Raw genomic sequence first — 56,825 nt, forward strand, 5'->3', positions numbered from 1 at the left:
CGATAGCCGTCAAGGTCACCTACCAGTCGGCTGAGGCGCTCGCGGGCTAGAGGTTCGTCATCGACAATCAGCACATTCATATGGATCTGGCTTCCTGCTTTTGTGTCGCACACGGATAGCGTAGACAGGTGTAGTAACGGGCGTTACGCCGCTCCACGCTGAGACTCGCTGCAGGACCGAAAAGTGCCGTTAGTCGTGCGTCTATATTATGCAGCGCCTGCTGTGTGCCCCGAGATGGCTGCGCTTGAGCAGTCTCGTCGAACGGGTTGCTGACCTGCAAATGAAACACGCCATCGGCATAATAGGCCGCCACGTTGACGACGCCACCCTCGATTCGCGGCTGAATTCCATGGATCAGCGCGTTCTCCAGCAAGGGTTGCAAGGTCAACTGCGGGATCGGAAGGTCGTCCGGTACGCCGTCCACCTGCCAGTCGACCTGCAACCGCTCACCGAGCCGATAGTGCTCGATCGACAGATAGCGCCGCGACAGCTCCAGCTCCTCACGCCAGAGCACCAGCGTACCGGGCCGGGCCAGGCTGGCGCGAAACAGATCGGATAAGTCCAGCACCGCCTGCTCGGCCTTGGTCGGATTGCTGACTACCAGGCTAGCGATGCTGTTCAGGCTATTGAACAGGAAATGCGGCCGGATGCGCGCCTGCAGCGACTCGATCCGCGCCATGAGTTCCGCTTGCTCCTGCCGCCTCCACTGACTCTGCAGGTAGAAATAGCGCAGCAGAAGTCCCGACATGATCAGGCTGATCAGCGCATGGCGCAGGTACAGATTGACCTCGCCAACACGCGTGAGCGGCCCGCCCAACTGGTAGATATCGGCGACCGCGGTGCAGGACAGCGTCAAACCGACCACCATGGCGCAGCAGGCAAGCCCCGCCAGCGCAGGCGACAGCCGTGCCAGCAGCGGCCGCAACTGGCAGGTCAGACCGGCCGAGAGCAACATCACCCACTGAACGAACAGCGAAGTCAGGGCCAGGCGCATCCAGTTGAAGCCCGGCTGCATCGGTTCGGCCAGTACCAGCACCAGTACCAACAGCTCGGCGAGCAGCACCAGGCCGAGCAGCGCCTCGGGCTGGCACAGCTCGGGCACGAAGAACTCATCGATCGGCGCGGCGGGGCGCGCCCGTTTGGGTCGTAGTATTTGCATGGCGGCAGTTTCCGCGGGCGTTGGCGCTACCGCAACCAGGCCGTGATGCAGCGCAACCCCAAAGCATGAAATTGCTGCTCAGCTCACTGTTCGTGGCGACTCCGGGGCGCTGGCCAACCCTGTTATCATCCGCGGTTTTCCAGTTCCCGATTCAGCGAGCGCATTCATGAGCACCGACAAGACCAACCAGTCCTGGGGCGGCCGTTTCAGCGAGCCCGTCGACGCCTTCGTCGCCCGATTCACCGCCTCCGTCGAGTTCGACAAGCGCCTCTACCGCCACGACATCATGGGCTCCATCGCCCACGCCACGATGCTGGCTAAAGCCGGCGTGCTGAGCGATACCGAACGTGACCAGATCATCGCCAACCTGAAGGACATCCAGGCCGAGATCGAAGCCGGCACATTCGACTGGCGCGTCGACCTCGAAGACGTACACATGAACATCGAAGCGCGTCTGACCGACCGCATCGGCGTGACCGGCAAGAAGCTGCACACCGGCCGCTCGCGTAACGATCAAGTCGCCACCGACATCCGCCTCTGGCTGCGTGACGAGATCGATACCATCCTCGCCGAAATCACTCGCCTGCAGCAGGGCCTGCTGGGTCTGGCCGAAGCCGAAGCCGACACCATCATGCCCGGCTTCACTCATCTGCAAACCGCCCAGCCGGTGACCTTCGGCCATCATCTGCTGGCCTGGTTCGAAATGCTCTCGCGCGACCACGAGCGTCTGGTCGACTGCCGTAAGCGCACCAACCGCATGCCGCTGGGCAGTGCCGCGCTGGCCGGCACGACGTACCCGATCCAGCGCGAAATTACTTGCGAGCTGTTGGGTTTCGAAGCGATCTCCGGCAATTCGCTGGACGGCGTCTCGGATCGCGACTTCGCCATCGAATTCTGCGCCGCCGCCTCGGTGGCGATGATGCACCTGTCGCGCTTCTCCGAAGAGCTGGTGCTCTGGACCAGCGCGCAATTCCAGTTCATAGACCTGCCCGACCGCTTTTGCACCGGCTCCTCGATCATGCCGCAGAAGAAGAACCCGGACGTACCCGAACTCGTGCGCGGCAAGACCGGCCGCGTATTCGGCGCGCTGGCAGGCCTCTTGGTGCTGATGAAAGGCCAGCCGCTGGCCTACAACAAGGACAACCAGGAGGACAAGGAACCGCTGTTCGACGCCGCCGATACCTTGCGCGACTCGCTGCGTGCCTTCGCCGACATGGTTCCGGCCATCAAGCCCAAGCGCGAAATCATGCGTGAAGCAGCACTGCGCGGCTTCTCCACCGCCACGGATTTGGCCGACTACCTGGTGCGCAAGGGCCTGCCCTTCCGCGACTGCCACGAGATCGTCGGCCACGCAGTCAAATACGGCGTCGAGAGCGGCAAGGATTTGGCCGAGATGAGCCTCGACGAGCTGCGCCGCTTCAGCGACCAGATCGGCGACGACGTGTTCGCCGTGCTGACGCTGGAAGGCTCGGTGAACGCCCGCGACCACATTGGTGGCACGGCGCCGAATCAGGTACGCGCAGCGGTGCAGCGCGGGCAGGAACTGCTTACCTCGCGCTAAGCATCTGCTGTTGTCGTAGGAGCGAGCTTGCTCGCGAACGCGCTGTCCGCTGGGGCTTTTCGCGAGCAAGCTCGCTCCTACACAGATCAGGAAAACCGGAATTTCACATGACCCTTACCATCCGTCCCGCCACTCGCGATGACGCCGAGCTGATCCTGCGCTTCATCACCGAGCTTGCGATTTATGAGAAGGCCGAACATGAGGTCAAGACGGATGTGGCAGGCATCGAGTCCAGCCTGTTCTCGGCCAGCTCCACGGCCCAAGCACTGATCTGCGAGCGCGCCGGTGAGCCGATCGGCTACGCGGTGTACTTTTTCAACTACTCCACCTGGCTTGGCCGTAACGGGCTCTACCTCGAAGACCTCTACGTCAGTCCCGCAGCGCGCGGCACCGGCGCCGGCAAGGCGCTGCTTCGGCATCTGGCGAAACTCGCAGTGGCCAAGGATTGCGGCCGTTTCGAATGGGCCGTGCTGGATTGGAACGAACCGGCAATTCGTTTTTACGAATCGCTCGGCGCCAGGCCGCAGGAGGAGTGGACGACCTATCGCCTGAGTGGCGATGCGCTGTTAGCGCTCGCAGATAGCGACTGACGGAACCTGCGCGCGCCGTATTGGCCTACCGGTAACCTCACATCCGACAGGTTAATTTCCTGTCGCCAGACCCGGTAAGCCTATGACCGACCTCCGAACTCTGCTGCTAAATCAGGACACGCAAGGCGCAGAAGTCTTCGATACGCCCAAGGAGCGCCTGCAGTTCTACCGCTCTGAGATCCACTTCGAGTCGACGTTGCTGGCCGAGCGAACTAGCTCCTATCTTTCAGCGCAGTCCTTCTTGATGATCGCTTTTGCCTCGTCAATGGCCAATACCAATCCTGAGTGGGGCAGTCTGTTTCGCCTGGTTGTGCCCGCAATCCTGGCGGGCTGGGGCTGCTGACGTCCTTCCATGCGTTGCCCGGGATCAAATCCAGCTTCGATGTCATAGAGCGCTGGCATCAGAAACAGGCCGAACTGTTGCAGATAGAAGGCCAGGCGGGTCTGCTACCGAACCAGGAATCAGCATTGTTCGGCGAAGGCAACAGTCCCGTCGGGGGTTATCGCTACAAGCGAACGCTGCTGTTTTCCCTGCGCACGCCGCTGATTTTTGCCTCGGTCTGGGCACTTTTCGGTGCTTTTTGCGTGGTGCTGTATTTCTTCGGCTGATCAGAGCCAGTCGCGGAACTTGAACCAGGCGTAGGGAATGATCGCCGATATCACCATCATGCACAGGGCCATTGGATAGCCGAGTAGCCAGCCGAGCTCAGGCATGTGTTCGAAGTTCATGCCGTATACCGTGCCGACCAGCGTTGGTGGCAGGAATAGCACTGCAGCGATGGAGAACACCTTGATGATGCTGTTCTGCTCGATATTGATCAGGCCAAGCGTAGCATCGAGCAGAAAGGCGATATCGCCTAATAGTCGCGCTTGATGCTCGCCCAGCGAACGCACGTCCCGCTCCAGCGCCTTCAATAACCCTTTAGCGACGCCCTGCTTGGGCTCACCGGCATGCAGGCGGTAAAACGCGATCAAACGAGTTGAGCTAAACAGGCTTTCGCCCAGTTGCGACAGCAGCGAGCGATGCTGGCCAAGCTGCTGAATGATCTGCTGTAGGTCCCTGCGTTGCGCCTTTCTCTCATCGAAGATGCGACACGACAGAGCTTGGAGCTCAACCTGAACGTTTTCCAGCACGTCCGCGATGCGGTCGACAACCGCATCGGCCAAGCCAAGAAAGATCTGGTGACTGGTGCCAAAGACCGACGGCTGCCGTGCACTTTTGGTCTCGAACTGGCGAAACGCACTCAGTTCGGCGTAACGGACGGTTATCAGGCAGCGACGGGTCAGCACGAAGGTCAATACGGCGTTTTTCGGACGACGCTCGGCAATTCCCATTACCACCGTGGTCGTCATGAAGATCACGCCGTCCTCGTCGTAAAAACGCGATGAGTCCTCGATTTCTGCCAGCTCTTCGCGGGTCGGAATATCCAAGCCCAGCGCCGTTTCGACGAAGCGCTCTTCTTGCTGGTCAGGAGAAAGCAGGTCGATCCATAGCACATTGTCAGGGAGCGCCTGCAAATGCTCGGCAGCACGCCGCACCAGCGCGCCGTTTTCAAGACAGTGGAAAATGATCATGACTTGGTCGCGCTCCTCGAAAGCCCATAGTAGGAATAGAGACCGATCCAAGCGAAGCGTTCAGGCGGCATTGGCTGCAAGACACGCAGCTTGCCGGGACACGCCGAAACACGCTATCAAGATATTCCCTAACGAGAGTTGCGCCCATGACCGATACCACTGCCGACGACGATGAAGCCTTCGCCGAAGAAACCTTGATCCAAGCCATCGAAAACCAGCTCGAGGCCGGCGAACCGGCCGCCACGCAGGCGACGCTGAACAAGCTGACCTTGGTCGGTTACGAGCGCGACGAAATTCTCAAGATGATGGCGCTGGTCCTGGCTTGCGAGATTCGGCAGATGCTCGAAGAAGACCGCGCATTCAACACCGAAGGCTACGAAACGCTGCTGCGCAATCTGCCTGACCTCCCCGAATAGCGCCCTGTCGCGGCAGGTTCGCGCACAGCATCTACACTTCGCAAAAACGGCTTAGACCCACCACCCGAGGAGCGAACATGTCCTATACCCCCGATCTGATAGCCGAGCTGGAAATTCTTCGTCTGTTCAACCTCGACAACAAGCTCGAAGGCCTGAAGGTGCATCATGATGCCGGCAATGCCGCCATCGCCGCTGCCCAGCGCCTGCATGCCAAAGGTCTGACAACCCAGCCCGACGGCGGCTATCTGACCAGCCTCGGCCGCGACGCGGCTGAGCACACACAGGTCCTGCTGACCATTCTTTCGGAAACTGCCACAGCCTGACATTAGCGCAGCTCTGGCGCGCCATAACGAGCGCCAGCCCCGCTCACAGCAAGTTCCCGTCGCGGATACCACGTTGCAACCGGCAACGGTTGCCGCTGTGGCTTTTCCTCTGGGCCTTCACCCGTGGTACTTTCCGCCCTCACTGCCTCGATAAACTGGTCGGACAACGTCGACCGCCTGCACGAACTGCCTGAATGACCCGCCACCAGGAAATCCGCCCCGTTCTAGAAGAGGGTATCGACCGCAAGGTCCTTGGCGCGCTACGCGCTCGCTTTCTGTCCGTCAATGCCGGTCGCCTGGAGCGCGCCCGGCTGGCTATGCCGCCGCGCCAGCAACTGGTACTCAAATTGCTGCCGCTGCTTTTTCACGTTAACCATCCGATCCTGCCGGGTTACGTTTCCGGCACCACGCCGGCAGGGCTGGCTGGGTTCGAACCGGATGCCGAGACGCTGACCGAGGCGCAGCGTCTGAGTCGCTCCTTTTCCTACAAGCCGCTGCGTGGCAGTCCGCCACAGTCAATCCTCGGCTTGTTTCTGATGGGCAGCTTGGGGACCGTCGCCCAGGACGAGCAGAGCGATCTGGATGTCTGGGTCTGTCATGATCCGGAACTGTCGCCACAGCAGATCGACGAGCTGCGGCGAAAGTGCGATTTATTGCAGGCCTGGGCCGCTACGCAGGGCAGCGAGGCGCATTTTTTTCTGGTCGACCCGCTGCGTTTCACCCAAGGTGAGCGGGAAGCGAAACTGACCTCCGACGACTGCGGCACCACCCAACATTACTTGCTGCTCGATGAGTTCTACCGCACTGCCATCTGGCTCGGCGGGCGCACACCGCTCTGGTGGCTGGTGCCGGATTATGAAGAGCACCGTTACAACGAGTACGTGCGCACCCTGCTGGACAAACGCTTCGTGCGTAGCGATGAGGTGCTCGACCTTGGCAGTCTCGGCAGCATCCCCCCAGGCGAATACCTCGGTGCCGGCTTGTGGCAGTTGTACAAGGCCATCGAGTCGCCCTACAAATCCCTGTTCAAGCTTTTACTGGTCGAGGTGTATGCCAGCGAGCATCCACAGGTGCGCTGCCTGAGCCTGGATTTCAAGCAGGCGGTCTATGCCAACCGCTTGGAGTTGGACGATCTCGATCCCTATATCGTCGCGTACCGCAGGATAGAGCAATACCTTGCCGGCCGCGGTGACCGGGAGCGCCTGGCCCTATTACGGCGCTGCCTTTATCTGAAGATTAACAAGCCACTAAGCCGGCCCCCCACCAGCCGCAACAAGAGCTGGAAGCGGCGCCTGCTCGAATGCCTCACCCAGCACTGGGAATGGGGCGAGCGGCAGTTCGCCCAGCTCGATGGGCGCAGCCAGTGGAAGGTTCGGAGAGTGGTGGAAGAGCGGCGCGCATTGGTCAATGAGCTGACCTACGGTTACCGCTTTCTCAGCGAACTGGCCCGGCGACTGCAAATCACCAGCAGCATCAATGGGCGCGACTTCGGCGTGCTCGGCCGACGTCTGCACGCTGCCATCGAGCGCAAGGCCGGCAAGATTGAGTCGATCAATCTTGGCATAGCGCCAGACTTGGCCGAACACAGCCTGACGCTCGTTCATGGTTACGATGCCGCCGGTGACGTTTCCTGGGCGCTCTACGAGGGCAACCTGAACGCGAGGCAAATCACCAATTTTTCGCCGCTGAAGCGCTCCCGCGAATTGGTACCGCTACTTGCTTGGTGTCATCGCAACGGCGTAATCGATGCCGCGACCCATGTCGCGCTTCACCCGGGCGATAGCGGGTTGGCCGAGGCAGAGCTGTTTTCCCTGCTGACTGATCTCAGGCAGGCATTTCCAATGCCGCTGCAAGCGATCGCCGACGATGCGTTACTGAGCGCTGCCTCTCCAGTCAAGGTGTTGTTGTTGGTAAACGTCGGCCTCGATCCGCTCAGTCCTCTGCAACCCCTGTCTTTCGACGAATTGAACGACTATCTGGGGCATGGCGCAGCCAGAAAAAAACTAGTGCTGAGTATCGATCAGCTCACGCTAAACAGCTGGAACGAGCTGATCGCCACCCGCTACGAAAGCGCCGCTCCTCTGCCGGACTGCCTGCGTGACTACCTGCAGGAACTGTCTGCAAATGGCGAAAGGCCGAGCCTACAGGTGCGCTGCTTCTGCCGAAACGCTGGTGTGGCTGTGGCCCGACGGGTCGAAACGGTCTTCCTCGACGCGCAGGTGGGGCTCGACGAACCGGGCGAGAATCGTTACTTGCTTCAGGTCCGCCAGCATTTCCATCTGCTTGACCTGATCCCCGGCAATGTTCGTCATACAGCCCTGAGCGACTTAGATGCACTGCTTGAGCATCTTGGCGAGGCACATCAAGGGTACCGTCCGATTCGGGTAGATCGTCATGCGCTGGAAGGTAATGACCTATCGCTGATCCTCGCCCAGGCCAGACCGCAGTGCCTGCAGGTGTTCTACCGCATCCAGGGCGCCATGGCGGAGCTGACCGTACTCGACGAATTCAATGCGCTGTGGCGCCAACAGGCTCCCTACCGAGACGAGCAGAGCCTGCTGACCCCGCTCCTACGCTTCCTGCAATCGGTGAGCTATCGCCGCACCACCCAGCTGCCGTTCGAGGAAAGCCGCCTCGCAGCCATGGACATCCTGTTCTATCGGATACAGCCGCCTTCGCCGGATCGACCATCGACCATCGAGCGCAGACCTGCGCCACGCGAGGAAGCCAGCGATCCGTTCTATGACATCCAGGCAATCATCGAGCCCAGCGAAAAAGGCCGTTCGCAGGTCACGCTTTACTGCAACCACCAGGAGTTTTCCAGCCCTGAATATGGAGCCGAGCTATTCGCTGCGGTAGCCCGCTACATCCTGGCGCAGCGTCGCAGCGGCGAACGCTACCCCTGCTACATCACCGACCTGGACCTGTCGGGGCTGCAGGGCAACGGGCGAACCCAGACCGTGCAGCATCTGCGCTACAAGGCCCAGCTTGAAACCGCGCTGAATCAAGCCCTGATATCGGTTTGACGAAACGCGGCGCCGGCATATTCGCAAAGGCGTCGCGCAAGCTCGCTACAGATGGACATCACCCGCCGCTTCCGGCTGATATTCGACCGCGAGCAGGGTCAGCTTGAGCACCTTGCCACCCGGTGTCGGCCAGTCGATGTGCTGACCGACGCTCATGCCCAACAGCGCACTGCCGACCGGTGCAAGCACTGAGACAGTGCCCTCTTTGCCAGCGTCCTGAGGAAAGACCAGCGTCAAGTGATAATCCTTGCCACTGCCTTCATCCAGGCAATGGACGCGGGAGTTCATGGACACCACGCCGGCAGGTAGCTCGCTACGCTCGACCACCTGGGCGCGGGACAACTCGTCCTCGAGCGCCTCAGCAGCCGGACCGTAGTCAGCCAGACTGTCGAGCAATCGCTCAAGCCGCTGCAGATCGGGTTGGGTGATGATGATGAGCGGTGCGCTGGTCATGGGTCTTGGTGAGCTCCTGTAAAATTCGAATGACAAAAAAAGCAAAACCCCGCCCGAAGGCGGGGTTTTTTAACCTGAAGTGGACCCTATCACAGCTCATTAAATAAGCAAGCGACGCAGTACTACCTCTCAATCGCCTTATAGCTGGAGCCCGTCAGGCTTGTCTCAAAGATCCTCGAAATCGAGCGCTTCGCCGCCCTGCTCCTGCGTGGCCCTGACCAACAGCTCACCCAAGCGCTCATCGTTGGCGTCGCAAATCCACAGCGAGGCGGCTTCGTCGTAGTCGAAGTGAAACCCACCCGAGCGCGCTGCTACCCAAAGCTGACGCAAAGGCGGCTGACGGCTGAAGATCAGCTGGGTGCCGTTCTCGAAACGCACGGTGAGGACGCCGCCGGAATTTTCCAGATCGACATCCATGCCGCTGTGGTCGAACACATCTTCGATTTCTTCCTGCACAGCGTCGACAAGATCGTGAAAGCGCGCTTCGCTCAGACTCATGAATCGTTTCCTCGGTACGGGTGGTACGGCGGCGCCATGGGCCGGCCGGCGATGCTGGCGAGCTTAGCAGGGCACCGCCGCGTCTAGCGAGCGACTGCCAGCCCAACGACGTTTCAAACTCGCCGACCAGCGCGGCCACATAGGCAATCCGCTGGGTGCTGGGTATACTCCGGCCATCGATTTTTAAGGATTGCACCCCCATGAAGCGTCTGCTGCTTCCACTCATCGCACTTGCGGTTCTCGCTTCCGTACTCAGCGGCTGCGGCCAGAAAGGCCCGCTTTACCTGCCGGATGACGACGCAACCGCCAAAGAACGTTCCAAAGACCGTTTCGAACTGTAAAGGAGGCATTCTATGGAGGCCTTCTCGTACCGCGACGGTCAACTCTTCGCGGAGGGCGTGGCGCTGCCCGCCCTCGCGCAACGCTTCGGCACCCCTACCTACGTCTATTCACGCGCGCATATCGAGGCCCAGTACCGCGCCTATGCCGATGCCCTGCAAGGCATGCCGCATCTGGTCTGCTTTGCGGTCAAGGCGAACTCGAACCTCGGTGTGCTGAACGTGCTGGCACGTCTGGGCGCCGGTTTCGACATCGTTTCGCGTGGCGAGCTCGAGCGTGTTCTCGCCGCGGGCGGTGTGCCTGAGCGCATCGTCTTTTCCGGCGTCGGCAAAACGCGTGATGACATGCGCCGTGCGCTGGATGTCGGCGTGCACTGCTTTAACGTCGAGTCCACCGAGGAGCTCGAACGCCTGCAACAGGTCGCGGCCGAGCTTGGTGCGATTGCGCCGGTGTCGCTGCGGGTCAATCCCGATGTCGATGCCGGAACGCACCCGTACATTTCCACCGGGCTCAAGGAAAACAAGTTCGGCATCGCTATTGCTGAGGCGGAAGAGGTTTATGCCCGCGCCCACGAGCTGAGCAACCTCCAAGTCGTTGGCGTGGATTGTCACATCGGCTCGCAGCTCACCACCCTGCCGCCGTTTCTCGATGCGCTCGACCGTCTGCTGGCGCTGATCGATCGCCTCGCCGTGCGCGGTATCCAGATTCGTCATCTGGATCTGGGCGGCGGTCTCGGCGTGCGCTATCGCGAAGAACAGCCGCCGTTGGCGGGCGACTATATCCAGGCAGTGCGCAAGCGCATCGACGGACGCGACCTGGCGCTGGTCTTCGAGCCAGGCCGATCCATCGTCGCCAACGCCGGCCTGTTGCTGACCCGCGTGGAATACCTCAAGCACACCGAACACAAGGATTTCGCCATCGTCGATGCTGCAATGAACGACCTGATCCGCCCGGCGCTGTATCAGGCCTGGATGGACGTCGTACCGGTGCAGCCCCGCGAAGGCGAGGCGCGCCACTACGACATCGTTGGGCCGATCTGCGAGACCGGCGACTTCCTCGCCAAGGAGCGCCCGTTGACCTTGGCCGAAGGCGATCTGCTGGCGGTGCGTTCGGCCGGTGCCTACGGATTCGTCATGAGCTCCAACTACAACACCCGCGGCCGTGCCGCCGAGGTGCTGGTGGATGGCGACGAAGCCTACGAAGTGCGCCGCCGCGAAAGCGTGCAGGAGCTATACGCCGGCGAAAGCCTGCTGCCTGCCTGAGGCCACGACGATGCTTTTGCGTTTTACCAAGATGCACGGTCTGGGCAACGATTTCATGGTCATCGACCTGATCAGCCAGCACGCGCACATCCAGCCCAAGCACGCCAAGCAGTGGGGTGATCGGCACACGGGCGTGGGCTTCGATCAGCTGCTGTTGGTTGAGCCGCCGCACAATCCTGACGTGGACTTCCGCTACCGCATCTTCAACTCCGACGGTTCCGAAGTGGAACAGTGCGGCAACGGTGCACGTTGCTTCGCGCGTTTCGTGCTGGACAAGCGCCTGACCATGAAGCGGCAAATTCGCGTCGAGACCAAGGGCGGCATCATCGAGCTGGACATCCGCCCGGACGGGCAGATTGGTGTCGACATGGGCCTACCACGACTGGTGCCGGCGGAAATTCCCTTCCAGGCCGACAGCGAAGCCCTGAGCTACCCGTTAGAAGTTGAAGGGCAGAAGCTGGATATCGCTGCGATCTCCATGGGCAATCCACATTCCGTGCTGCGTGTGGATGACGTCGACAACGCGCCGGTGCAGGTGCTCGGTCCGAAAATCGAGCATCATCCGCGCTTCCCCCAGCGGGTCAATGCCGGCTTCATCCAGATCGTCGATCGCCAGCACGCGAAGCTGCGCGTATGGGAACGCAGCGCGGGTGAGACCCAGGCTTGCGGCACCGGCGCTTGCGCGGCTGCGGTCGCCGCGATTCGCCAGGGCTGGATGGATTCTCCCGTGCAGATCGATCTTCCAGGTGGCCGTCTGTCCATCGAATGGGCAGGCCCAGGGCAGCCCGTTATGATGACCGGCCCCGCCGTTCGCGTTTTCGAAGGACAGGTTCGCCTATGACCGAGCAAAACCAGGACAAGCCGCAATTGCCGGACGCCGAAACCGTCGCCGCCTACTTGCGCGCCCATCCGGAATTCTTTGTCGATCACGACGAGTTGATCCCCGAGTTGCGCATCCCGCATTTACCCGGTGGCGCCGTGTCGCTGGTCGAGCGGCAAGTGAAACTGCTGCGTGAACGCAACATCGAGATGCGCCACCGTCTGTCGCAACTGATGGATGTGGCTCGCGATAACGACAGGCTGTTCGACAAGACCCGCCGGCTGGTCCTCGATCTGTTGGATGCCAATAGCCTGGAAGAGATTATCGGCGCGGTGGACGAAAGCCTGCGGCACGAATTCCAGGTGCCTTATGTCAGCCTGATCCTGTTCAGCGAATCGCCCTTGCCAGTCGGCCGCAGCGTCACCAGCGCCGAAGCACAACAAGCCATCGGCGGACTGCTCGGTGGCGGCAAGACCATCTGCGGTGTGTTGCGCCCGCATGAACTGGCATTCCTGTTCGGCGAAGAAGACAGCGGAGGTATCGGCTCGGCTGCAGTGGTCGCGCTCAATCAGCAGCAAGGCATTCTGGCGATCGGCAGCAAGGATCCACAGCACTACAAGAGCTCGCTGGGCACGCTGTTCCTAAGCTATATCGCCGAAGTGCTGACTCGGGTCCTTCCGCACCACTCTGCGCCGCTGCGTTCGGTACGTTAAGAGCAGTCGGAAGCTGCTTCAGCGACCCTGGGAGCTTTCGTGCAAACCGATCTCGACGCCTATTTCCAACATCTGCGCAACGAGCGGCAGATGTCGCCGCATACGCTCGACGGATATCGGCGCGACCTGATCAAGGTGATGGACTATTGCCAGAAGCAGCATCTGGGGCAATGGTCCGAGCTGAAAAGCGTCCATATCCGTCAACTCATCGCCGAACAGCATCGCCAGGGCCAATCCAGCCGCAGCCTGGCGCGCCTGCTTTCGTCGCTGCGCGGCTTATACCGCTATCTCAACCAGGAAGGTCGCTGCACCCATGATCCGGCCGCCGGTATCTCCGCGCCCAGGGGTGAAAAGCGCCTGCCGCGGCTGCTCGATACCGACCGGGCAATGCAGCTGCTCGACGGCGGTGTCGAGGACGATTTCATCGGCCATCGCGACCAGGCCATGCTCGAGCTGTTCTATTCGTCCGGGTTGCGCCTGGCCGAGCTGGTCGGCCTGAATCTCGATCAGCTCGATTTGCCGGCCGGCCTGGTTCAGGTCCGCGGCAAAGGCAACAAGGAGCGCGTGCTGCCTGTCGGACGCAAGGCGCGCGAGGCGCTGCAGGCCTGGCTGCCGCTGCGAGCGTTGAGCAACCCCGTCGATGCTGCCGTGTTCGTCAGCCAGCAGGGTCGCCGCCTCGGTGCACGCGCGGTGCAACTGCGGGTACGCCAGGCGGGCGTGCGCGAACTCGGCCAGCACCTGCACCCGCATATGCTCAGGCATAGCTTCGCTAGCCACATGCTCGAATCGTCGCAAGACCTGCGCTCGGTGCAGGAGCTGCTGGGTCACGCCGACATCGGCACCACGCAGATCTACACCCATCTGGATTTCCAGCATTTGGCCAAGGTCTATGACCAGGCGCACCCGCGCGCCAAACGTAAGCGAGACAGTGACCCATGAGCATTCAGCTGATCACCTTCGACCTCGATGACACGCTGTGGGATGTCGGCCCGGTCATTCATAGTGCCGAAATCCGCCTGCGAGATTGGCTCGGCCAGCATGCGCCGCGTCTGGGCGAATTTCCGGTCGAATCGCTGGCCGCGATCCGGCGCATGCTGGTCGAGTCCGAGCCAGGACTGAAGCACCGCATCAGTGAACTGCGCCGACGCATCCTCTTTCATGCGTTGCATGACGCCGGTTATCCAGGCGGCGAAGCGCAGGACATCGCCGACCAGGCATTCGAGGTCTTTCTCGAAGCCCGCCACGCTATCGACCTCTTTCCCGACGTTCACCCGACGCTGGAACACTTGGCCAACCGCTACACGCTCGGCGTGCTGACCAACGGCAATGCCGACATCCGCCGCCTGGGCCTGGCCGACTATTTCCAGTTCACCCTTTGCGCCGAAGAGCTGGGCATCGGCAAGCCGGACCCGCGACCTTTCCAGGAAGCGCTCAGCCGCGCGGGCGTGAGCGCCGAGCACGCCGTGCATATCGGTGATCACCCTGATGACGATATCGGTGGGGCACAGCGGGCCGGCGTCCGGGCCATCTGGTTCAATCCTGGCAGAGCGCCGTGGCAGCATGAAGGCCAGCCAGACGCGGAAATCCGCAGCCTTTCAGAGCTCCCGACGTTGCTGGCCCGCTGGCAATAAGGTTAACCAATTGCAGATACGACAAAGCCCAACACCGTCTGGTATTGGGCTTCGCTGTGGTAGGCCAAAGCAAGCAGATCTGGGCTGTCGCTCGGGCCTCTAGCAGGGCGTTAAAAACTACCTGCTACGAGCGTGACGCGGTTTTCTCGTGCCTTTTCAGCTTCAACCGCTTTGCGGATCTGACTCAGATAGGCCGGCTGCCGTATTTGCTATCAGGCTTTTTCGGCGGATCGGCCACCACGTTTGGTTCGACTTCCTGCACGCGTCCACCACGCGACAGGAACTCTTCCATGGCGCGCGCCAGCTCGTCACGTTCCCGCTGCTTGGCTTCCAGGCTTGGCAATTCTTCAACGACCGCGGCCTTAGCCTTGGCCTTCTTGGTCGTCGGGGTCGCGCGCTCGCTGTCGGTCCCCTCGTCGTCGGCAATGTCGTCGCCGTCATCGGCGGCGGCCAGCTCCTCGCCCTCCTCCTCGTCGCTAACGTCCAGATCGTCTTGTTCTAATTCTTCGTCGCTCATGTTCAACCTCGTACCTTGCCAAAGCGGAAGTTATAGCCCGGCGATGTGCTTTGTTCGCCATCGCCAAAAAAAATTCAACTCACCATCCCGTGCAGCGTGGCAAGGACCTGTCTGGCACCACCTCGATCTCGGTGCTCACCCAGATAGATGCCCTGCCAGGTTCCCAATGCCAGGCGCCCCTCGCTGACCGGCAAACTCAACTGGCAACCAAGCAGGCTCGCCTTGAAATGCGCCGGCAGATCGTCCGGCCCTTCGTAATCGTGCTCGTAACCACCCTGGCCTTGCGGCACCAGGCGATTAAAAAACTTTTCAAAGTCGCGTCGCACCGCGCCGTCGGCGTTCTCGTTAACAGTCAGCGAGGCCGATGTATGGCGTAACCACAGGTGTAACAGACCGGCCTGGCATTGTTGCAGTTCCGGCAGTTGTTCAAGCAACTCGTCGGTTATCAGATGGAAGCCCCGCGGCCGTGGACGCAGTGTGATCATGATCTGTTGCCACATGCTGACAGCTCCACCCGACACCTGAACGGGCGCATTCTAGCGCGGCGCCAGAAAAAGCAAAGGGCGCCCGTAGGCGCCCTTGTCGATACATTGCGAATCAACGCTTGCTGGTGAATTCCGGATAGGCTTCGAGGCCGCACTCGACAACGTCGACGCCCTCGTATTCCTCTTCTTCACTGACCCGCAGGCCCATGACTGCCTTGATGATGCTCCAGACGATCAAGCTGGCGATGAATACCCAGGCGAAGATCGAAACCAGACCCAGCAGCTGGGCGCCGAAGGACGCATCGGCATTGGTTAGCGGCACCGCCAACAGGCCCCACATGCCCACCACGCCGTGCACCGAAATCGCACCGACCGGATCATCCAGCTTCAGCTTGTCCAGCCCGAGGATGCTGAATACCACCAGTACGCCACCCACGCCTCCAATCAATACCGATTGCAGGGCGCTCGGAGTCAAGGGTTCGGCGGTAATTGCCACTAGGCCGGCCAATGCACCGTTGAGGATCATGGTCAGATCGGACTTGCCGAACAGCAGGCGCGCAGTGATCAGCGCAGCGATCAATCCACCGGCCGCAGCCATGTTGGTATTGGTGAACACTTGGGCGACCGCGTTGGCGTCTTCGATGGTGCTCATCTTCAGTTGCGAGCCGCCGTTGAAGCCGAACCAGCCCATCCACAAAATGAGCGCACCCAAGGTTGCGAGCGGCAGATTGGCGCCAGGAATCGCGTTGATCTGGCCGTTCGGGCCGTACTTGCCCTTACGCGGGCCTAGCAGCAGCACGCCGGCCAGCGCCGCGGACGCGCCTGCCATATGCACCAGACCGGAGCCGGCGAAGTCGAGGAAGCCAGCTGCGTCGAGGAAACCGCCGCCCCATTTCCAGAACCCCTGTACGGGGTAGATGAAGCCGGTCATTACCACCGCGAAAGCGATGAAGGCCCAGAGTTTCATACGCTCGGCAACCGCGCCGGACACCACCGACATACAGGTCGCGGCAAACACGATCTGGAAGAAGAAGTCCGCCCGCGCCGAGTAGTAAGGCGCATCCTCGCCACCCGCGGCGACCACATCCACAGCGTTCTCGTCACCAATCAGGAATCCCAGGCTCGGCAGGATGGCGCCGTCCGGGCTGGAATACATGATGTAGTAGCCGATCAGCAGGTACATGACCGACGCCACGGCATAGAGCACGATGTTCTTGGTAAGAATCTCGGCGGTGTTCTTCGCCCTAACCAGACCGGCCTCGAGCATAGAGAAGCCGGCCGCCATCCACATCACCAGCGCACCGCAAATTAGGAAGTAAAACGTATCGAGTCCGTACTGAACAGGTATCAGTGCTGTGCTATCCATTGTTATCACCTTTTGCCGAGCGCCTCGCGACGCTGTTCGGTTAAGGCGCCCGGGTTGGCTCCGGGCGCACTCCGTTGCTTACAGGTTGTAGCCGCGCTCGTTGTGCAGGCTGAGATCGAGGCCGATGGTTTCTTCTTCTTCGCTGACCCGCAGCCCCATTACCACGTCGATCACCTTGAGAATCACGAAGGTGACAATGGCGGTGTACACGACTGTGAAGAGCACGCCTTTGAGCTGAATCCACAGCTGCAACGCGATGTTCTCCACCTCACCGAAGCCGCCTAATGCGGGCGCCGCGAATACACCAGTCAGCAGCGCACCGACGATGCCACCGATACCATGCACGCCGAAGGCGTCCAGGGAATCGTCATAACCGAGCTTGCGTTTCAAACTGGTAGCGCAGAAGAAGCAGATCACACCCGAAGCCAGACCGATGATCAGCGCGCCCATCGGGCCAACGGTGCCGGCTGCGGGCGTGATGGCAACCAGGCCAGCCACAACACCTGAGGCGATGCCCAGCGCACTGGGTTTGCCGTGGGTCAGCCACTCGGCGAACATCCAGGCCAGGGCCGCCGCGGCAGTGGCGATTTGCGTGACCAGCATGGCCATGCCGGCGGTGCCATTAGCACCGAGCGAGGAACCGGCGTTGAAGCCGAACCAGCCGATCCACAGCATCGCCGCGCCGACCAGCGTCAGGCCCAGGTTGTGCGGCGCCATCGGCGTGGTCGGAAAGCCCTTACGCTTGCCGAGCACGATGCACGCCACCAAGCCTGCAATACCGGCGTTGATATGCACCACGGTGCCACCGGCGAAGTCGAGTACGCCCCAATCCCACATCAGGCCGCCGTCGCCACCCCAGACCATATGCGCGATCGGCGCATAGACCAGGGTGAACCAGACGCCCATGAATACCAGCATTGCGGAGAACTTCATGCGTTCGGCGAAAGCCCCGACGATCAGCGCCGGTGTGATGATGGCGAAGGTCATCTGGAACGTGATGAAGACGCTTTCCGGCACGGTGCCGGTAAGGCTGTCGGGCGTCAGGCCACTGAGGAAGACACGACCGAGTCCGCCGACGAAAGAATTGAGGTTGGTGACGCCTGCTTCCATGCCTGCGGTGTCAAAGGCCAGGCTGTAGCCGTAGGCCATCCAGAGAATGCTCATCAACCCAGTGATGGCGAAGCATTGCATCATCACCGAGAGGATGTTCTTCGAGCGGACCATGCCGCCATAGAACAGCGCCAGACCCGGAATCGTCATGAACAGCACCAGCGCAGTGGCTGTGAGCATCCATGCCGTATCGCCTGAATCAAGCGTTGCCTCCTGTGCCATGGCGATGCCGGGGCTTATCAGAGACAAAAGGGCTCCTAGCCCTGCGAATTTTCGCAGAGTCATGGTTTTACTCCTGGGGCGTGGGGTTCGTAAGCCTGCTATGCAGGCAATCGAAAAAATTATTGCGGGCTTCGCTCGTTGCGGCGTCTGATCGGCGTTACCGCTCAATCAGTCGCTCGCGACGGTCAAGCCGGTCAAATCGCGTCGGTATCCGTTTCGCCGGTCCGGATGCGGATGGCCTGTTCCAGGTTGACGACGAAAATCTTGCCGTCGCCGATCTTGCCGGTGTTGGCAGCCTTGGTGATGGCCTCGATCACGCGATCCAGCTGATCGTCGGCAATCGCCACGTCGATTTTCACCTTCGGCAGAAAATCAACCACATATTCGGCGCCGCGGTACAACTCGGTATGGCCTTTCTGGCGCCCGAAACCCTTGACCTCGGTGACCGTGATGCCCTGAACGCCAATCTCGGACAGCGACTCGCGTACATCGTCCAGCTTGAACGGCTTAATGATGGCAGTGACTAGTTTCATGAAACTTCTCCCGTTTAGATGGACTTGCCCCAGAAATACGAACCCGGTTCAAGTCTAAGCTCAGTGTCTGGCTCTTGTAACGCGCCGGCATTGCCGAGCGACCATCCGACACCATCAACCGATCCGACGAAACGTCCCGAATCGCCTGCGCACCACAACGCATCGGTGCATCCGTCATGGCCAGCCAAGCAGAATCAATGCCAGTTTTGCGGGAGATGCGATCTGGCGCGCTCCGTGCCGTGCTTGCGTAGCGCACCGATGCCCGATCAACGAAGCAGCGCACCAATACCGAGCACAGCGACCCAGTGCCGTGTCCACAATCGTGCACAGCGATGGAAAATCGACCACAGATGGGCCGTGCTACACTGCCCGCCGCTCAGAAACAGGTGATGCCCATGTTCCCACCCAAAGCTTTTCTCGATGCCATCGGCTCCCAGGCCTCGCGTCTGTTCAACGGCGAAACGCCCCTGCCCCGCCCCGAAATCGAAGCACAGTTCAAGAGCATCGTGCAGGGCGCGCTGAGCAAGCTGGACGTAGTCAGCCGCGACGAATTCGACAGTCAGATGGTCGTGCTCGCCCGCACCCGAGCGCGACTCGAAGCACTCGAAGCCAAGGTCGCCGAGCTGGAAGAGAAACTCGCGCCACCCGCCGCCGAATAGCCTCGGAGGCGGCACGATCAAAGGAGTGATCGGATGTCCCTTGCCATAGTCCACAGCCGCGCCCAATTGGGCGTCGAGGCGCCCACCGTTACCGTCGAAGCTCATCTGGCCAACGGTTTGCCTTCACTGGCACTGGTCGGCTTGCCGGAAACCGCAGTCAAGGAGAGCAAAGACCGCGTGCGCAGCGCGATCCAAACCTCCGGTTTCGATTTTCCCGCACGCCGAATCACGCTAAATCTCGCGCCTGCTGACTTGCCAAAAGATGGTGGTCGATTTGATCTGGCCATCGCGTTGGGCGTTCTCGCCGCCAGCGGGCAGATTCCGGCGGACCGCCTCGACACACTTGAATGCCTCGGCGAGCTGGCTCTTTCCGGCGCGCTGCGCCCGGTTCAGGGCGTGCTGCCCGCAGCGCTGGCCGCGCGTCAGGCCGGGCGCGCCTTATTGGTGCCACGAGCCAATGCAGAGGAAGCGAGTCTGGCCTCCGGTCTGGTGGTGTACGCCGCTGACCATCTGCTGGAAGTCGCCGCGCACTTCAATGGTTTGGCGCCGATTGCGCCATTCCAGGCTCAGGGATTACTGCGTCAGGTCCTGCCCTATCCCGACTTGGCCGATGTGCAGGGCCAGGCAGCCGCCAAACGCGGTCTGTTAGTCGCCGCGGCGGGTGCACACAATCTACTGTTTTCAGGCCCTCCGGGCACTGGCAAAACCCTTCTGGCCAGCCGCCTCCCCGGTCTGCTGCCGCCGCTGGAAGAGCAGGAAGCGCTGGAAGTCGCGGCAATCCACTCGGTGGCCAGCCAGTCGCCGCTGGAGCATTGGCCGCAGCGCCCGTTCCGCCAGCCCCATCACAGTGCATCCGGTCCAGCGCTGGTCGGTGGCGGCAGCCGGCCACGTCCGGGGGAAATCACCCTCGCGCACCAGGGCGTGCTGTTTCTGGACGAGCTCCCGGAATTCGATCGCAAGGTTTTGGAGGTGCTTCGCGAGCCCCTGGAATCAGGCTGTATCGTCATCGCTCGTGCACGAGACAAGGTGCGCTTTCCGGCCCGCTTTCAGCTGGTCGCGGCGATGAATCCCTGCCCTTGCGGCTACCTGGGCGACCCGAGCGGTCGCTGCCGCTGTTCGCCGGACCAGATTCAGCGCTACCGCGGCAAGCTGTCCGGGCCGCTGCTTGATCGTATCGATCTGCACCTCACCGTGGCACGCGAAGCCACCGCTCTGAATGCACCTCCCGTGACAGGCGATAACACCGCAGTGGTCGCCACGCAGGTTGCTCAGGCGCGGCGAATACAACTTGCCCGTCAGGGCTGCGCGAACGCGTTTCTCGATCTCACCGGGCTGCGCACCCACTGCCAACTGCAGGTCGAAGATCAACAATGGCTGGAACGTGCCTGTGAGCGCCTGGGCCTTTCCTTGCGTGCGGCGCACCGGATTCTCAAGGTCGCCCGTACCTTGGCGGATCTGCAGCAAGCCGAGACCATCAACCGGCAACATTTGGCCGAGGCGCTGCAGTATCGGCCGGGCACGCAGGCCAGTTGATCTCGACTCGCGCTCATCTAGCCCGCCGCTGACTAGGCAATCAGCCCCTGCGAAACGGTAGTTCTGAAGTGAACTTAGTGCCAACCGAGCCACTCACGATAGGTAATGACAGCGGTTTGTCTGGCCGTGCCTGTACCGCTAGCGGCCGGCTAAGGTGCTCGCCGTGTTAGATTACGTGCTCTTCGCCACAGGCGGCCCACTCCCATTCGGTATTCAAGGAGCGCAGCATGGAGGCCAACAAGTCTTCCTCTTCTATCAACCCTCCCGTTTTTTTCGGCTCTGCCGTACTGATTCTCGCCCTGGTGATCTACAGCGTCGCTTTTTCCGAACATGCGCAAACGCTGTTCGGCGACGTGCAAGCCTGGATCATTGCCAACCTCAGCTGGCTTTATATCCTTGCAGTCGCGATCATCCTGCTGATGGTGGTGATACTCGCCCTCAGCCGCTACGGCGACATCAAGCTCGGCCCCGATCACAGTGAACCCGACTACAGCAGCCTGACCTGGTTCGCCATGCTGTTTTCCGCAGGCATGGGCATCGGGCTGATGTTCTTCGGCGTTGCCGAGCCGGTAATGCATTTTCTCTCACCCCCAGTGGGGGAAGGCGGCACCGTAGAGGCCGCGCGGGAGGCGATGAAAATCACCTTTTTCCATTGGGGGCTACACGCCTGGGCCATCTACGCCATCGTCGCGATGATTCTCGCCTACTTCAGCTTCCGCCACGGTTTGCCGCTGACCCTGCGCTCGGCACTTTACCCACTGATTGGCGAGCGAATTCACGGGCCGATCGGGCATGCCGTGGATATCTTCGCCATCATCGGCACGGTGCTGGGCGTCGCCACCTCACTGGGGCTTGGCGTCACCCAGATCAATACCGGCCTCAACCATCTGTACGGACTGCCTATATCAGTACCGGTGCAAATCGCTCTGATCGTGGGCACCACGCTACTGGCCACCATTTCGGTGGTGACTGGCCTGGACAAGGGTGTAAGGCGTTTGTCCGAGCTGAACCTCAGCCTCGCCGTTCTGCTGATGCTAATGGTGCTGATCGCCGGTCCTACTGTGTTCATTCTTCAAACATTCGTGCAGAACACCGGCAACTATTTCTCGCAGATCATCACCGCGACTTTCAATCTCTATGCCTACGAGCCGAACGACTGGATCGGCGGCTGGACGTTGTTTTATTGGGGCTGGTGGCTGGCCTGGTCGCCCTTCGTGGGGTTGTTCATCGCGCGTATCTCGCGCGGCCGCACCATTCGTGAATTCGTCACTGGCGTGCTGCTGGTGCCGACAGCCTTCACCCTGTTGTGGATGACGGTGTTCGGCGATACCGCCATTCACATGATTCTCTGGGAGCACGTCACCAGCCTGGGCGAAGCCATCGACAAGGACAGCTCGCTGGCCCTGTTTGCCTTCCTTGAGCATTTCCCGTTTTCCTCCTTCATCTCGCTGATCGCGATCATCATGGTGGTGGTGTTCTTCGTTACCTCAGCGGATTCCGGCGCGCTGGTGGTAGACATGCTCGCCTCCGGTGGCCAGGAGAACACGCCGACCTGGCAACGCATCTTCTGGGCTGGGTCGATGGGTATCGTGGCGATTGCGTTGCTGCTGGCCGATGGGCTGACGGCACTGCAGACCGCCACTATCGCCAGCGCTCTGCCCTTCACCATCGCCTTGCTCTGCTCGATGTGGGGCTTGCTCAAGGCATTGCGCCTGGATGCCACCAAACAAGGTCTGCGCTATCAGGCAATCACCACCTCTCCCGCCACGCCGCGGGCCTATAGCGACTGGCAGCGACGTCTGCGCAACCTGACGATGTTCCCGCGACGTACCCATGTGCTGCGTTTCATCGCCGAAGTGGCCCGCCCTGCCTGCGAAGCGGTCGCCGAGGAAATTCGCAAACAAGGCTACGACGCCATCGTCAGTGAAGGCGAAGACCGCCGTATCAGTATTGAAATCACCCACGAAGGCGAGCCTGACTTCATCTATGAGATTCGCCCTCGCGCCTATGCGATGCCCAGCTTCGTGCCCAACAGCGAAGACGACGAACCCGGCGAGCGTAAGTATTTCCGCGCCGAGGTCCATCTCAAGGAAGGCGGTCAGGACTATGACGTGATGGGCTGGAGCCGCGAAGGCGTGATCGGCGACATTCTCGATCAGTACGAAAAGCACATGCATTTTCTGCACATCGTGCGCTAACAGGCGACTGGAGGCTGGAGGCTGGACGAAAAGCACGACGGGGCAACCCCAGGCTTTCCATTCAGCCTCTAGCCATTCAAGACGCTAGCTTTCAGCCGTTCTACTGGCGTTACCTTCGGTTTTCAGGAAAACGCTCAGTTCCGCCAGAGGCAGGGGTTTGCTGATCAGATAGCCCTGCACCTGATCGGCGCCAAAGCGCCTTAGTTGTCCTAGCTGGCTGGTCACCTCCACCCCTTCGGCCACCACTTCCAGCCCCAGATTGTGAGCCAGGCTGATCATGGCACGGACCAGCCGGCTGTTTTGCGGGCGCCTTGCCAGCTGTTCGACGAAGCTCTTGTCGATCTTGAGCAGACTGATAGGCAGCCGACTCAAGTGCACGAAGGAGGAAAAGCCGGTACCGAAATCATCCAGCGAAAAGCGCACTCCCAGCTCTGCCAGCGCGTTCATGGTGCCACGCACCTGGTCGCTACGACGCATCACTGCAGTCTCGGTGAGCTCGAACTCCAGCCAATGCGGATCCACCCCGCGCTCCTTGATCAGCCGCTGCAAGGTAACCAGCAACTGACTGTCCTGGAACTGTCGAAACGATAGATTGACCGCCATGTGCAGCTCGCCTGCGCCGCTCGCGCGCAGGCTCTGCATATCGCGCAGCGCCCGTGAGATGACCCAGTAACCCAGCGGCACGATCAGCCCACTCTCCTCGGCCATGGGGATGAATTCGTTCGGCGCCAGCCAGCCGCGCTCGGCATGCGGCCAGCGAACCAGGGCTTCCATGCCGACGATTCGCCCGGTCTCCACACACAGACGCGGTTGGTAATGCAGTTCCAGATCGTCGCGGCGCAGCGCCCGCCGCAACTCGCCTTCCAGATCCGCCAGGTTGCTGGCGCTGCGATTGATTCGTTCGTTGTAGCGATACCAGGTGCAGCCCTGCTTGGCCTTGGCATGGCGCATGGCAATCTGCGCCAGCCACAGCAGTTGATCGGGGTCGGTGTCGGCCTTGGCATGCGCCAATCCGAGGCTGCAGCCGAGCATCAGGCTTTCGCCATCGAGCCAGTAAGGCTCGGCCAGCGCCTCTACCACACGATCGGCCACCCGTTCAGCACGTCCGGAATGGCGGGCGGTATCGAGCAGCAGCGAGAATTCGTCGCCCCCCAGCCGGGCAACCAGATCACCCACCTCCAGCTGCGCCTTCAAGCGCGCCACCACCTGCAGGATTAGGCGATCCCCGGCCTGATGGCCAAGGGTGTCGTTGACCCGGCGAAAATTGTCCAAATCGAGAAGGCCCAGCACCAACCCTTCACCCTCGTGCTCGGCGAGGCGCGTCGCGAGCAATGCCTGAAAGCCCTGACGATTGGCGACCCCAGTCAGCGAATCCTGTACCGCCAGGCGTTGCAAGGCGCCCTGCAGATTGCACCGCTCGCGGGCATAGCGCAGGCAGCGGCGCAACATATCGGGGCTGAGCTGCGGACCGGTGAGCCAGTCGATCACACCTTCTGGCGTCTCGTCAGGTTCTTCCTTGAGCAGTAATACCGTTGGCCAAGGAAAGCGAGCGGACGCGGGACGTCCATCTGGTGTCGTGAACAACAGGCTGTGCCCGCCCTCGGCCAGGCGCTCCGTAACGGCGGGCCAGTCCTCAGCCACGATCAGCCGATGAGGGCTGCGCAATGCGCTCAGGGCTACACGCAGACCTTCGCCCCACTCGGGCTCGTCGGCCAGCAGAACCAGACGCATAGGTTGTACGGACATGTGTATTCCCGGTTCGTGCGGAGCTGCTGGTGGATGACCACCGCGACAATTCCACCTCCATGTGTGAAGCGGGGCGGGAAGCTGAGCGACGCCGCGCACATAGACTAGAGGATTCCGACCAATAGCAAACCCCCGCTTACGACGACCGGCACGCATGTGGTCCCGATGATCTATCCCGTCGTCCCAGCCCTGCTAAACTCTCGCCCCCGCCTCTACAGACCAAACGAGAATGTCCCGACTCAATCCCCGGCAGCAGGAAGCCGTGAACTATGTCGGCGGCCCCATGCTGGTGCTCGCCGGTGCCGGCTCCGGCAAGACCAGCGTGATCACCCGCAAGATCGCCTATCTGATCCAGCAGTGCGGCATCCGCGCGCAGTACATCGTCGCCGTGACATTCACCAACAAGGCCGCCCGCGAGATGAAAGAGCGCGTCGGTAGCTTGCTGCGCGGCGGGGAAGGACGCGGGCTGACGGTCTCGACCTTCCACAACCTGGGCCTGAACATCATCCGCAAGGAGTACGCGAAACTCGGTTACAAGCCGGGCTTCTCGATCTTCGACGAGGGCGACATCAAGGCGCTGCTGACCGACATCATGCAGAAGGAATACGCTGGCGATGACGGCGTCGATGAGATCAAGCATTACATCGGCTCCTGGAAGAACGACCTGATCACGCCCGAAGAGGCGTTGGAAAACGCGCGCAATCCGAAAGAGCAGACCGCCGCCATCGTCTATACCCACTACCAACGCACGCTCAAGGCGTACAACGCGGTGGATTTCGACGACCTCATCATGCAGCCGGTAAAGCTGTTCCAGGACAACCCCGACGTACTGGAAAAGTGGCGCAACAAGGTGCGCTACATGCTGGTCGACGAATATCAGGACACCAATGCCAGCCAGTATCTGTTGGTCAAATTGTTGGTGCAGGAACGCGCGCACTTCACCGTAGTGGGTGACGACGACCAGTCAATTTACGCTTGGCGCGGCGCGCGGCCGGAAAACCTGATGCAGCTGAAAGAGGATTTCCCCTCGCTGAAGGTGGTGATGCTCGAGCAGAACTACCGCTCCACCAGCCGCATCCTCAAATGCGCGAACATCCTGATCGCCAACAACCCGCACGCGTTCGAGAAGCAGCTGTGGTCGGAAATGGGCCACGGCGACGCGATCCGCGTGATTCGCTGCCGCAACGAGGAAGCCGAGGCCGAGCGGGTGGCGATGGAAATCCTCACGCTGCACCTCAAGACCGAACGGCCCTACAGCGATTTCGCCATCCTCTATCGCGGTAACTACCAGGCCAAGCTGATCGAGCTGAAGCTGCAGCACCACCAGATCCCTTACCGGCTTTCCGGCGGCACCAGCTTTTTCGGGCGTCAGGAAGTGAAGGACCTGATGAGTTACTTCCGCCTGCTGGTCAATCCGGACGACGACAATGCCTTCCTGCGCGTGATCAACGTGCCGCGTCGGGAGATTGGCTCGACCACGTTGGAAAAGCTCGGCAACTACGCCACCGAACGCAAGATCTCGATGTACAACGCCTGCGACGAGATGGGTCTTGGCGAGCACTTGGACAGCCGCTTCACCGATCGTCTGTCGCGCTTCAAACGCTACATGGACAACCTGCGCCAGCAATGCGCGCAGAACGATCCGATCGCCGCCCTGCGCAGCATGGTCATGGACATCGACTACGAGACCTGGGTGCGCGCCCAAACTTCCAGCGACAAGGCCGCGGACTTCCGCATGGGCAACGTCTGGTTCCTCATCGACGCGCTGAAGAACACCCTGGAGCGCGACGAGGAAGGCGGCATGACCATCGAGGAAGCCATCGCCAAGCTGGTGCTGCGCGACATGCTCGAACGCCAGCAGGAAGAGGAAGAAGGCGCCGAGGGTGTGCAGATGATGACCCTGCACGCCTCCAAGGGACTGGAATTCCCCTATGTGTTCATCCTCGGCATGGAAGAGGAAATCCTCCCGCACCGCTCCAGCATCGAGGCCGACACCATCGAGGAGGAACGCCGCCTGGCCTACGTCGGCATCACCCGCGCCCGGCAGAATCTGGCGATGACCTTCGCTGCCAAACGCAAGCAGTACGGCGAAATCATCGAATGCATGCCCAGCCGCTTCCTCGACGAACTGCCGCAGGAAGACTTGGAATGGGAAGGCCAGGAAGACGCGCCGGTGGAGGTCAAAGCCGCCCGTGGCAACGATGCGCTGGCGGCGATGCGGGCGATGTTGAAGCGCTAAGAATGCGGCTGAGACCTGAAACTAACGACTGTAGGGCGGTGCAATTCGCCAATCTGTAGGGTGGGCTTCAGCCCACCAACCACGCTAAAGCAAACCTCCGCCACGCTACCGCCCTTGCCGCCTGCCTGCTGGTGGGCTGAAGCGGAACGCCGCCCGACCCACCCTACGGCTGAAGCGGAACACCCTCCGAGGCACCCCGCCATACGGCACTTCAACCGCCGACAATCGCCTCCAGCTCCTTCGCCGCCGCGCGCAACCGGGGGACGAATGCCAACAGCGGCTCCATCGCACAGCGAATCACCGGTGCGTGGGTGAACAGGCAAGCGATCAGATCGCCGCGTCCGTCGCGCACCGGCACCGCGCAGGCGACCATACCGTCGATGAATTCCTCCGAATCGGTGGATAGGTCCTCTTCACGAATCCGCGCCAGATCATCGCGCAAGGCGCTGAGGTCGATCAGCGTGTTGCGCGCCAGCTGCCGAATCGGCAAGCGCGGCAGGATTCGCTCCAGCTGATCGGGCGGCAGCGAGGCCAGATAAAGCTTGCCGCTGGCCGTGCACCAGAGCGGTGTATGGCTGCCGATCGGCAGGTTAATCTGCAAGGGCCAATTGGTCTGCACACGGTCGAAATAAAGCATGTCCAACCCATCCGGCACGGACAGCCCGCAAGTCTCGCCGATTTCTTCCGATAGCTGACGCAGGATCGCCTGACGCAGCGCCTTGTGTCGACCGCTGCCGAGGATGTTCACCGCTGTGGTATGCAGGCGGTCGCCGGGCAACAATCCGCCGCGCAGGCCGAACTGCAGGAATCCCTCCTTCTCCAGCGTTTGCACCAGTCGATGGGCGCTGGCCTTGGGGATGTCCAGCTTCTCCGCCAGTGCGCTGGGGGTCAGCGGTTCCGCAGCGCCAGCAACGGCTTCGATGATTTCCAGCACGCGGGTGATGGAGGAACCTTTTTCGCGAGGGGTAGTGCGCATGGATCGATGCCCGTTGCGGTAGGTAAAGAAACAGCCGCCAAAAAGAGCGGCAAAGTTTAATTGAAACGCAAGAGCCGAACCGGCCACCGTAGGGTGGGCTTCAGCCCACCAGCTGCGCGCAACATTCGAATCGGCAAGCGAATCAGAACGAGCGCGCTTCGTCAGCAGTTACGCTTTGCCGCTGCCAACGGTGGGCTGAAGCCCACCCTACAGTGCTGAAGCCCACTAGATAATCACCCGGAATGCCAAAGCGAAACGCCTTCCGGCCCACCCGGCTACCCCCGGCCTTACTTCATCGTCGGCATGGCGAACTCCGCGCCGGCACGAATGCCGGTCGGCCAGCGCCGGGTGACGGTCTTCATCCGCGTGAAGAAACGCACGCCGTCGGGGCCATGCATGTTCAGCGGGCCGAAGATCGAGCGCTTCCAGCCGCCAAAGCAGTGGAAGGCCATGGGCACCGGGATTGGCACATTGACGCCGACCATACCGACCTTGACGTTCTCCTCGAATTGCCGCGCGGTGTCGCCATCACGGGTGAAGATCGAGGTGCCGTTGCCGAATTCGTGATCGTTGGCCAGCTTCAGCGCCTCATCGAAGGAATCGACCCGCACCACTACCAGTACCGGACCGAAGATTTCCTCCTGATAGATGCGCATCTCCGGTGTCACCCGGTCGAATAGCGTCGGCCCGACATAGAAGCCATTCTCGTAACCCTCGACTTTGATGCCGCGACCATCACAGACCAGCGTTGCACCTTCTTCCACGCCGAGGTCGATGTAGCCGGCGACCTTCTGCTGATGCTCGCGGGTTACCAGCGGCCCCATGTGCGGCTCGGGTTCGACGCCAGTGCCCGGCCCGGTGCGCATCTGCGCGATTTCGCCCTTGAGCATCTCGACCAGATTGTCCGCGACCTCGTCACCGACGCACACCGCCACCGAGATCGCCATGCAGCGCTCACCCGCCGAGCCATAGGCGGCGCCCATCAACGAACTGACCACCTGCTGCGGATCGGCGTCGGGCATGATCACCATATGGTTCTTCGCCCCGCCCAGCGCCTGGCAACGTTTGCCGTGGGCCGAGGCGGTTGTGTAGATGTACTCGGCGATGGGCGTCGAACCGACGAAACTTACCGACTGCACACGCTCGTCGGTCAGCAGCACGTCCACCGCTTCTTTGTCGCCATTGACGATGTTCAGCACGCCGGCCGGCAAACCGGCTTCGGCCAGCAGCTCGCCGAGCAGCATGGTCGCGCTCGGGTCCTTCTCCGAGGGTTTGAGGACGAAGGTATTCCCGCAGGCGATAGCCACCGGCAGCATCCACAGCGGCACCATGGCCGGGAAGTTGAACGGCGTGATGCCGACGCACACGCCCAGTGGCTGCATCAACGAGTTCGAATCGATATCGCGGCCGACGTTGGGCGAGAACTCGCCCTTGAGCAGATGCGGAATGCCACAGGCGAATTCCACCACCTCCAGGCCACGGGTCACTTCACCCTGGGCGTCGGAGAACACCTTGCCGTGCTCCAGGGAAATCAGCCGGGCCACATCGTCGCGGCGCGCTTCGAGCAACGACTTGAAGCGGAACATGACGCGGGCCCGCACCAGTGGCGGCGTTTTCGACCAGCCTTCGAAAGCCGCCTGGGCGGCAGCGATGGCGTCGCGGGTTTCATCCGCCGAGGACAGCGAAACATACAGGCGCGGCTCGCCAGTGGCCGGGTTGTAGACGGTCGCGTGGCGTTCGGAGCGGCCAGCGACGGCCTCGTTGTTGATCAGGTTGCCGAGGGTCTGCATGGGGTTACTCCTGATTCCAGACGGTTTCGTAGAGGTCGATGATTTCCGCTTCACTGGGTACGCGCGGGTTGTTGCCCGGCGAGCCCGAGGCTAACGCCTGCTTCGCCATGGTTTCGCGCAGCTCGAAGAAGCGTTCACGGGTGATGCCGAACTGCTCGGGGCTCGGTACCTGCAGCTCTTTGTTGATTGCGCGCAGTTCGGTCAGCAGCTTGTCGTTCGCCGCCTCGACGCTATCGCCTTCGCCCGCCACGCCCATGGCACGCGCACAGTCGGCGTAACGCTCGGGCGCGGCCGGAATGGAAAACGCGGTGATCGCCGGCAGCAGCATGGCGTTGGACAGCCCGTGCGGCACATGGAAGAAGGCGCCGATGGGCCGGCTCATGCCATGTACCAGCGCCACCGAAGCATTGGAAAAGGCGATACCGGCCAGAGTCGCGCCAAGCATCATCGCCTCGCGGGCGTTGCGATTGCCGGGCTCGTGATAGGCCGCGCGCAGATTCGGCGCCAGCAAGCGCATGGCCTGCAGCGCCTGGGCATCGCTATAGAGGCTGGCCTTGCGGCTGACATAGGCCTCGATGGCGTGGGTCAGCGCGTCGATGCCGGTATCGGCGGTCACGCGCGGCGGCAGCGACAGGGTCAGCTCGTAGTCGATCAGCGCAGCCACCGGCATGAAACCAAGGCCGGCGCAGAGCATTTTCTCGTCGCTGGTCTCGTCGGTGATGATGGTGAAGCGCGTGGCTTCCGAACCGGTGCCGGCGGTGGTCGGGATCGCAATCAATGGCAGGCCGGCTTCGCTGACGTCACGCGGGAAGCGGTAGTCGCGCATCTCGCCGCCGAACTTGCCGAGGATGCCGATGGCCTTGGCCGAGTCGATCGGGCTGCCGCCGCCGAGCGCGATGATGGAATCGTAATTGCCTTGGCGCACCATCTCCACACCTGCATGGATGGACGCTGCGGTAGGCTCGGGAAGAGTATCGGCGAAGCAGTCGCAGGAAATGTCAGCCTTGGCCAGGGTCTCGCTGATCCGCGCGACATAGCCCAACTCGACCATCATCCGATCGGTGACGATCAGAGGACGTTTGCAGCCCAGGTTGTGCAGTACGGAGACGATCTGCTGGCTGGCTCCAGCGCCGATTTCCATCAGGCGCGGCAGGACGATGCGATGGCTCATGACGTTCTCCGGGTGGGCGTTCGCGACATCTTCGACGCCGGCGAGACTGCCGGACGAAGCAAATGGGCGAGCGACTTGCGTGAGGAGACCTCGGGTCTCGATTGTTATTTTGAGATGGTTCGTCTCACTTGGCTTTGAGACTAGAAACAACCCACGCAGCCGTCAACCTAAAACGAGACGTTTTTTCTCGTTATCAGACAAGAATGATATTGGCGATACCGAATGTTTGGTGCTGAGCGTGACCCCGGAGCGGGAGCGGTTCGCCAGCAAGCTGGCTCCTACAAAAGCGAGTCGGCGGCGGTAACCGCAAGGCTCGATCGGGTCTCCAATGTCGTAGGAGCGAGCTTGCTCGCGAACATCCGGCCAGACGCCGCAGCTCGAACCGCTACCTGCCAGAACCAACCAACCGCCGTAGCAGACCGTCGCCTTCACTCTGCAGTCGCTGGCGGGCAATCCCGGCCTGCTCGCGAGTCGATGTTTCGTCGAGGCTCGCCATATCCGCATCGACGTTGATCAGGGCCGCGCTGAGCCCTGCGTGAATGAGCACGGCCCCGGCCTGAACGTCGCTTTGGACGTTTGCTGCCACGCACGGCCAAGCGGTGACCGCCAGATCGAGAGCCTGTATGCAGCAATGGGCCAGAGCTAGCGGCACCGCACAGGCTTGGCGCGCTGCCGCCTGCTTGTACTCGAGCTGGCCGTAGCGGGTGGCGCTCAGGTAATCGCTGAACGCCTGCATGTCGTCGTTGGCGAACGCGCCCGGTCGTCCCAACAACGCCTCAGCCGCTTGCATCAGCTCTAGGCGGGCCGGGTCTGTCGCGTGGGCCTCGCTGATACGCAGTCCTTTAACCACCAGCGCAAGTCCGATGTCTGCAGTGACAGCCGCTGCCGCGCCGCAACCCGGCGTGGGTTTCCGGGCAGCCGTGGCTGCCCGGAAGTCCACCAACCGTTGCGACCAGATGTTCGGGTCTTCGCTCATCCAACTGATCCTGTCAGGCGGCTCGCGCAGTGCCGTCGCCCCAGGCCAGCAGCACGTCGAGCATACGATTAGAAAAGGCCCATTCGTTGTCGTACCAGGCCAGCACCTTGACCAATTCGCCCTGCACCCGTGTATGGCTGAGGTCGGCCACGCAGGAGACCGGATAGCCAACGAAATCGCGCGATACCAAGGGCAAATCGTTGCACTCCATCACGCCCAGCGGCAGATTCCGCGCGCCTTCGCGCAACACCTGATTGACCGCCTCGACACTGGCCGGAGGTCGTTCGGCCATGAACGTCAGGTCGACCAGCGAGACGTTGGGCGTCGGCACCCGCACCGACAGGCCGTCGAGTCGTCCGGCCAGTTCCGGCAGCACCAGACCGATGGCCTTGGCCGCACCGGTGGTGGAGGGAATCATCGACTCCGCCGCGGCACGGGCTCGGTAGAGATCCTTGTGCGCCTTATCCAGAAGGTTCTGGTCATTGGTATAGGAATGGACGGTGTTGAGCAGCCCTTGGCGAATGCCCACCGCCTCGTGCAGTACCTTGGCCAGCGGCGCCAGGCAGTTGGTGGTGCAGGACGCGTTGGAAATCACCTGCTGGCTGCCATCCAGCAGGTCATGGTTGATGCCATAAACCACGGTGAGATCGGCGCCATCGAGCGGATGAGAAGCGAACACGCGGGCGGCCCCAGCCTGCAGATGCTGTTCGATCTTGGCGCGCTGCTTGAACTTGCCGGTGCATTCCAGCACCACGTCGACGCCCAATTGCTTCCAGGGCAGCTGTGTGGCGTCGCGCTCCTGCAGCAGGCGAATCGACTGACCGCGGATCTGCAGCATGTCGTCGTGCAGGTCGACCTGCTCCTGAAAGCGTCCGAAGGTGGTGTCGAAGCGCGTCAAATGGGCCATCGCCGTTCGGTCGCTGAGGTCGTTGATCGCCTCGATATGGATCTGATTCTCCAGATTTCGCTCGAACAGGGCTCGCAATACGGCTCGGCCGATACGGCCGTAGCCGTTGATGGCAATACGCAACATGGGCGCGCTCTCCTGGGTCACTTTGAGGCTTTAGCTTAGGCGGAGTATCGGCTGCGGCGTTCACCGGTATCTGATCGGGAACATGAAATGGCGAACCCAAGCGCCGCTCGTCAGTCGTAACCTGACAGGTCCGTTGCGCCGGGCTTGCCGCACACCGGAAAGGGGCACGAGCATGAGCGAGTCAACCCAGCCACCGTGGTGGAAAGGCGCCACCATCTATCAGATTTATCCGCGATCCTTTGCCGACAGCAACGGTGACGGCATTGGCGATCTCAACGGCGTACTGCGCCACTTGGATCATCTGCAGCATCTGGGCGTCGACGCCCTGTGGCTGTCGCCTATTTTCAGATCGCCAATGGCCGACGCTGGCTACGATATCAGCGACTACTGCGATATCGATCCGCTGTTCGGATCGCTGGAAGACATCGACCGGCTGATCGCCGAAGCGCACGCCCGTGGCATGCGTCTGCTGCTGGATTTCGTGCCTAACCACACCTCCGATCAGCATCCCTGGTTCGTCGAGTCGCGTAGCTCACGGGACAACCCCAAGCGCGACTGGTATATCTGGCGCGATGAACCCAACAACTGGCGCGCAGCATTGAATGCCGGCAGCGCCTGGAGCTGGGATGAGCACACCCAGCAGTACTATCTGCACCTGTTTCTGCCCGAGCAGCCCGATCTGAACTGGCGCAACCCGCAGGTAGTCGAGGCGATGCACGACGTGCTGCGCTTCTGGCTCGATCGCGGCATCGATGGCTTTCGCGTCGACGTCATCCATTGCACGGGCAAGGAGCCGAGCTTCGCCGACGATCCGCGCTGTCTGGCCGGCCAGCCGCTGGTGGAGTTCAACGACCAACCCTACAGCCATGAGGTACTACGCGGCCTGCGCCGGCTGGTCGACAGCTACCCTGGCGAGCGCGTGCTGGTCGGCGAGGTCAATATCCGCTCCACCGAACGGGTGCTGCAGTACTACGGGGCCAGCGATGAGTTGCATATGTCGTTCAACTTTCAGCCGCTGGATGCACCCTGGGAACCGGTGATGTTTCGCACCTGCATTCGCGACGTCGAAACGCTGCTGAAACCGGCTGACGCCTGGCCGACCTGGGTGCTGTCCAACCACGACAATCATCGTCAGCGCAGCCGCTATCATGGCTCGCTGCGCAGCGCACAAGCCGCTGCAGTGTTGCTGCTGACATTGCGCGGCACGCCATTCATCTTCCAAGGCGAAGAGCTGGGGCTCGAAGACGCGTTGATCACGCCGGAGACACAGGTCGATCCCGGCGGACGCGACGGCTGTCGCGCACCGATTCCCTGGCTCGCGGCGCCGCCTCACGGCTGGGAGGGTGATGAGCCTTGGCTGCCGTTCCCGCCTGAAAGCGATGAGCTGGCTGCCGAACGGCAGCGACATGCGCCAGGCTCGACCCTGGAGCTTTATCGCCGTTTGATCGAGGCGCGCAAGCGCAGTCCCGCGCTGCTTCATGGTGACTGGGAAGAACTGCCGTCGCACCCCAACGTGCTGGCCTACCGCCGACAACTCGGTGAGGACCAACGAGTGGTTTGCCTGAACTTCGCCGATGAGCCCCACGCCTTCCCGATCAATGGCCACTGGCGAATCGAAATCGCCAGCGACGCCCAGGGAGAAGACGAAACCTACGCCGGCGAACTGGCGGCAGGTCAAGCACTGATTCTCAGCCCGGAGGAACATTGAAATGCGGCCTCTCTGGTACCGAAATGCGGTCATCTATCAGATCGACCCGTCACTGTTTCTCGACGTCAACGGCGATGGCTGCGGAGATCTGCGCGGCGTCACCGAGCGTCTGGACTATGTCCGCGGCCTCGGCGCGACGGCCATCTGGCTGATGCCGTTCTACCAATCGCCGTTTCGCGACGCCGGCTACGATGTCAGCGATCACCTGCAGGTCGATCCACGCTTCGGCGATCTTGCCGATGTCGTATATATGCTGGAAAAGGCCGAGGAGCTGGGCCTGCACGTGATTATCGAGCTGGTGGTACAACACACCTCCACCGATCATCGCTGGTTTCAGGAAGCGCGGCGCGACCGGCAATCACCCTACCGGGACTTCTACCTTTGGGCGGACGAGCCGGATGACAGCATCGAACCGATCTTTCCTACTGTGGAGAAAAGCGTCTGGACCTGGGACGAAGAAGCCGGGCAGTACTACCGTCATTTGTTTTACAGCCATGAGCCGGATCTGAACCTCGGTAACCCGAAGGTGGTTAAGGAAATCGAACGCATCATGGCGTTCTGGCTGCGTCTGGGTGTTTCAGGTTTTCGTGTCGATGCCGCTTCGCACCTGATCGAACAGGCCGGTAGCGGCGACAGCGATGGCTATTGGCTGCTCGAACACATGCGCGACTTCGTCACGCTGCGCAGGCCGGAAGCCGTGCTGCTGGGCGAGGTCGATGTGGAGCCGGAGCAGTACCGCGATTATTTTGGTGAAGGCGATCGGCTGACCCTGCTACTGAACTTCTGGGCCAACAACCATTTCTTCCTGGCGCTCGCTCGCAGCGAGGCGGAACCCCTTCATCGGGCATTGGAACGCCAGCCCGGGCCGCCCGAGCGTGCCCAGTACGCCATCTGGCTACGCAATCACGACGAACTGGATCTGGAACGGCTGAGCGACGACGAACGCGAGGAGGTCATGCAGGCCTTCGCGCCCGAACCCGACATGCGCGCCTACAACCGCGGTATACGCCGACGTCTGGCTCCCATGCTCGAAGGCCACGAGCGGCGCATCGCCATGGCCCACGCATTGATGTTCGCACTGCCCGGCACACCGATCGTCCGTTACGGTGAAGAAATCGGCATGGGCGAGGACCTGTCGCGACCCGAGCGCCTGGCGGTGCGCACCCCGATGCAATGGTCTAACGAGCCCAACGCCGGATTCTCCTGCGCGGGCACGCCGCAGCTCGCGGCGCCGCTGATCGAAGAAGGATCGTTCGACTATCGGCAAAGAAACGTCTACGCCCAGACTCTTCGCGAGGATTCGTTGCTGGCCAAAACCGGCAATATGATCCGCACCCGTATCGGCCTGCGCGAGATCGGCGGCGGCAGGCACCGCCCGGTCGAGACGAATTGTCCATCAGTGTTCGCCATTCGCCATGACAATGATTCGACCGTGCTGATGCTGGTGAACCTGGCGGACCGAGCGCTCGACGTCGAGGTCGCAGACAAGGATCTGCAGGACATGGTCGACGTGCTCGCCGACAGCGACTACGAACAGCCCGAAGGTCATCCATTGCGCCTACGTCTGAACGGCTACGGCTACCGCTGGCTACGCCGTAAGCAGCAATTGTTCGGATAGCGAAACGCGCATTGGACGTCGTCACGCAATGGCGGGGCTGGCCGGTCGATGGCTTTCCCGCCGATAGCTGGCGAGACGTCGAAGGTGAACTCCAGGCCATCGCTGGCGCCGTGCAGATCGATCTGGTTTCGCACGCGTATCGCCCACAGCGAATTTGCCAGCTTCCCTCGCTTCGCCCAGGCAGCCGAGGGCCATATCGTGCTGCAGCACCATGGTGAGGCGGCGCGCTTTCGCCGCTTGTCGATCGAAATGATTGACTGAACGGTCCCCTTGGACCAGCGGGCCGATTTGAGCGAGAATGCGCCGCTTTCCAGGCTGCGGAACGCGCTGGCGAGTGGAAGCAAGATCGAAAACGGGCTGGGCGCTCGCCATACTGGCGCAGCGCCCAGTCGCTTTCGGGACGGCGAACCGCCAGACGTACCGGGCCGCCCACGCTTGAGGTAGCGCGTTCGTGGAACAGCTGAAACAGAAGATCCGCAATGAAGGCATCGTACTTTCCGACCGCGTACTCAAGGTCGATGCCTTTCTGAACCATCAGATCGACCCTGTATTGATGCAGCAGATCGGCCAGGAGTTCGCCCGGCTGTTCCGCGATGAAGGCATCACCAAGATCGTCACCATCGAGGCCTCCGGCATCGCGCCCGCGATCATGGCCGGCCTGGAGCTCGGCGTACCGGTGATCTTTGCCCGCAAACATCAATCGCTGACGCTTACCGACCACCTGCTGACCGCCTCGGTGTACTCATTCACCAAGCAGGTCGAAAGCACCATCGCGATCTCCACCAACCACCTGTCCGCGGCCGACCGCGTGTTGATCATCGATGACTTCCTGGCCAACGGCAAAGCCGCCAAGGGCCTGATCTCGATCATCCGGCAGGCCGGCGCGAGCATCGCCGGGCTGGGTATCGTCATCGAAAAGTCGTTCCAGGTCGGCCGACAGGAGCTTGAAGAAGCCGGTTTCCGCGTCGAGTCGCTGGCCCGCGTGGCGGCGCTCAGCGACGGCCAGGTGGTCTTCGTCGAGTAAACGTCCGCTTCACTCCCTGCGCCAAAGCGATACCAGCGCGCCCTGGGTACCGGCGACCGGATCGCTCACCGGCACGCCGACCCGCGCGGCACGCGCACGGGCTTCATCGTGGCTGCGCTCGTCCGGGCGCAGCAGATCGTATTGTTGATCCACCGGATAGCCGCCCACTACCTCGAAGTCCTCGCTGGCGCTGAGCTGACAATGACCGGTGCCCGCCGGCAGCACCAGTGCGTCTCCGGCACTCACCATGACTTCCCGACCCTGCTCTCCACCGAGCATCAGCCGCGCCGAGCCACGCGAAACGCCTAGCACCTCATGGGCAGTGGAGTGATAGTGATGGTAGTCGTAGACACCGGCGCGCCATTGCGCCGGCCACAGATGGCTGTTGAACAGGTTTTCGAAAGCTGTCGCATAGTCAGAATCGGCGAGCGGCAGCTGACGGTACACCAGCACGGGATGCGAGCTGTTCGGTGTACGGCCATCGCTGGCGAAATGCAGTTGCTCGGGTTGCGGGGCAGAGCTGGGCATGAGTACCTCTCGCATTGCCAAGGGCCACATGGAGGGAGCGGCCATCGGAAAGGAATTTGAATTTTGACCCAATGCCGCGCGGCTTTACTCCCCAAGAAACGACAAAGCCGCCCGAAGGCGGCTTTGTCTGACCGGCTGATATTTAGAGGCCGGACATATGCTTGATGGCGGCTAGCAGCTCGTCATCCGAGCAATCGGCGCAGGTGCCTTTCGGCGGCATGGCGTTGATGCCGGTGATGGCTTTCGCCAGCAGACCATCGAGACCGCCTTCCTTATCAGCGCGCGCTTGCCATGCAGCAGCATCACCGATCTTCGGCGAGTTCAGCAGGCCAGTGCCATGACAGGCGTTGCAGAACTGGCCGACCACGGCTTCACCGGTGCGAGCACCGCCGCCAGCGGCAGCCGCCGCAGGGCCAGCAGCCGCGCATTCCTCGCCTTGAATACATACTTCGCCCACTGGCTTGAGTCGCTCGGCGATGTCGTCGTTGGTCGCAGCCTGAGCGCTCATTGCCCACAGGGCCACTACGGCAGTCTGTGCTACCAGGATCTTCTTAATCAGGTTCACCTTACACCCTCATGTGGCTAGACACGCCCGCGGCCACGGTTACGCGAGCGGCGGTTAGTATAGCGGCAAGCCATGCATGCCGAAACCACCCGTGTTGCGTAGGCCTCACCAGCGACGCTGTGTCGCATCGCCAATCCACCAGTGCTAAAACCGGCAATCAGACTCAGAAATTCGCAGGTGTCGTCGCGCTGATCAGCCTGGCAGGCACCTCGAACGGATTACGAAAACGATGCGGCTTGCTGCTCTCGAAGTAATAGCTATCGCCGGTTTCGAGCACATAGATCTGACCGTTCACCGTCAGCTCCAGGCGTCCCTCGACCAGCATCCCCGCCTCTTCGCCCTGATGAGAAAGCATGTCCGTGCCGGTATCGGAGCCGGGCGGATAGGTTTCTGCGAGGAAGGCGATGGCCCTCCCTGGATGGGCCTTGCCCACCAGTTTCATGCTTACTGCGCCGTCGGAAATATCGATCAGCTCGCTCGCCTTGTAGACGACCTGGGTGTCGCCATCCTGCTCGAAATCAGGCGAGAAGAACTCCACCAGCGACATTGGAATGCCGCTCAGCACCTTTTTCAGCGAGCTGATGGAGGGGCTGACGCTGTTCTTTTCGATCATTGAAATCGTGCTGTTGGTAACGCCTGCACGTTTGGCTAGTTCGCGCTGGGACAGGCCCTTGAGTTTGCGGATGGTTTGCAGTCGAACGCCTACGTCCAATACGGGAGCCCCCAATCAAGAGCGGAGTGAAGAGGCCGCTATGATGGCAATGGCGTTCAGTATTTTCAACACAACGGGGCGAAACGCGAAAACGCCCCGGTCATTCAGGCAAAGCCGCCACGACCGATAGCTCGACGAGAATCTCCGGTTCGCAGAGCTTGGCCTCCACAGTGGCGCGCGCCGGGGCGACGCCGTCCGGGAGCCAGGCATCCCACACCGCGTTCATTCCAGCGAAATCGGCATCGATGTCCTTCAGATAGATGGTGACCGAGAGAATGTGCTGCTTGTCTGTACCCGCCTCGGTCAGCAACCGTTCGATATTCACAAGCGTTTCGCGAGTCTGCTGCTCAACACCCGCGGCCATGTCTTCACCCACCTGACCGGCCAGATAGACCGTGCCACGGTGAACGACGATCTGACTCATTCGCGCGTTAGTGTGCAGGCGCTGTATGGGCATGCTTGTGCGACTCCTTGGTCGTGCCATAACGGAAAATATCCAGGCCGTCGGTGCTGATCTGGGTTCGTTTTTTTGCCAGCATGTCAGCCAGCAAGCGCCCGGAACCGCAGGCCATGGTCCAGCCCAAGGTGCCGTGCCCGGTGTTCAAAAACAGATTGCGATAGGCGGTGGCGCCGATGATCGGCGTGCCGTCGGGCGTCGCCGGACGCAGCCCGGTCCAGAACTCGGCATTGCTCGCATCGCCGCCCAGCGGGAATAGATCGCCGACCACCATTTCCAAGGTTTCGCGCCGACGTGGGTTCAGCGACAGATCGTGCCCGGCAATTTCCGCCATGCCGCCGACCCGTATGCGCTGATCGAAGCGAGTAATGGCGACCTTGTAGGTTTCGTCCAGCACGGTGGATACCGGTGCCATGGACGGATCGCTGATCGGCACAGTCAGCGAATAACCTTTGAGCGGATAGACCGGCGCGCGGATACCGAGCGGTTTGAGCATCTGCGGGCTGTAGCTGCCCAGCGCCAGCACATAGCGATCGGCCTTTTCCAGCTTGCCATCGATCCACACGCCATCGAGGCGATCACCGGAATACGCCAGCCGCTGAATGTCCTGATTGAAGCGGAACTCAACCCCCAGCTCGCGCGCCATCTCGGCCAGCTTGGTAGTGAACATCTGGCAATCGCCAGTCTGGTCGTTGGGCAGGCGTAGCGCGCCGCTGAGTTTGTCAGATACGCGAGTGAGGGCCGGCTCGGCTCGGGCGATGCCAGCGCGATCAAGCAGCTCGTAAGGAACGCCGGAGGCTTCCAGCACGGCAATATCCTTGGCTGCCGCATCAAGCTGCGCCTGGGTACGGAACAGCTGAGTGGTGCCGCACTGCCGGCCTTCGTAATCGATACCGGTTTCGGCACGCAACTCATCTAGGCAGTCGCGGCTGTATTCGGACAGCCGCACCATGCGCTCCTTGTTCACCGCGTAGCGTGCTGCCGTGCAGTTGCGCAGCATCTGCGCCATCCACAGGTATTGCTGGATATCGCCGGTGAGTTTGATCGCCAGAGGAGCATGACGCTGCATCAGCCACTTGATGGCCTTCAGCGGCACGCCGGGCGCAGCCCAGGGCGAGGCATAGCCAGGCGAAACTTGGCCGGCATTGGCAAAGCTGGTCTCCATCGCCACCGCTGGCTGACGGTCGACGACCACCACCTCGAACCCGGCACGAGCCAGATAATAGGCACTGGTTGTGCCGATCACGCCGCTACCCATCACCAAGACCCGCATCGTTGCCTCCCGCCCGGTTGTCACCGAACTTACGAAACACTATTAGTGCGGAGTATAAAAAGCGATCAGCAGTGGCTTTCACCATATAAAGCGCTATCTTTGCGATTTATTCACGCCATGAACGGCTAATTTGGAGGCGATACGCCTATGCGAACCAAGCATCAAGTCCGGCGCGAGCTGGACAAGATCGATCGGCAAATCCTCCGTCTGTTGCAAGCGGAAGGACGCATGCCGTTCACAGAACTGGGCGAACGCATTGGCTTGTCCACCACGCCCTGCACCGAGCGTGTACGGCGGCTGGAGCGTGAGGGCATCATCATGGGTTATTCGGCACGGCTGAACCCGCAACACCTGAAGGGCGGGCTGCTGGTGTTCGTCGAGATCAGCCTGGCCTACAAGTCTGGCGATATTTTCGAAGAGTTTCGACGCGCCGTGCTCAAGCTGCCCCATGTGTTGGAATGCCATCTGGTTTCCGGCGACTTCGATTATTTGATCAAGGCGCGGATTTCGGAGATGGCGTCGTACCGAAAACTGCTGGGTGACATCCTGCTCAAACTGCCCCATGTACGCGAATCGAAAAGCTACATCGTCATGGAGGAAGTGAAGGAGTCGCTGGAAATGCCGGTACCGGACTGACGCAGCTGCGTTTCGTCTTTTGCTCCGCGAGCGCTGTCCGGTCTACCCTTCGAGGCAGGCAAACCGTCCAAGGCTCGACTATGACTACCCGGCAACCGGCCGCCAGCACACAGAACCACGCCCCTTCCTACTACGCCGCCAGCATCAATCGCACCCTCGACTACGCCCCGTTACAGGGCGAGCACGAGGCGGATGTGTGCATCGTTGGCGGCGGTTTCAGCGGGCTCAACACCGCTATCGAACTGGCTGAGCGCGGCCTGTCGGTGGTGCTGCTCGAAGCCCAGCGGATCGGTTGGGGTGCCAGCGGGCGCAACGGCGGCCAGCTGATCCGTGGTATCGGCCATGACGTCGAGCAGTTTCAGCCGGTGCTCGGCGATGAGGGCGTCGACGCCCTCAAGCGCATGGGATTCGAGGCGGTAGACATCGTGCGCCAACGCATCGAGCGCTACGGCATCGATTGCGATCTCACCTGGGGTTATTGCGACCTGGCGACCAAGCAGCGCCACGTCGATGGATTCGAGGCGGACTATGCCGATCTCAAGCGCCTCGGCTATCCGCACTCGCTGCGTCGCGTGCCGAAAGACGGAATGGGAGAGGTGATCGGCTCCGACCGTTATCTCGGTGGACTGGTGGACATGGGCTCGGGCCACCTGCATCCGCTCAACCTGGCGCTGGGCGAAGCCGCCGCAGCACAGTCGCTGGGCGTACGCCTATTCGAGCGTTCAGCAGTAGAACGCATTGATTACGGCACTCAGGTGCGGGTGCACACGGCACAAGGCAGCGTGCGTGCCGGACAGTTGGTGCTGGCCTGCAATGCCTATCTGGGAAATCTGAATCCAACGCTCGCGGGCAAGGTGCTGCCGGCCGGCAGTTACATCATCGCCACCGAACCGCTGCCCGAGACGCTCGGGCGCGAGCTGCTGCCGCAGAACATGGCGGTTTGCGATCAACGGGTGGCTCTGGATTACTTCCGCCTTTCCGCCGATGGACGCCTGTTGTTCGGCGGCGCTTGTCATTATTCCGGTCGAGACCCGAAGGACATCGCTGCCTATATGCAGCCGAAGATGCTCGAAGTGTTTCCACAACTGCAGGGCACCCGAATCGATTTCCAGTGGGGCGGAATGATCGGCATCGGCGCCAATCGACTGCCACAGATCGGCCGGCTGCCGGACCAGCCCAACGTCTATTACGCCCAGGCCTATTCCGGGCATGGGCTGAACGCCACACACCTGGCCGGGCGGCTGCTGGCCGAGGCCATCAGCGGAAAGCTCGAAGGGCGCTTCGATTTGTTCGCGCGTGTACCGCATCCAACTTTCCCCGGTGGTCAGCGCCTGCGCTCGCCTTTGCTGGCGTTGGGCATGCTTTGGTACCGGCTCAAGGATCAATTCTGAATTTCGCCGTTGCGCTGACGTCCAATTGCCAAGGAACGATAACCATCGACAGGAGTGACCTTGCGCATGCGTCTGCTGCTTGTGGCGATGCTGTTGCTGGCTGGATGCGCCGGCCACGTTGTCCCCACGACCCCGTCCTATAGGCTACCGAACCACGGTTCGGAACTGGCCCAACGAATCGAGTCGATTGCTGCCGATCAGCCTGCGGGCGACTCCGGCTTTCGTCTGTTGTCCGAGAGCTCCGAAGCGTTCTCGGCGCGCATGGAAATGATTCGCCAGGCCGAGACAAGCCTCGATGTGCAGTACTACATCGTCCACGACGGTCTCAGCACCCGCGCGCTGATCGATGAGCTGATCAAGGCCGCAGACCGCGGCGTCAGGGTCCGACTTTTACTCGATGACACCACCAGCGACGGCAGCGATTACCAGATCGCGACGCTGGCAGCTCACCCGAACATTCTCATCCGAGTCTTCAACCCGCTGCACATCGGGCGCAGCAACATCGTCACCCGCTCCCTCGGACGTCTGCTTCATCTTTCACAGCAGCATCGGCGCATGCACAACAAGCTCATGCTGGCCGACAGCAGCCTGGCGATCATCGGCGGCCGCAACCTGGGTGACGAATATTTCGATGCCGATCAGCGCTTCAATTTCACCGACATCGACCTGCTCGCCGCCGGCCCGGTCGCCGAACAGCTGGCAGGCAGTTTCGACCTGTACTGGAACCATGACCTGAGCGTACCGATCCAGCATTTTCTGCGGCATCCGCCCAGCGTCGACGAGTTGAACGAAGCGCGTCGGAAGATCGCAGGATATCTGCGGAGCGAGCGAGACAAGGACAGCCAGCGTTATCAACATCTGATGGGACCGCTGCAGGAACCGTTGCTCGATAGCTGGCTGAACGAGCTGATCTGGGCGCCAGGCGAGGCGCTATGGGACCACCCGGACAAGATCGAAGCAGACGGGATTCCGGACGAGAAGCTGCTGCTCACTACCCAGCTGCAACCAAGCATGGACGCGGTCCGGCGCTCGATGACCCTGGTTTCGGCCTATTTCGTGCCGACCGATGAGGGCGTCGATTATCTGGCCGGGCACGCCAGAGACGGCGTCGCCATCAAAATACTGACCAATGCCCTCGAAGCCACCGACGTCCCTGCGGTCCATGGCGGTTATGCGCCTTATCGCGCCAGGCTATTGAAGGCCGGCGTACGGCTATTCGAACTGCGCCGGCAACCGGACCAGGAAACGTCCTACAACCTGATCGGTGAATCCGAGTCCAGCCTGCATAGCAAGGCCGCCGTATTTGACCAGGAGAACGTATTTCTCGGCTCGCTGAATCTCGATCCCCGCTCGGTGCTCTGGAATACCGAAGTCGGCATTCTGATTCATAGTCCCGAACTGGCCAGCGAAGTACATCAGCTAACCCTTGAAGGCACCTCGCCCGCGATCAGTTACGAGGTGCGGCTGATCGAGCGCAACGGTCGTGAACAGCTGATCTGGATCGCCGAAGACGAGGGCCAACGAAAGGTTCTGTTAGATGAACCGGGCGGCAACTGGCGCCGTTTCAATGCCTGGTTCAGTCAGCTGATCGGGCTGGAGCGCATGCTCTAGTCAGCCGGAACGGTCATAGTTGGCGACAAAAAGGCCAAGGCGGCCTGCCAACCGGCCTCTCCAAGCTAATTCATTCTTTGGTGTGATACCGACGTGCCATCAGCTGGTTAGGCTACTGCGGTGTCGCCGTCCCATACGGCACTTGCTTCTATAAAAATAAAAAGGAGCGCGACAATGCGTCATTGCAAATGGATATGGACGCTGGCCTTGCTGGCGAGCTGGTTCCCGGCATTGCTCAATTCCGCCCAGGCTCAATCCTTCACCGCGCTGGAAAGCATGCAGATACATGCCAACCGCGCCACCAGCAGTTTTCTGCTCTACCGCGGCGAGGGCTTTCAGAAAGCGCATCTGGCGCGCATGGAAAGCGACCTCCAGGCGCTGAACGCCACGGTAACGGGCTTTTCTGGCGCCAGCAACGAACTGCGTGAATTGCATCAGATTCTTCAGGCCACGCTGCGCGAAGGCGCCGGATTCGGCTATGAGGAAGACGACATGCCGTGGGGCTGGCCATTGCAGATGAGCAAGGCGCTACGCGACTTCCTCACCGCCGTGCGCAGCCAGCAGGGCGCCGATTTCCGCGCCGAGCTACCGGCCAAGGTGGAATATCTCGCCGTTCAGTACCTCAGCCGAGCCTATGTCGGGTCTTTCGAAATCGCACGCGAGCAACCGGATACCTACCTCGGCCAGGATGAGCGGCGCTTGGTGCCGTCAATCGACGAGCAGCTCGCGGCATTGGACGCCAAATCGAATCCAGCCGTTGCCAAGCTGAAAACCCGTTGGGACTTTCTCAAGGTCGCACTCGAAGATATGAACAGCGGCAACAACAGCTTCAATACGGCCTCAGGACGCGCCTTCGCGCCGATCATGGTCGATCGTCACGCACGCAGTCTCAGCGAACAGTGGATGGCGCTCGCGCCCTAAGTCATCAGGCATCGACCGTGCGCTGGCGCAGCCGCACCGGCCCAACCCGCGCCTCGATGGCCTGACGCAGCGGCTCACGCAAGCCGAGCAGGAAGCCCAGCTCGGCCGCGACGAACAGCGGTCCGATGATCAGCCCGGTCAGATCATCGACGAAGGCCGGTTTGCGTCCTTCGAAGTAGTGGCCGACGAACTGGATAATCCAGCCCACCACAAATAATCCGATACCCAGAGTCAGCCAGACGGCTGTCGACTGCCGCGCCAGCAATGCGCCCGCCCAGACGCAGAGCAACAACACCAGACTCATAAGCAGCGCATAACGCAGATCGAGCCGCAGATAGAACAACCCCGCGGCGAGAGCGACCAGCGCCGCCGGGCTCACCCAGATACCGGACAGCTCCATGCCGGGACGCGACAGCAACACCGCGACCGCCAACACGATCATCGGAATGCCGATGAAATGGCTGAGCAGATTGCGCGGGTCGCGATGATAGGCGGCGTATTGCGACAGATGATCGGTCAGCGTTTTCATGACTAGCTCCGGGTGGCCTCAGCTACAAGCTTAGCCATCCTTTCGGCGCACCGGGCGGCCATGAGTGGCGGGCGAGTGCCAAAGATCAAGGCGCTTTTGCCAACGCACCTCCGCACGAGCTAAGGCTCGGGGCGATAACCCAGGCGCAGACCGCCCCAGTGCCGACCGCGGACCATGATCGGCACCGAGATATCGTGCATCAACTCGCCGGTGTCGCGACTGTAGGTCTGCAACAACACCTTGCGCTCGTGACTGCCGCAGCGAGCGCCAGTGCGGTCATTGAACAAGCGTTTGCTGCGGCTTTTGACCATATCGATCGCCGGGTCGCCAACCGGCGGCTGGCTGAAGGCGCGATTGTGGGTCGGCACGTAGCCGCCCGGCGTGGTGGCGATGGCGTAAACCAGCGCATCGTTACGCCCAAGCAGAGGTTCCTGGACGGCCGGCAGAACTTCGTCAGCGTAGCGGTCGAAGCGCGTGTGATATCGAGTCGGATTGGTGCCGGGCTGCGCCTGGTAATTGCGGTCAAAGAGGTCATCGATCGTCAGCCGACCGGCGTCCAGATCGGCCTCGAAGCGCGCACTGATGGCTGCCGAGCCCTCACGCGCCAAGTCGAAAATGTGCTGGTGATAGTCGTCGAGTTGCACTTCGGCGAGCTGTTCGCTGACGGCTTCGGCCTGACCGACGAGTTTCTCGGCCGCCTGCTCCAGTTGGCGAGTCTGAGTCTCGCTTTCGAGGGCGTCGCCGCGCAGCTGGTCCAGTGCGACAAATAGCTGAGCTAATCGGTCATGATTGCTCGTGGTGCCTGAGGTGATTTCCGCCACCTGGGTTTCGACATTCCCGGCCAGGTCGGCGATGCCGGTGAGCTGGGTTCCGGTCTGGGCTATCTGCGCTGCGGCTTCGTCGAGCTCGCTGGCCTGCTTCTGGATATGGCTGACCACCGCAGCGCTTTGTTCACCGATATCGCTGACCATCCGTCCGACTTCTTCGGTGGCGCTGCTGGTGCGGCCGGCCAGATTGCGCACCTCGTCGGCCACGACCGCAAAGCCACGCCCAGCGTCGCCGGCACGCGCCGCCTCGATGGCGGCATTGAGCGCGAGCAGGTTGGTCTGACTGGCGATGGACTGAATCACATCGGTGATTCGACGGATCTCTTCGGTACGCGCCGAAAGCCCGTCGAGCAATCCGCGGCTGGCTTCGGTCTGCGCGCTGAGCTGTTGCATGCGTTCGATCGCGTGCTGCAGTCCTGCACGCCCGCTGTCGCTGCTGCGCCGTACCGCTTCGGCCGCTTCCAAGGCTTGCCGCGCGCGGGCGGCACTGTCTTGCTCGGTTGCGGTCATCGCCTCGGCGCCGCTGGCGATTTCGCTGATCGCTGCTAGCTGGGATTGCAGACGTACGGCGAGCTGCTCGGCACTGAAAGACACCTGAGCGGCGGCCAGTGCGTTGTGGCATGTGTGTCGCGAAAGGTTTTTGCTCAGGTCGTTAGAGCTCTGAGTATCAGAACCATCATTCGTCAGCTCGCAGGCCTGGTGGCGCCACGGACCTAGCCAGGGCCACAGGCCGAGCAGCAGAATCGAGACTGCCGTCAGGTAGAACGGCAGCTCCATCCATCTATAAAACAGCAGCAGTCCCAGCAACGCCGCCGCGTGGATCAGACAGGCCTTGGGATAAAGACGGAAGGCAGGGCGCATCGGTGGCCTCTTGTTGTCATCCGGTAACACGGTTTTTGTAACCATCTCGCTACCAATGAACAGTAGCTCATTAGTGGCAAATGGCCGGGCTTACCGAGTTAGCGGCAGCATACTGTGAAGCTTAAATCCCTCCGTTTTCACAGAATTCCCGCGCTGACATCTTGGCGTCAGCGCGGCAGATCCGGCGCAGCCAGCGGCAGGCCGAGCTGCACGCGCCGTCGTAACCAAGGGCTCGGTCGATAGCGTGGTTCGTTGCCGTAACAGGCCTGCATGGCTTCCAGGATGGTGAGGATTCGCGCCGGACTGTAGTGCTCGGCAAACCCCAGCGGCCCCTTCGGATAACCCAGCGCAAGCTGCACGGCGCGATCGAGCGTATCCGGCGAGGCGATACCCTTCTGCGCAATTTCGCAGCCAAGATTGACGATGCTGGCGACGATTCGCTGGCTGACGAAGCCCGGCGAGTCATTGATCACTTCCACCGGTACGCCATCGGCACCCAGCGCCTGACGTGCCTGTGCTTCCAGCGCCGGGTCGAGTGCTGGCTGACGCATCAGTACGCGGCGCTTATCGAAATCGCTGAACGAGTCCAGCGCAATGGTGCGCACCGCCGGGAGCGCCAATCGCTCGACGCAGTTGCTGGCGTCCTCACCCAATGGCGTGATCAAGCAGATGGCCTGGTCCGATGGTTCCGCGCCGTCTTCGAGCACGGCGCCGGCTTGCTGCAAGAGCGCACCGACGCGCCCGCGGAGCTCGGGCTCGATGCTGTCGAGCCAGAACGGTCTATCGATGCTCACCGGCTCGAAGCGGGGTTCCGGCGAGCGAATCTGCTGGCCATCCTGATAACGATAGAAACCCTGACCGGTCTTGCGTCCGAGCAAACCCGCTGCAACCCGTTGCGCAGCGAGATAGGACGGGGTGTAGCGCGGGTCGTAATAGAACTGGTCGTGCACCGACTCCATCACGGCATGGGAGATGTCCAGGCCGGTCAGATCGAACAGCTCGAACGGCCCCATGCGGAAACCCGGACCGTCGCGCAGGATTCGATCGATCTGCTCCGGGGTAGCGATGCCCTCGCTGAGAATCCGCTGGGCCTCGGTGCCATAGGCGCGACCGGCATGGTTGACGAGAAAACCGGGAGTGTCGGGAGTGATTGCCGGGAAATGTCCGGCATGCTCGGCCAGCTGGACCAGCCGCTCGATGACCATCGGCTCGGTGCGCTCGCCGCGGACCACCTCGACGAGCTTCATCAACGTCACCGGATTGAAGAAGTGGAAGCCGGCCACCCGCTCGGGACGCGTACAGGCGCTGGCGATGCGGGTCACCGATAACGACGAGGTATTGGTTGCAAGCACGGCGTCGGCGGCGATCAGGCTTTCCAGCTCGACGAACAGGCTCTGCTTCGCCTCGAGATTTTCGACGATAGCTTCGATGAGCAGGTCGCAGCCAGACAACTCAGCCAGTTGATGGGCCGGCTGCATGCGTTTCTGAATTGCCGATAGCTCGTCAGCACTCAATCGCCCCTTGGCAACGCTGCGTTCAAGCAGCTCCCGGTTGAATTGCAACGCCTGCTCGATGGCGTCGGGACGACTGTCATACAACCAGACCTGCTGCCCAGCGCTGGCAAACAATTGCGCGATGCCGCGCCCCATGGCGCCGGCGCCGATAATGCCAATACGGGAAAACATGCGAACCTCCTCAATGGATGCGTTGCGTCTGTCTTGGGTACGTCTGTCTTGGGTTGTTATTAGAAGTGATATTTCGCACTGCGAAATAATATTCCGCCTCAATTGACCGAAAGCCTAAAGACTGCCAGTCTCCTACGCAAGCCATCCGTGACCGAGCGCCATGCATACGTCCGACTATTCCCTCGCCCTGCTGCAACAGGCTCAAGCCTCCGGCACCAGCCTCTTTCAGCGCATCGGCTGCGAGCTGCTGGAGGAGATCGTTCGACTCATTGCCTTCGGCGAGAGCGTGTTCAAACGTGGCGCCCGGCAACGAGAGCTGTTAGCTCGATGACCGCGTTATTGCCGCTGGCACTACTCTTCGAGCTGCTGGCCCTGACGACCCAACTGCAGCCGCTGAGCGTCATCAGCGGTGCTCTGCTAGCGGTTTTCTTCGTCTGGCATTGGCGTTCGCTGATGCCTTACCCGCGTCGGCTCGGCGTCGTCACCCTGGCATTGCTCGGCTACTGGCTGCTGACCGGCGAAGCGAACTGGCAACAGGGTGCGCGCATGTTGTCCTCGGCCGCTTATTACGCTGCGTTCATCGGCGCATTGGGTTTGATGCATTGCCTGGTCAAACGATTGCATCAGCTCAGCGAGCTGCATCGCCTGTTATTGGCAGGGCCACGTACCTGGCTCTATCCCGGTTATCTGATGAGCACGTTTGCGATCAGTTCGATCCTGAGCTTCGGCATGCTCAATCTGATCTGCGGTTCGCTGGAACGCCACCTCGAGCGGCGCCCCTATAGCGACACCCAGCGTCGCGAAGGTAGACGCGGGGTAATGGTTACCTCGCTGCGCGGTTTCGCGCTGGTGCCCTTGCTGGCACCCACCAGCGTCGCGGTGGCCATCCTTACTCGTGAAATACCGGGACTGAGCTGGAGCGCGCTATTGCCGTTCGGGCTACTCGGCGGCGTGCTTCTGCTGCTGTTCGGCTGGCCGGCAGAGAATCGTCGTTTGCAGCAACTGGCCCATCCTGCTTCCGAACCTCAGACACATTCGGAGCAGGCGCGTGGCAGCTTCCGGGGTCTGCTCGTCGGCAGCCTGATCGGTATCGTGCTGATCGCCATGTTGGCTGCACTGACCTGGCTTTCCGCCACTCAGGCAGCGATGCTGCTAGTGCCGCTCGCCGTAATCACAATTCTGCTCTGGCAGCGGATAGCGCCACGCCAGGTATTCGGCGAAGTCAGCGATACCCTCATTGGCATGCGTAACGAGACCTTTATTTTCGCCAGCTCGGCGTTGCTGGCCGGCCTGGTCGCCGCGGTGTTGCCGGTGCATCACCTGTCCGATCATCTCGGCGCCACTCCCCTTGTGCTGTTCGCGCTGGGTGCGTTCGGTACGCTGGTAATCATCGTGCTGGCGCTGCTGGGCGTAGCGCCGCTGATCTCGCTGAACATTTGCGCGGCCCTGCTGGCGCAGCTGGCGAGTCAGGGCGTCGCGGTGATGCAGCCGGCGGTGGCGCTGCTGTTCGGCTTTTCCTTGGCGATGTTGCTATCGCCCTATGGCCCATCCGCCCTTCTATTGGCTCGCCACGCCCAGCTTTCGCCCTGGCGCATCGCCGTCGGCTGGAATGGCCGCTTCGTGCTGAGCGTACTGCTGCCACTGCTGCTGGTACCGCTGCTGGCATGAGCAGCGCCGCTCACATCCAGCCGTACTCGGCCATGGACAGCGGCTCGCCATCGCCGACGATGAAGTGATCGAGCACCCGCACATCGATCAGCGCCAATGCGTCGGTGAGCTTGCGGGTCAGTTGCCGATCAGCCTGGCTGGGCTCGGCGACACCCGAGGGGTGATTGTGGGTCAGGATGACGGCCGCCGCGTTCTGTGCCAGTGCGCGCTTGACCACTTGCCGCGGATAGACGCTGGCACCATCGATAGTGCCGTGGAACAACACTTCGAAGGCCAGCACGCGGTGCTTCGAATCGAGAAACAGGCAGGCGAAGAGTTCGTGCGGCTCGTGCCGCAGCCGCGCCTTGAGGTAATCGCGTACTGCCTGCGGGCTTTCCAGTGCCGAATCGCGACGAATGCGCTCGGCCAGGTGCCGCCTGGCCATTTCCAGCACCGCTTGCAGCTGGGCGAACTTGGCTGGCCCCAGCCCCAGATGGCTGCTGAACTGCTCAAGATCGCTTTCCAGCAGCGCGCGCAGGCTGCCGAACTCGCTGAGTAGATGTCTGGCGAGATCAACCGCGCTCTTGCCGGCCACCCCGGTGCGCAGAAATATCGCCAGCAGTTCCGCGTCGGACAAGGCCGCCGCGCCCTGCTCCAGAAGCTTTTCCCGCGGACGTTCCGCCGCGGGCCAGTCACGAATGCTCATGTCACCTCCATGTTGAGCGTGCCCCTCGTCCTGTGAGGGCGCTGTGCTATCTTAACGGCCTTTTATCGACGGCAACCGGCCCCCGCCGGAACCAGTTCTCACCCGTAACAAGGCAGGCCTATGCAGCGGCTTTATCGTAAACGCATCGTCCTGGGCGTCGGCGGCGGCATCGCCGCCTACAAGAGTGCCGAGCTGGTTCGCCGGCTCCGCGACCAGGGCGCCGAAGTGCGCGTCGTGATGACCAGTGGCGGTCGCGAATTCATCACCCCGCTGACGCTTCAGGCGCTTTCCGGCCACCCGGTTCATCTGGATCTGCTCGACCCCGCCGCCGAGGCCGCCATGGGGCATATCGAGCTGGCCCGCTGGGCCGACTTGATTCTGGTCGCACCCGCCACTGCGGATCTCATGGCGCGCCTGGCCCAAGGCATCGCCAACGACTTACTGACCACGCTGGTACTGGCCACCAACGCACCGGTTGCTCTGGCACCGGCGATGAATCAGGCGATGTGGGCCGACCCCGCGACTCAGGCAAACCATGCGCTGCTACAGCAAAGGGGCATTCGCATGTTCGGCCCCGCAGCAGGCAGCCAGGCCTGTGGCGACGTCGGCATGGGCCGGATGATGGAAGCGGATGATCTAGCTCAGGCTGCCGCCGACTGCTTCGAACGCAGTCTGTTGACCGGCCAGCATTTGCTGATCACTGCTGGCCCGACCCAGGAAAACATCGATCCGGTGCGTTACATCACCAATCACAGCTCCGGCAAGATGGGCTTTGCCTTGGCCGAAGCCGCCGCCGAAGCCGGTGCTCGCGTGACGCTGGTAGCGGGCCCGGTATTTCTGCCGACACCCGATCGGGTGCAGCGCATCGATGTTGTCAGCGCCCGCGACATGCTCGCCGCCTGCGAAGCGGCGATGCCTTGCGACCTCTTCATCGCCGCCGCCGCCGTTGCGGACTACCGTCCGGAAGTGGTCGCGCCGCACAAACTGAAGAAAGACCCTACCAAAGGTGATGGTTTGCTTCTGCAGATGGTCCGCAATCCCGATATTCTCGCCACTCTGGCCGGCCGCGAAGATCGCCCGTTCAGCGTCGGTTTTGCGGCCGAAACCGAGAATCTGCTGGAGTACGCCACACGCAAGCTACGTGACAAGAATCTCGATTTGATCGTTGCCAACGACGTCGCCAATCCCAGCATCGGCTTCAACAGCGAAGAAAATGCCGTCACGGTAATCGACCGTCAGCAGCACGAAACCCGTTTCAGCCAGGCCAGCAAAGGGCATATCGCCCGTCAGCTGATCGCCTTCATCGCCGACCGTTTTCATCAGGCCTAACATGCACAAACTCCAAGCGAAAATTCTCGACCCACGCCTTGGCCGGGATTTCCCCCTGCCCGCCTATGCCACCAGCGGTTCCGCCGGCCTCGACCTGCGCGCCATGCTGCAAGCCGACACCACCCTCGAGCCGGGCCAGACCCTGCTCATCCCCACCGGGCTGTCGATCCATATCGCCGACCCGAATCTCGCGGCGCTGGTTCTGCCGCGTTCGGGGCTCGGTCACAAGCATGGCATCGTGCTCGGTAATCTGGTCGGCCTGATCGACTCCGACTACCAGGGCGAGCTGATGGTCTCCTGCTGGAACCGCGGCCAGACCCGATTCGAGATCGCGGTTGGCGAGCGCATCGCGCAGCTCATGCTGGTGCCAGTGATCCAGGCACAGTTCGAGCTGGTGAATGAATTCGATAGCAGCGATCGCGGCGCGGGCGGCTTCGGTCACTCCGGCAGCCATTGAGCCATACCCGCCTTTCAGGACGATCCGAGGAGCTCCATGAAACTCTTCAAGCGCACCGCCAAGGACACCGGCGTACTCAATCCCGCCGACACCACATCATCCCCAACACGCCGTAGCGCCGGGCTCAATACTTTGATGCCGGGGCTGCTGCCAGGCTTGCTGGGCCTCGCCATCGCTGGCGCATTGCTCTGGATGGGGCACCAAAGCAGCCAGCAGCAGCATGCTGCCGAACTGACGCAGGCCTGGGGCCAAAGCCAGGCCTCGGCGGTCGAGCAAGCCCTTCGTCAACTGGCTGAAAATACTCGTGCCGCCGCCAGCGACCCCCAGCTTCTCGAGGCGCTGCGCAGCGAGCAGCCCGAGCGGATACGTGCCGCTGAACGTGAACTTGGCTACCGCGACGGTGTGGTCGATGCGCATCTCAGCTTGCGCGGCCAGGCCCGGCAGAACCCGGATCGTCCCGGACCGCTGAACTTCGCCGCGCTGGACCTGTTGCAACGTGCCGAAAACGGCGAGCCGCCAGCGCCCGAAGCGTTCAAGGTCGATAACCGCTGGCTGCTCTATAGTGCTGTCGCGCTACGCTCGTCTGCGCAACAACCGGCCGAGGGCACGCTGCTGCTGGTCACCAGTCTGGAGCGGTTCCTGGCTACGCTCCCGAAATTGCCCGCCGAGGCCGGCCAGCTACGCCTGGTTCAGCAATTCAATAGCGCGCCCGCGCAACTGCTCGCACAACGGGGCGGCGCGGGAATCGAAAGCAAGACGACAACGCTGTCCAGCGGCAATCCGAACTGGAAACTCAGCTTCCTGCCCAGTGCGAGCTTGGGTGCCGCAACACTATCACCGCTTTTGTTGCTCGCCGCGGCCCTGGCAGCACTTTGCGGTCTTCTGCTCGGCTTGCAGCTGGTGCTCAGCGCACAGCAGCGGCGGCTTCGTGAAGATGTCATGCATTTGGGCCAGATGGTGCAGGAACTCTCCAACGGCAAGGCCATCAAAACACCGACTTTGAGACTGCCAGCGCTTGATGCGCTAGCCAAGAGTCTGGTCCGTCTGCCGCTCCGCACCGCCGGAATGGCGCCGACCAAAGCGTCGGCCACACCGCAGCCAGCGGTTCGGCAACCCCAATCCGCCGAGTACGTCGATCCAGTATTCCAGGATAACGATATTCTCGACATCGACATTCTCGACGAGGACCAGGACTGGCTTGGCCTCGATACCAAGGAGCGAGAAACCGCAATGAGCGCCCCCAAAGCCCCACAACTGCCCGCCAGTATTTTTCGTGCCTACGACATCCGTGGGGTTGTCGGCGACACTCTGACCAACGAAACCGCTTACTGGGTAGGCCGCGCGGTCGGCTCCGAAAGCCTTGCCAAGGGTGAGCCGAATGTATCGGTTGGCCGTGATGGCCGCCTGTCCGGACCGGAACTGGTACAGCACCTGATCCAGGGCCTGGTGGACAGCGGTTGCAGCGTTAGCGACGTCGGCATGGTACCGACCCCGGTTCTCTACTACGCAGCCAACGTGCTGGCCGGCAAATCCGGCGTGATGCTGACCGGTAGCCACAACCCGCCGGACTACAACGGCTTCAAGATCGTCATTGCCGGCGATACCCTCGCCAATGAACAGATCCAGGTGCTGCGCCAGCGCATCGAGACCGGCGACCTCGCTGAGGGCGTCGGCCAGGCCGAGCAGATCGACGTACTGGAAAGCTATTTCAAGCGCATCCGCGACGATATCGCGCTGGCCAAACCGCTCAAGGTCGTGGTCGACTGCGGCAACGGCGTCGCTGGCGTCATCGCTCCCCAACTGATCGAGTCACTAGGCTGCAAGGTCATCCCGCTGTTCTGCGATGTCGACGGCAACTTCCCCAACCATCACCCGGATCCGGGCAAGCTGGAGAACCTCGAAGACCTGATTGCCAAGGTCAAATCGGAAAATGCCGATCTGGGCCTGGCCTTCGACGGTGACGGCGACCGCGTCGGTGTAGTGACCAACGCGGGCACGGTGGTCTACCCGGATCGCTTGCTGATGCTGTTTGCCAAGGACGTGGTGTCACGCAACCCAGGGGCGGACATCATCTTCGACGTCAAATGCACGCGTCGTCTGACTCCATTGATCAGTGGCTATGGCGGCCGCCCGGTGATGTGGAAGACCGGTCACTCGTTGATCAAGAAGAAGATGAAAGAAACTGGCGCCCTGCTGGCCGGCGAGATGAGCGGACACATCTTCTTCAAGGAGCGCTGGTACGGCTTCGATGATGGTATTTACAGTGCCGTGCGCCTGCTGGAAATCCTCAGCCAGGACAAGCGCCCTGCCGAGCAGGTCTTTGCAGCCTTCCCCAACGACCTTTCCACACCGGAAATCAACATCAAGGTCACCGAGGAAAGCAAGTTCACCATCATCGAAGCACTGCATCGCGACGCTCAGTGGGGCGAGGCCAACATCACCACGCTCGACGGCGTTCGTGTCGACTATCCGAAAGGCTGGGGCCTGGTGCGCGCGTCCAATACCACGCCGGTTCTGGTGCTGCGTTTCGAGGCCGAAAACGAGGAAGAGCTCAAGCGCATACAAGAAGTCTTCCGCGCACAGCTTTATACTGTCGCGCCCGACCTCACCCTGCCGTTCTGATCTGATTTGCGGAGCCCTGCATGACCCTCAGCCGTGAAGCCGCCACCCAATTCGCCCAGGTCCTGTCCGAAGCGCTGCCCTATATTCGCCGGTTCGTCGGCAAGACACTGGTCATCAAATACGGGGGCAACGCGATGGAAAGCGAGGAGCTGAAGACCGGCTTCGCCCGCGACATCGTGCTGATGAAAGCAGTGGGTATAAACCCTGTGGTGGTTCACGGCGGTGGCCCGCAGATCGGCGATCTGCTCAAGCGCCTGAATATCGAGAGTCAGTTCATTGATGGCATGCGGGTGACCGACAGCCAGACCATGGATGTGGTGGAAATGGTCCTCGGTGGCCAGGTCAACAAGAGCATCGTCAGCCTGATCAACCAGCACGGCGGAGCCGCCATCGGACTGACCGGCAAGGATGCCAAGCTGATCCGCGCCAAAAAGCTCAAGGCCACCCGCCAGACGCCGGAAATGACCTCACCGGAAATCATCGATATCGGTCAGGTTGGTGAAGTCACTGGAATCAATACAGAACTGCTGGAAATGCTGGTTCGCGGCAACTTCATTCCGGTCATCGCACCGATTGGCGTGGGTCCGGATGGCGAGTCCTATAACATCAATGCTGACTTGGTCGCAGGCAAAGTTGCCGAGGCGCTGAGATCCGAGAAGCTGATGTTGTTGACCAATATCGCCGGCCTAATGGACAAGCAGGGCCATGTGCTCACAGGGCTGACCACGGCGCAAGTCGATGAGCTGATCGCCGACGGCACCATCTATGGCGGTATGCTGCCGAAGATCCGCTGCGCAT

At 61.6% G+C, this 56,825-nt stretch carries 53 protein-coding genes and 1 pseudogene (2 of these 54 only partly in view); 29 read left to right on the top strand and 25 right to left on the bottom strand.

Features of this window, described 5'->3' with window-relative positions; all coding sequences use genetic code 11:
• A protein-coding gene (locus tag D7241_RS09345; protein ID WP_408101295.1) for a LytR/AlgR family response regulator transcription factor crosses the window boundary here: on the bottom strand, positions 1-80 show its 5' portion. The gene continues 667 nt to the left of window position 1, outside the view; the window shows 80 of its 747 coding nt (coding positions 1-80); it begins with the start codon at positions 78-80; its stop codon lies beyond the left edge, outside the window.
• A complete protein-coding gene (locus tag D7241_RS09350) occupies positions 77-1,159 on the bottom strand; it encodes a sensor histidine kinase (protein ID WP_408101296.1) in 1,083 nt (360 codons plus the stop codon). The genes D7241_RS09345 and D7241_RS09350 overlap by 4 nt, the downstream gene beginning before the upstream one ends.
• Positions 1,160-1,325: 166 nt before the next feature.
• Between D7241_RS09350 and argH the strand changes: the two genes are divergently transcribed.
• The 3 genes and pseudogenes from argH to D7241_RS09365 all read left to right on the top strand — a co-directional run bounded on the left by argH (position 1,326) and on the right by D7241_RS09365 (position 3,919).
• Positions 1,326-2,720, top strand: coding sequence for an argininosuccinate lyase (gene argH / locus D7241_RS09355; protein ID WP_408101297.1), 1,395 nt, complete (start codon positions 1,326-1,328; stop codon positions 2,718-2,720).
• Positions 2,721-2,827: 107 nt separating this feature from the next.
• The gene (locus D7241_RS09360) at positions 2,828-3,310 is read left to right on the top strand and encodes an N-acetyltransferase family protein (RefSeq protein ID WP_408101298.1); all 483 of its coding nucleotides are present in this window, start codon (positions 2,828-2,830) and stop codon (positions 3,308-3,310) included.
• An 82-nt stretch (positions 3,311-3,392) separates the two neighbouring features.
• Positions 3,393-3,919 (top strand): annotated as a pseudogene (locus tag D7241_RS09365) (hypothetical protein).
• Here the strand turns inward: D7241_RS09365 and D7241_RS09370 are convergent.
• The gene (locus D7241_RS09370; RefSeq protein WP_408101299.1) at positions 3,920-4,885 is read right to left on the bottom strand and encodes a magnesium transporter CorA family protein; all 966 of its coding nucleotides are present in this window, start codon (positions 4,883-4,885) and stop codon (positions 3,920-3,922) included.
• Between the two features lie 146 nt (positions 4,886-5,031).
• On the opposite strand from D7241_RS09370, the gene D7241_RS09375 reads away from it, so the two are divergent.
• From D7241_RS09375 to D7241_RS09385, 3 genes are all read left to right on the top strand, one after another.
• A complete protein-coding gene (locus D7241_RS09375; RefSeq protein ID WP_408101300.1) occupies positions 5,032-5,301 on the top strand; it encodes a hypothetical protein in 270 nt (89 codons plus the stop codon).
• 77 nt (positions 5,302-5,378) lie between these two features.
• Positions 5,379-5,624: a TIGR02647 family protein gene (locus D7241_RS09380; protein ID WP_255979996.1), complete on the top strand. Its 246-nt coding sequence runs from the start codon at positions 5,379-5,381 to the stop codon at positions 5,622-5,624.
• Between the two features lie 194 nt (positions 5,625-5,818).
• On the top strand, positions 5,819-8,650 hold the full coding sequence (locus D7241_RS09385; RefSeq protein WP_408101301.1) for a class I adenylate cyclase: 2,832 nt from the start codon (positions 5,819-5,821) through the stop codon (positions 8,648-8,650).
• Between the two features lie 45 nt (positions 8,651-8,695).
• Here the strand turns inward: D7241_RS09385 and rnk are convergent, their stop codons facing one another.
• A complete protein-coding gene (gene rnk / locus D7241_RS09390; RefSeq protein WP_408101302.1) occupies positions 8,696-9,103 on the bottom strand; it encodes a nucleoside diphosphate kinase regulator in 408 nt (135 codons plus the stop codon).
• Between the two features lie 165 nt (positions 9,104-9,268).
• On the bottom strand, positions 9,269-9,601 hold the full coding sequence (gene cyaY, locus D7241_RS09395; protein ID WP_408101303.1) for an iron donor protein CyaY: 333 nt from the start codon (positions 9,599-9,601) through the stop codon (positions 9,269-9,271).
• Between the two features lie 200 nt (positions 9,602-9,801).
• Here cyaY and lptM point away from each other — a divergent pair, with 200 nt between their 5' ends.
• The 6 genes from lptM to D7241_RS09425 are packed head-to-tail and all read left to right on the top strand — an operon-like array spanning position 9,802 to position 14,366.
• Positions 9,802-9,942 carry an LPS translocon maturation chaperone LptM gene (gene lptM, locus D7241_RS09400; RefSeq protein ID WP_255979988.1) on the top strand — a complete coding sequence of 47 codons (141 nt, stop codon included), beginning with the start codon at positions 9,802-9,804 and terminating at the stop codon, positions 9,940-9,942.
• A 12-nt stretch (positions 9,943-9,954) separates the two neighbouring features.
• Positions 9,955-11,202 (top strand): diaminopimelate decarboxylase, encoded by a 1,248-nt coding sequence (gene lysA / locus D7241_RS09405; RefSeq protein ID WP_408101304.1) that lies wholly within the window; start codon positions 9,955-9,957, stop codon positions 11,200-11,202.
• Between the two features lie 10 nt (positions 11,203-11,212).
• Positions 11,213-12,043, top strand: a complete 831-nt coding sequence (gene dapF, locus D7241_RS09410; RefSeq protein ID WP_408101305.1) for a diaminopimelate epimerase — start codon at positions 11,213-11,215, stop codon at positions 12,041-12,043.
• Entirely contained in the window at positions 12,040-12,735 is a 696-nt protein-coding gene (locus tag D7241_RS09415; protein WP_255979982.1) for a DUF484 family protein, read from the top strand. The genes dapF and D7241_RS09415 overlap by 4 nt, the downstream gene beginning before the upstream one ends.
• A 39-nt stretch (positions 12,736-12,774) precedes the next feature.
• Positions 12,775-13,674, top strand: a complete 900-nt coding sequence (gene xerC, locus D7241_RS09420) for a tyrosine recombinase XerC (RefSeq protein ID WP_408101306.1) — start codon at positions 12,775-12,777, stop codon at positions 13,672-13,674.
• Positions 13,671-14,366, top strand: a complete 696-nt coding sequence (locus tag D7241_RS09425) for an HAD family hydrolase (protein WP_408101307.1) — start codon at positions 13,671-13,673, stop codon at positions 14,364-14,366. Before xerC ends, D7241_RS09425 begins: the two co-directional genes overlap by 4 nt.
• A 184-nt stretch (positions 14,367-14,550) precedes the next feature.
• On the opposite strand, the gene sutA is transcribed toward D7241_RS09425, so the two are convergent.
• The 5 genes from sutA to glnK form a co-directional block, all read right to left on the bottom strand.
• Positions 14,551-14,883, bottom strand: a complete 333-nt coding sequence (gene sutA, locus D7241_RS09430; RefSeq protein WP_255979976.1) for a transcriptional regulator SutA — start codon at positions 14,881-14,883, stop codon at positions 14,551-14,553.
• Positions 14,884-14,957: 74 nt separating this feature from the next.
• A complete protein-coding gene (locus D7241_RS09435) occupies positions 14,958-15,383 on the bottom strand; it encodes a secondary thiamine-phosphate synthase enzyme YjbQ (protein WP_408101308.1) in 426 nt (141 codons plus the stop codon).
• 97 nt (positions 15,384-15,480) lie between these two features.
• Positions 15,481-16,734 carry an ammonium transporter gene (locus D7241_RS09440; protein ID WP_255979972.1) on the bottom strand — a complete coding sequence of 418 codons (1,254 nt, stop codon included), beginning with the start codon at positions 16,732-16,734 and terminating at the stop codon, positions 15,481-15,483.
• Between the two features lie 78 nt (positions 16,735-16,812).
• Positions 16,813-18,129 (bottom strand): ammonium transporter, encoded by a 1,317-nt coding sequence (locus tag D7241_RS09445; protein ID WP_255979970.1) that lies wholly within the window; start codon positions 18,127-18,129, stop codon positions 16,813-16,815.
• 131 nt (positions 18,130-18,260) lie between these two features.
• On the bottom strand, positions 18,261-18,599 hold the full coding sequence (glnK, locus tag D7241_RS09450; RefSeq protein ID WP_003096476.1) for a P-II family nitrogen regulator: 339 nt from the start codon (positions 18,597-18,599) through the stop codon (positions 18,261-18,263).
• A gap of 395 nt (positions 18,600-18,994) precedes the next feature.
• Between glnK and D7241_RS09455 the strand changes: the two genes are divergently transcribed.
• From D7241_RS09455 to D7241_RS09465, 3 genes are all read left to right on the top strand, one after another.
• On the top strand, positions 18,995-19,258 hold the full coding sequence (locus D7241_RS09455) for an accessory factor UbiK family protein (RefSeq protein ID WP_408101309.1): 264 nt from the start codon (positions 18,995-18,997) through the stop codon (positions 19,256-19,258).
• 33 nt (positions 19,259-19,291) lie between these two features.
• Positions 19,292-20,791: a YifB family Mg chelatase-like AAA ATPase gene (locus D7241_RS09460; protein ID WP_408101310.1), complete on the top strand. Its 1,500-nt coding sequence runs from the start codon at positions 19,292-19,294 to the stop codon at positions 20,789-20,791.
• A gap of 227 nt (positions 20,792-21,018) precedes the next feature.
• Positions 21,019-22,989: a BCCT family transporter gene (locus D7241_RS09465; protein WP_408101311.1), complete on the top strand. Its 1,971-nt coding sequence runs from the start codon at positions 21,019-21,021 to the stop codon at positions 22,987-22,989.
• An 84-nt stretch (positions 22,990-23,073) separates the two neighbouring features.
• On the opposite strand, the gene D7241_RS09470 is transcribed toward D7241_RS09465, so the two are convergent.
• Positions 23,074-24,720 carry a putative bifunctional diguanylate cyclase/phosphodiesterase gene (locus D7241_RS09470; RefSeq protein WP_408102308.1) on the bottom strand — a complete coding sequence of 549 codons (1,647 nt, stop codon included), beginning with the start codon at positions 24,718-24,720 and terminating at the stop codon, positions 23,074-23,076.
• Positions 24,721-24,964: 244 nt separating this feature from the next.
• Here D7241_RS09470 and rep point away from each other — a divergent pair, with 244 nt between their 5' ends.
• Positions 24,965-26,974 carry a DNA helicase Rep gene (rep, locus tag D7241_RS09475; protein WP_408101312.1) on the top strand — a complete coding sequence of 670 codons (2,010 nt, stop codon included), beginning with the start codon at positions 24,965-24,967 and terminating at the stop codon, positions 26,972-26,974.
• Positions 26,975-27,185: 211 nt separating this feature from the next.
• Here rep and D7241_RS09480 read toward each other — a convergent pair whose 3' ends face one another.
• From D7241_RS09480 to gap, 5 genes are all read right to left on the bottom strand, one after another.
• On the bottom strand, positions 27,186-27,950 hold the full coding sequence (locus D7241_RS09480; RefSeq protein WP_408101313.1) for an IclR family transcriptional regulator: 765 nt from the start codon (positions 27,948-27,950) through the stop codon (positions 27,186-27,188).
• Positions 27,951-28,237: 287 nt separating this feature from the next.
• Positions 28,238-29,740 carry a CoA-acylating methylmalonate-semialdehyde dehydrogenase gene (locus D7241_RS09485; RefSeq protein ID WP_408101314.1) on the bottom strand — a complete coding sequence of 501 codons (1,503 nt, stop codon included), beginning with the start codon at positions 29,738-29,740 and terminating at the stop codon, positions 28,238-28,240.
• Between the two features lie 4 nt (positions 29,741-29,744).
• Positions 29,745-30,911 (bottom strand): iron-containing alcohol dehydrogenase, encoded by a 1,167-nt coding sequence (locus tag D7241_RS09490; RefSeq protein ID WP_408101315.1) that lies wholly within the window; start codon positions 30,909-30,911, stop codon positions 29,745-29,747.
• 385 nt (positions 30,912-31,296) lie between these two features.
• Positions 31,297-31,887, bottom strand: a complete 591-nt coding sequence (locus tag D7241_RS09495) for a cyclodeaminase/cyclohydrolase family protein (RefSeq protein ID WP_408101316.1) — start codon at positions 31,885-31,887, stop codon at positions 31,297-31,299.
• Positions 31,888-31,900: 13 nt separating this feature from the next.
• The gene (gene gap / locus D7241_RS09500; protein ID WP_408101317.1) at positions 31,901-32,920 is read right to left on the bottom strand and encodes a type I glyceraldehyde-3-phosphate dehydrogenase; all 1,020 of its coding nucleotides are present in this window, start codon (positions 32,918-32,920) and stop codon (positions 31,901-31,903) included.
• 172 nt (positions 32,921-33,092) lie between these two features.
• On the opposite strand from gap, the gene D7241_RS09505 reads away from it, so the two are divergent.
• From D7241_RS09505 to xpt, 3 genes are all read left to right on the top strand, one after another.
• Positions 33,093-34,628, top strand: a complete 1,536-nt coding sequence (locus D7241_RS09505; protein ID WP_408101318.1) for an alpha-amylase family glycosyl hydrolase — start codon at positions 33,093-33,095, stop codon at positions 34,626-34,628.
• 1 nt (position 34,629) lies between these two features.
• On the top strand, positions 34,630-36,246 hold the full coding sequence (locus tag D7241_RS09510; RefSeq protein ID WP_255979948.1) for an alpha-amylase family protein: 1,617 nt from the start codon (positions 34,630-34,632) through the stop codon (positions 36,244-36,246).
• A 451-nt stretch (positions 36,247-36,697) separates the two neighbouring features.
• Positions 36,698-37,270 carry a xanthine phosphoribosyltransferase gene (gene xpt / locus D7241_RS09515; RefSeq protein ID WP_408101319.1) on the top strand — a complete coding sequence of 191 codons (573 nt, stop codon included), beginning with the start codon at positions 36,698-36,700 and terminating at the stop codon, positions 37,268-37,270.
• A 9-nt stretch (positions 37,271-37,279) separates the two neighbouring features.
• On the opposite strand, the gene D7241_RS09520 is transcribed toward xpt, so the two are convergent.
• The 5 genes from D7241_RS09520 to dadA form a co-directional block, all read right to left on the bottom strand.
• Positions 37,280-37,798, bottom strand: coding sequence for a cupin domain-containing protein (locus D7241_RS09520; protein WP_408101320.1), 519 nt, complete (start codon positions 37,796-37,798; stop codon positions 37,280-37,282).
• Positions 37,799-37,940: 142 nt separating this feature from the next.
• On the bottom strand, positions 37,941-38,363 hold the full coding sequence (locus tag D7241_RS09525; protein WP_255979942.1) for a c-type cytochrome: 423 nt from the start codon (positions 38,361-38,363) through the stop codon (positions 37,941-37,943).
• 163 nt (positions 38,364-38,526) lie between these two features.
• Positions 38,527-39,075 (bottom strand): cupin domain-containing protein, encoded by a 549-nt coding sequence (locus tag D7241_RS09530; RefSeq protein ID WP_255979940.1) that lies wholly within the window; start codon positions 39,073-39,075, stop codon positions 38,527-38,529.
• A 100-nt stretch (positions 39,076-39,175) separates the two neighbouring features.
• Positions 39,176-39,532 carry a RidA family protein gene (locus tag D7241_RS09535; protein WP_408101321.1) on the bottom strand — a complete coding sequence of 119 codons (357 nt, stop codon included), beginning with the start codon at positions 39,530-39,532 and terminating at the stop codon, positions 39,176-39,178.
• Entirely contained in the window at positions 39,507-40,805 is a 1,299-nt protein-coding gene (gene dadA, locus D7241_RS09540; protein ID WP_408101322.1) for a D-amino acid dehydrogenase, read from the bottom strand. The genes D7241_RS09535 and dadA overlap by 26 nt, the downstream gene beginning before the upstream one ends.
• 147 nt (positions 40,806-40,952) lie before the next feature.
• On the opposite strand from dadA, the gene D7241_RS09545 reads away from it, so the two are divergent.
• The 4 genes from D7241_RS09545 to D7241_RS09560 all read left to right on the top strand — a co-directional run bounded on the left by D7241_RS09545 (position 40,953) and on the right by D7241_RS09560 (position 45,364).
• Positions 40,953-41,441 carry an Lrp/AsnC ligand binding domain-containing protein gene (locus D7241_RS09545; protein ID WP_255979934.1) on the top strand — a complete coding sequence of 163 codons (489 nt, stop codon included), beginning with the start codon at positions 40,953-40,955 and terminating at the stop codon, positions 41,439-41,441.
• Positions 41,442-41,521: 80 nt separating this feature from the next.
• Positions 41,522-42,832: an NAD(P)/FAD-dependent oxidoreductase gene (locus D7241_RS09550; RefSeq protein ID WP_408101323.1), complete on the top strand. Its 1,311-nt coding sequence runs from the start codon at positions 41,522-41,524 to the stop codon at positions 42,830-42,832.
• A gap of 60 nt (positions 42,833-42,892) precedes the next feature.
• Positions 42,893-44,443 carry a phospholipase D family protein gene (locus D7241_RS09555; protein WP_408101324.1) on the top strand — a complete coding sequence of 517 codons (1,551 nt, stop codon included), beginning with the start codon at positions 42,893-42,895 and terminating at the stop codon, positions 44,441-44,443.
• Positions 44,444-44,617: 174 nt separating this feature from the next.
• A complete protein-coding gene (locus tag D7241_RS09560) occupies positions 44,618-45,364 on the top strand; it encodes a hypothetical protein (protein WP_408101325.1) in 747 nt (248 codons plus the stop codon).
• A gap of 4 nt (positions 45,365-45,368) precedes the next feature.
• Here the strand turns inward: D7241_RS09560 and D7241_RS09565 are convergent, their stop codons facing one another.
• The 3 genes from D7241_RS09565 to D7241_RS09575 all read right to left on the bottom strand — a co-directional run bounded on the left by D7241_RS09565 (position 45,369) and on the right by D7241_RS09575 (position 49,266).
• The gene (locus tag D7241_RS09565; protein ID WP_408101326.1) at positions 45,369-45,893 is read right to left on the bottom strand and encodes a DUF962 domain-containing protein; all 525 of its coding nucleotides are present in this window, start codon (positions 45,891-45,893) and stop codon (positions 45,369-45,371) included.
• A gap of 119 nt (positions 45,894-46,012) precedes the next feature.
• Entirely contained in the window at positions 46,013-47,581 is a 1,569-nt protein-coding gene (locus D7241_RS09570) for a methyl-accepting chemotaxis protein (RefSeq protein ID WP_408101327.1), read from the bottom strand.
• A gap of 167 nt (positions 47,582-47,748) precedes the next feature.
• Complete coding sequence (locus D7241_RS09575) at positions 47,749-49,266, bottom strand: 3-hydroxyacyl-CoA dehydrogenase (RefSeq protein WP_408101328.1); 1,518 nt, start codon at positions 49,264-49,266, stop codon at positions 47,749-47,751.
• Positions 49,267-49,426: 160 nt separating this feature from the next.
• Here D7241_RS09575 and D7241_RS09580 point away from each other — a divergent pair, with 160 nt between their 5' ends.
• Positions 49,427-49,597 (top strand): hypothetical protein, encoded by a 171-nt coding sequence (locus D7241_RS09580; RefSeq protein ID WP_408101329.1) that lies wholly within the window; start codon positions 49,427-49,429, stop codon positions 49,595-49,597.
• Positions 49,594-50,934 (top strand): hypothetical protein, encoded by a 1,341-nt coding sequence (locus D7241_RS09585; RefSeq protein ID WP_408101330.1) that lies wholly within the window; start codon positions 49,594-49,596, stop codon positions 50,932-50,934. The genes D7241_RS09580 and D7241_RS09585 overlap by 4 nt, the downstream gene beginning before the upstream one ends.
• A gap of 10 nt (positions 50,935-50,944) precedes the next feature.
• Here D7241_RS09585 and radC read toward each other — a convergent pair whose 3' ends face one another.
• Positions 50,945-51,619, bottom strand: a complete 675-nt coding sequence (radC, locus tag D7241_RS09590; protein ID WP_408101331.1) for a DNA repair protein RadC — start codon at positions 51,617-51,619, stop codon at positions 50,945-50,947.
• A 120-nt stretch (positions 51,620-51,739) separates the two neighbouring features.
• Here radC and coaBC point away from each other — a divergent pair, with 120 nt between their 5' ends.
• The 4 genes from coaBC to argB form a co-directional block, all read left to right on the top strand.
• Positions 51,740-52,948: a bifunctional phosphopantothenoylcysteine decarboxylase/phosphopantothenate--cysteine ligase CoaBC gene (gene coaBC, locus D7241_RS09595; RefSeq protein ID WP_255979918.1), complete on the top strand. Its 1,209-nt coding sequence runs from the start codon at positions 51,740-51,742 to the stop codon at positions 52,946-52,948.
• Position 52,949: 1 nt separating this feature from the next.
• A complete protein-coding gene (dut, locus tag D7241_RS09600) occupies positions 52,950-53,405 on the top strand; it encodes a dUTP diphosphatase (RefSeq protein ID WP_408101332.1) in 456 nt (151 codons plus the stop codon).
• 1,230 nt (positions 53,406-54,635) lie between these two features.
• Positions 54,636-56,027, top strand: a complete 1,392-nt coding sequence (algC, locus tag D7241_RS09605; RefSeq protein ID WP_408102309.1) for a phosphomannomutase/phosphoglucomutase — start codon at positions 54,636-54,638, stop codon at positions 56,025-56,027.
• Positions 56,028-56,047: 20 nt separating this feature from the next.
• Positions 56,048-56,825, top strand: partial view of an acetylglutamate kinase gene (gene argB, locus D7241_RS09610; RefSeq protein WP_408101333.1) — the 5' portion only. The gene runs 122 nt beyond the window's last position; 778 of the gene's 900 nt are visible here — the first part of the coding sequence; its start codon is at positions 56,048-56,050; its stop codon lies off the right edge, out of view.

Origin of the sequence: Stutzerimonas sp. VN223-3 (genome assembly GCF_045999685.1) — a bacterium.
GTDB lineage: Bacteria > Pseudomonadota > Gammaproteobacteria > Pseudomonadales > Pseudomonadaceae > Stutzerimonas > Stutzerimonas stutzeri_AR.

Excerpts from the sequence above, each read along its gene's own strand:
- D7241_RS09505 (WP_408101318.1), top strand. The coding sequence starts at position 33,093 with ATGAGCGAGTCAACCCAGCCACCGTGGTGGAAAGGCGCCACCATCTAT.
- D7241_RS09380 (WP_255979996.1), top strand. The coding sequence starts at position 5,379 with ATGTCCTATACCCCCGATCTGATAGCCGAGCTGGAAATTCTTCGTCTG.
- D7241_RS09490 (WP_408101315.1), bottom strand. The coding sequence starts at position 30,911 with ATGAGCCATCGCATCGTCCTGCCGCGCCTGATGGAAATCGGCGCTGGA.
- D7241_RS09545 (WP_255979934.1), top strand. The coding sequence starts at position 40,953 with ATGCGAACCAAGCATCAAGTCCGGCGCGAGCTGGACAAGATCGATCGG.
- dut (WP_408101332.1), top strand. The coding sequence starts at position 52,950 with ATGCACAAACTCCAAGCGAAAATTCTCGACCCACGCCTTGGCCGGGAT.
- rep (WP_408101312.1), top strand. The coding sequence starts at position 24,965 with ATGTCCCGACTCAATCCCCGGCAGCAGGAAGCCGTGAACTATGTCGGC.
- lysA (WP_408101304.1), top strand. The coding sequence starts at position 9,955 with ATGGAGGCCTTCTCGTACCGCGACGGTCAACTCTTCGCGGAGGGCGTG.
- D7241_RS09375 (WP_408101300.1), top strand. The coding sequence starts at position 5,032 with ATGACCGATACCACTGCCGACGACGATGAAGCCTTCGCCGAAGAAACC.
- D7241_RS09480 (WP_408101313.1), bottom strand. The coding sequence starts at position 27,950 with ATGCGCACTACCCCTCGCGAAAAAGGTTCCTCCATCACCCGCGTGCTG.
- D7241_RS09580 (WP_408101329.1), top strand. The coding sequence starts at position 49,427 with ATGCATACGTCCGACTATTCCCTCGCCCTGCTGCAACAGGCTCAAGCC.
- D7241_RS09520 (WP_408101320.1), bottom strand. The coding sequence starts at position 37,798 with ATGCCCAGCTCTGCCCCGCAACCCGAGCAACTGCATTTCGCCAGCGAT.
- D7241_RS09455 (WP_408101309.1), top strand. The coding sequence starts at position 18,995 with ATGTTCCCACCCAAAGCTTTTCTCGATGCCATCGGCTCCCAGGCCTCG.
- D7241_RS09560 (WP_408101325.1), top strand. The coding sequence starts at position 44,618 with ATGCGTCATTGCAAATGGATATGGACGCTGGCCTTGCTGGCGAGCTGG.
- D7241_RS09415 (WP_255979982.1), top strand. The coding sequence starts at position 12,040 with ATGACCGAGCAAAACCAGGACAAGCCGCAATTGCCGGACGCCGAAACC.
- D7241_RS09570 (WP_408101327.1), bottom strand. The coding sequence starts at position 47,581 with ATGCGCCCTGCCTTCCGTCTTTATCCCAAGGCCTGTCTGATCCACGCG.
- sutA (WP_255979976.1), bottom strand. The coding sequence starts at position 14,883 with ATGAGCGACGAAGAATTAGAACAAGACGATCTGGACGTTAGCGACGAG.
- D7241_RS09485 (WP_408101314.1), bottom strand. The coding sequence starts at position 29,740 with ATGCAGACCCTCGGCAACCTGATCAACAACGAGGCCGTCGCTGGCCGC.
- D7241_RS09565 (WP_408101326.1), bottom strand. The coding sequence starts at position 45,893 with ATGAAAACGCTGACCGATCATCTGTCGCAATACGCCGCCTATCATCGC.
- argH (WP_408101297.1), top strand. The coding sequence starts at position 1,326 with ATGAGCACCGACAAGACCAACCAGTCCTGGGGCGGCCGTTTCAGCGAG.
- D7241_RS09435 (WP_408101308.1), bottom strand. The coding sequence starts at position 15,383 with ATGTGGCAACAGATCATGATCACACTGCGTCCACGGCCGCGGGGCTTC.
- algC (WP_408102309.1), top strand. The coding sequence starts at position 54,636 with ATGAGCGCCCCCAAAGCCCCACAACTGCCCGCCAGTATTTTTCGTGCC.
- D7241_RS09385 (WP_408101301.1), top strand. The coding sequence starts at position 5,819 with ATGACCCGCCACCAGGAAATCCGCCCCGTTCTAGAAGAGGGTATCGAC.
- D7241_RS09510 (WP_255979948.1), top strand. The coding sequence starts at position 34,630 with ATGCGGCCTCTCTGGTACCGAAATGCGGTCATCTATCAGATCGACCCG.
- rnk (WP_408101302.1), bottom strand. The coding sequence starts at position 9,103 with ATGACCAGCGCACCGCTCATCATCATCACCCAACCCGATCTGCAGCGG.
- coaBC (WP_255979918.1), top strand. The coding sequence starts at position 51,740 with ATGCAGCGGCTTTATCGTAAACGCATCGTCCTGGGCGTCGGCGGCGGC.
- D7241_RS09350 (WP_408101296.1), bottom strand. The coding sequence starts at position 1,159 with ATGCAAATACTACGACCCAAACGGGCGCGCCCCGCCGCGCCGATCGAT.
- gap (WP_408101317.1), bottom strand. The coding sequence starts at position 32,920 with ATGTTGCGTATTGCCATCAACGGCTACGGCCGTATCGGCCGAGCCGTA.
- D7241_RS09550 (WP_408101323.1), top strand. The coding sequence starts at position 41,522 with ATGACTACCCGGCAACCGGCCGCCAGCACACAGAACCACGCCCCTTCC.
- D7241_RS09495 (WP_408101316.1), bottom strand. The coding sequence starts at position 31,887 with ATGAGCGAAGACCCGAACATCTGGTCGCAACGGTTGGTGGACTTCCGG.
- D7241_RS09445 (WP_255979970.1), bottom strand. The coding sequence starts at position 18,129 with ATGACTCTGCGAAAATTCGCAGGGCTAGGAGCCCTTTTGTCTCTGATA.
- D7241_RS09470 (WP_408102308.1), bottom strand. The coding sequence starts at position 24,720 with ATGCGTCTGGTTCTGCTGGCCGACGAGCCCGAGTGGGGCGAAGGTCTG.
- dadA (WP_408101322.1), bottom strand. The coding sequence starts at position 40,805 with ATGCGGGTCTTGGTGATGGGTAGCGGCGTGATCGGCACAACCAGTGCC.
- D7241_RS09440 (WP_255979972.1), bottom strand. The coding sequence starts at position 16,734 with ATGGATAGCACAGCACTGATACCTGTTCAGTACGGACTCGATACGTTT.
- D7241_RS09360 (WP_408101298.1), top strand. The coding sequence starts at position 2,828 with ATGACCCTTACCATCCGTCCCGCCACTCGCGATGACGCCGAGCTGATC.
- D7241_RS09425 (WP_408101307.1), top strand. The coding sequence starts at position 13,671 with ATGAGCATTCAGCTGATCACCTTCGACCTCGATGACACGCTGTGGGAT.
- D7241_RS09535 (WP_408101321.1), bottom strand. The coding sequence starts at position 39,532 with ATGCCCATACAGCGCCTGCACACTAACGCGCGAATGAGTCAGATCGTC.
- cyaY (WP_408101303.1), bottom strand. The coding sequence starts at position 9,601 with ATGAGTCTGAGCGAAGCGCGCTTTCACGATCTTGTCGACGCTGTGCAG.
- glnK (WP_003096476.1), bottom strand. The coding sequence starts at position 18,599 with ATGAAACTAGTCACTGCCATCATTAAGCCGTTCAAGCTGGACGATGTA.
- D7241_RS09575 (WP_408101328.1), bottom strand. The coding sequence starts at position 49,266 with ATGTTTTCCCGTATTGGCATTATCGGCGCCGGCGCCATGGGGCGCGGC.
- D7241_RS09460 (WP_408101310.1), top strand. The coding sequence starts at position 19,292 with ATGTCCCTTGCCATAGTCCACAGCCGCGCCCAATTGGGCGTCGAGGCG.
- D7241_RS09465 (WP_408101311.1), top strand. The coding sequence starts at position 21,019 with ATGGAGGCCAACAAGTCTTCCTCTTCTATCAACCCTCCCGTTTTTTTC.
- radC (WP_408101331.1), bottom strand. The coding sequence starts at position 51,619 with ATGAGCATTCGTGACTGGCCCGCGGCGGAACGTCCGCGGGAAAAGCTT.
- D7241_RS09585 (WP_408101330.1), top strand. The coding sequence starts at position 49,594 with ATGACCGCGTTATTGCCGCTGGCACTACTCTTCGAGCTGCTGGCCCTG.
- D7241_RS09370 (WP_408101299.1), bottom strand. The coding sequence starts at position 4,885 with ATGATCATTTTCCACTGTCTTGAAAACGGCGCGCTGGTGCGGCGTGCT.
- lptM (WP_255979988.1), top strand. The coding sequence starts at position 9,802 with ATGAAGCGTCTGCTGCTTCCACTCATCGCACTTGCGGTTCTCGCTTCC.
- dapF (WP_408101305.1), top strand. The coding sequence starts at position 11,213 with ATGCTTTTGCGTTTTACCAAGATGCACGGTCTGGGCAACGATTTCATG.